Below are 54,519 nucleotides of genomic sequence, written 5' to 3' on the forward strand. Positions count from 1 at the left end.
GCATCGCCGTTCGCCGGTTCATCGACCCGTAGTTGGGACGAGGACCGGCGCGGTTTGACCGCGTTCTTCTGGTCGAACATCAACCCGTACGGCACCATCCGCCTCGACATGGACAAGCGGCTCGAACCTGCGCCGGCCGTCAGGGTGCCCGGTCCGCGCCATGTGGTCGGTGACGCTGCCAGAACAGGCGATTCCTCATCATGACGACATGCGGCGCCCTGCCCGGAAGAGGTATACCGATGCGGCCGCCGGGACCAGCACGCTGGGGGCGACGAGAGTGAGCAGCCCCGGGTCGAGCGGCCCCGTTGTCTCTGTAGTGAAGGCTATGCCGACAAGCGCTATAGGGACCGGGAGCGAGGCCGCAGTGCCGATGATCTTGTCGCGCCTGCTCCAGTGAGGTGCTGCCCACAGCAGCACGAAGCCCGCGATCATGGCAATGCCGCCCAGGGCGAGGTTGACGCCCCCGAGAAGTCCGGCCACCGGCAGCAAGATCAACGGGGCAAGGCTGCGCCACTTGCCGACCGGCAGCGCAACGGTCTCGCCTTCGCGGGCGGTGGCCACGATGGTGCGGGGGTCGCCGAGGCGGTCCAGGACGGCTTTCACCTCTGCCTCGTTGCAGGCCGGCTGCTCGGCGAATGCCACCGTAATGTGCTCCGTCAGATCGGCAAGAAGTTCGTTGCGGCGCTCCGGCGCCAGGGCTGCGGCCTCGCGTGCCACAGCCTCCAGGTAGGCCACCGCAAGCGGGTGCTCGACGGTCTTCATAGTGAATCTCCGGGTAAAGGCAGTGGGAGTTCGGTCGTTTCATCGGTGATGAAGCGGTCCACGGCGTCGCGGAAGTGCGGCCAGATCTCAGTGAACTCCGTCAGTGCCGCCTCTCCCTGAGGGGTCAGCATGTAGTAGCGGCGCGGCGGCCCACTTGGGGACTCCTGCCAGGTGGTGTCCACCAAGCCGTCACGGCGCAACCGGGCCAGCAAGGGATAGATCGTCCCCTGGCTGGTGGCCATCACGTTCACCGAGCCAAGCACCTCCAGCAGCTCTACGCCGTAGCGAGCACCACTGCGCAGAAGTCCCAGGACGCAGTACTCCAGCACTCCCTTGCGGAGCTGACTTTCCGCCTTCCCTGAGCCACCCTTACTTGCCACATCAGGTACCATGCAATACATGGTAACCGGGACGGCCATGTACGTCCAGTCCTGCCCGGGGCCGCCCCAGGCCGGGTATCGATACCCGTGCGGCCACCCCACCGGACAATTCCGTGGTGGATGGGGCCTCGCACGACGTCCTTCGCAATGCCGCGATCCGGACGCCTTACCGCCCCGGGGGGTGGACCAGGTTGCGGACTGTCGGTAAGCGACCGTCTATCGACACTCCGGCCCGTGATCGCGAACCCGCAGGTGAGCACTGTCGACAACTCGCGCACCACGCGAAGATCGACAGGCATTGAACTATGCAGGTCCTGTGAGCCCTTGGGGCTTGCTTGAGCCGGATGCCGGGACGACTGGCAAGTCCGGTTCTGAGGGGGCCGGGGCGCGGTAACGCGCTCCGGCTACCCGACAGTCCGGGGCCTGATCTGACTGACCACGACAATGTGCGGCTCGTGGGCTGAGCCCGGAAGAGGCAGTCACGTGGCCAATCATCGATCGACATGACCACCTATGGGTCGACGTCACACCGGCGACCTGGTGCTCGATCACCTACCCGAATGGGGAACATGAGGAAGCACTGCAGCCCAACGAGCCGATTCTGCCATCAAGTTCACCCTCAAGTGTCCTTCGGAAATGCTGAACTCGTGGCCCTCCAGTGGTGCATCTGGCGGATGAGGAGTCCGCCGCGTACGTCCAAGCTGATGCGCAGGGTCGAATCGAACGCCTGCGACATGCGGATACCTCGCATCGGCACATACCGCCCCTGGTACACCACCTCCCGCATCTCCCGCTGGAAGAAGAACGTCAGCCATACGCCCTTCACGACGAGCACGATCAAGCTGTAGAGGGCGAGCTCGCCGAGGAGGAACGACCAGTGTTCGGGAAAGGCCTTGCGCAGCAGTTGCCCGCCCCCGTCCCACACGGGCAGCCGCCCGTCCGCGGCGTCGACCAGCCGCTTTTTTGGACGGACCGCTTCCGAGGTCCGCGACGCCGGCAGCGGCCGACGCCCACCACTCACGGTGTTTCCCGCTCATCACACCGGTCCCGGTCCACGGGACCTCTCCTTCTGCCGCTTCTTGGCCGACCGTTCCACGCCATGCCTTGCCGCCCGGACGCGCGGCGAGTACCCCGTCGACGCGAAACACCACCCGCGCGCCCCGGGCGGTGCACCCGCTCGGATGTGGGCCGTCGATGGTCAGCCGTGATGACTCCTCAGGGTCTGCTTACCCGACTGTCCCGGCGCGAGTTCCCCCACCTGGCCCCGGGAACCGGGCCGCGTCGGCACCGCCATGCCCGCCGACCGCCTCCCGGTCGAGTGCTTCCTCCTGATGGATCGCGAGCTCAGTAGCCGCTCACCCCCCGCCCGGCAAGGCACGGCCGAGAAGACGGAGCGCAAGTCGGCGCTGAAGCTGGCCAAGACGATCAGCGAGCAGATGACGGCCGACGACAAGCAGCCGGCCCCGTACGTCCTCGACTCCACCCTGCGCCCGGACAAGCACATCAAGCCGGGCACCAAGGGGCCGTACTCCTACCGTCCCGGCACGCCACCCTCTCGGCCGCCGCGGTCACCTACCGCAGCGCCCTCTCCCCGCACCGCGCCGCGGACTACGAGTGGATGCGGGCCGAGGTTCTCTACTCCCGCCTCTCCATGGCCGGCCACGTCACGAGCGACCTCACCGCCGGAACCCTCCTCGGTCACCTGATCGGCGACTACGAACTCGCCGTCAACAGGCGCCGACACCCGCCGTCGTGCTCAGCGCCGCCTGCCGTGCGGGTTTCATCCTCCGACGGGACGGCGCCGTACGACAGCGAGGACCGTGCCGAGGGCGAGCAGGGCACCCAGGGCCGTGCAACCGTGGGTGAGGGTGGTGAGGGAGGCGACCGTAGCGACGAGCAACGGGCCGCCCGCGTCGCCGAGTTCGCGGCCGTGTTCGGCGGCACCTATGGCTTGGCCGGGGCGCTCCGTGGGGGTGCTCGCGGCCAGGGCGGCGAAGACCAGCGGGGTGATCAGACCGGTTCCGGCGCCGATCAGCGCGGCGCCCAGGAGCACCCCGGTGAGCCTCGAAAGCATGGCGCACCCCAGTCCGGCGGTGGCGAGCGGCAAGCCTGTCGCGATACCCGTGCGGGTCGTGAGCCGTCCGTGGTCCAGTGCCCGCCCGGCCCGCGGCTGGCCCGCGGCCGCGCAGACGGCCAGCACCGACACCGCGGCCCCGGTGGCCACCGTGCCCAGACCGGCCGCCCGGCCGGAGACCGGCAGGAAGCCCACCTCGACCGACAGGGCGGCGGTCGCCGCGGCCAGCGCCGAGGTCGGGGCGAGGAACGCCGGGTCGGCCAGCCGCCGGGCCAGATCCAGTACCGTCTGGCGGGCGTTGGGCAGCGGCGGTAGGACCGGGACGGCGAGCGCGGCCCACACGGCGACAGCCACGCCGAGCACCGCCAGCACGGCGAACAGCGGCCGCAGCCCCGTGGCCCGCACCAGCACCCCGCCCAACAGCGGACCGAGGGTGTAGCCGATCGACTTGTGGAAACCGTAACTGCCAAAGGTCCGACCGCGCGTGGAGGCCGGGTTGAGCCGGGCGACCAACGCGGAGGCGGACGGGGAGAACGCGGAGGCCGCGGCTCCCTGGCCGAGGCGGGCCGCCCACAGCCAGCCGGGGCTGTCCGCGACGACGTACAGCGCGGACGCGGCGGCGAAGGCTATGAGTCCGCCGAGCAACACCGGGCGCGCGCCGATCCGGTCGGCGAGCGTGCCGAACAGCGGCTTGAGGAGAACCTCGGCACCGTCGTACAGGGCCAGCAGGCCGCCGAGCACCAGCAGCGAGGTGACCGCGCCCGCGGCAGGACCGCCGAGGCTGACGGCGATCCCGTGCGCGCCGAAGGCAGTGGTGAACCCCGCGGCGTACAGCGGCCAGATCTGCCGGGCCGGAGCCGTCCGCGCCGCCGATGCCGTGCTCACTGCTCCGCCTCGGGCGCCTGGTGCAGCACGGCGAAGGCCCGCTCGGCGTAGTCCTCGCAGACAGCCACGCACTGCCTGAGCCGCTTGCCTGCGTCCGCCGCCTCAGGGGTCCCGAACACGTCGTGTGCCGTGAGGTCCCGATGCCAGCGCCGCAACCGCTCCAGCGACTGCTCCTCTTCCTGCGCAGCTCCCGCCAGACCCCGACCCGATGCCGCGACGGCTGGGCAGGCAGTTTGATCACAAGGACGAGCCAGCGGCTCACCGGTTCCATGTTCGACACATCATGGATGTAGCAGGCGTCACGTCCGACGGCGTACGAGTGAGTGGCGGCGCTGGTTGCGGCGAGCTACGCGGGGCGCAGAGGCCTGCGTAGGCCAAGGGAAGGTGAAGGTGCTCCCACCCGTCGCCCGTACGGCGGGGCGTGGGAGCATCCTGGTGGTCGTCCGAGTGCGCGGGAGGTGTCGGCATGCGCGGTTGGGGCGCGGGGTGGGCGGTCGCCGGGGTGGTCGTCCTGGCGGCCTGCAGTGCGTCTACCGGAGACGGATCGAGCGCAGGGACGTCAGCGGGCCACTCGGCACAGCCGTCGAGCGGCGCACCGACACACAGCTCTGCGACACCGGTCCCGGCTCCGTCCTCGACTGCGCCCGCGAGCGCCGGTACCCCGAGTGGGCCCACGTCGGCCCCTGCGCGCACGACACCGGCCGGGAGCTGTGTCGCCGGGCATGCGCAGGTCACCGTCGCCCCCGGTGACGCACCCGTGCGGCGGTTGTGCGTGCGCCCCGGGACGGTGGTGTCCCTCGTTCTGGAGCCTCGGGTCGACGACAGGCGGTGGACGGCCGTGCAGAGTGCCGCCCCGGTCTTCGTCGTGGCATCCGGCTGGCGGGTGGACGCCGACGGCACCGCCCGTGTCTCACTGCGGTGTGCGGGCACCCGGGGTGGTACGGCCAGGGTCACCGCGCCGGCGAAGGCGCCGGATGTGGCCGGGGCGGCGCGCGCCGCCTTCACGCTCGACGTGAGCGTGGTGCCGTATCCGACGGAGGGGTGACCCCGGAAGCCGGGACCACCCCCGTCCATCGGTGGTGCGTCAGTCGCAGTCGCGCACCCTGATCGTGTAGATGCCGCGGCCGTGCGTGGCCGCGTACAGGGTGCTGCCGTCAGGGCTCAGCTTCAGCTGGAGCACGGCGACGGCCGGGAGGGACCCGACGCGCTGCCACGTCGTGTGGCCCGGCGCCCGGTAGACGACGCCGAGGTCGGTGGCGACGGCGAGGCCGCCGTTCGGCGTGACGACGGCGGAGTCGGTCGGCACGTCGGGCAGGTTCGCCGAGATGTCCTTCCAGGTGGTGCCGCCGTCGGTGGACTCGAAGACGTGGCCGGCGCCCGCGCCGGGGCCCTCGGTCCAGTGCCGGGAGAAGCCGTTGACCGCGAGGAAGACGTGGTCGGCGTCCTTCGGGTCGACGGCGAAGCCGCTGAGGTACCGGTTGGGCACCGTGCCGTCCGCGCCGGTGGCCGGGAGGGTGATGTCGTGCCAGCCGGTGCCGTCCGCGTTGCCGACGGCGATGCCTCGAGCGAAGCCCTGCTCGTTGCAGGGGCCGCACCAGGCCGCGTAGACCTTGCCGCCGGAGGCCGCGACAGCGGTCGCAGTGCGGCCGGCGCCGAGGTCGTACACGCTCTTCCACTCCGAGCCGCTGCGAATGGCGTAGCCGTGGCTCTGCACCCAGATGTGACGGCCGCCCGCGACCCAGGTGGAGCTGTTTTTCGTGTCCGCCGCCAGCGGGGCGATGAAGCGGGCCTCGCTGGTGGCGTTGTCGGCCGGGGCGACGTTGTACGAGGTCGCCTTGCTGGAATCGGTGACCCAGGAACCGTCGTTCACGGCGCAGTTCTGGGTGACCTGGATCGCGAGGTATACGTACTCCTCGGCGAGGTTGCAGCCGTTGGCGGGGTCGGTGAGGGTGTCGCCGCCGTCACCGCCGAAGTTGGAACCCATGACCTTGTCGTTGCTGCGCAGGATGGACTGGCCGTTGTCCTGCAGGCCGCCCGTGACGGAGACCCCGCCGTGGGCCGGGTCCTTGCCGATGCCCACCGAGTAGTACTGGAGGGTGTCGATGGTGCCGTCGTTGAGCGAGGTCCAGTCCGTGGCATGGCCGGAAGCGTCCTGAGAGCCGTCGACCGGGCGCCTGTAGGCACCACCGTCGTTGCCCACGTACACATAGCTCTTGCCGTGGTAGCGGCCGATCGCCACGCCGTGCTGGTCGGAGTGCGTGGTCGGGCTGCAGTTCCCGGTCTGCTGGGCGGGGTCGATGCTCCAGCAGGGGAAGGTGAAGTTCCAGTACGGGCCGACGGTGGACCAGGTGGCGCCGCCGTCCTTGGTCTCGTAGACCTCCTCCAGACCCGCGTACACATGCCGGGGGTTGGCCGGGTCGACGGTCAGGAACTGGTTGTACCAAGCCTGCACCCCGGGCATGTAGCCGGCGGTGGTCAGCGCGGAGCCGTCGGTGGCCAGCTGCTTGTAGTCGGCGATCTTCGTCCAGGGCCCGAACGGCGAGGATGCGCTGTAGATGCCCTCCAGCCCGCTGTCCGGGTTGGTCGCCATCTGCTCGGGCGACTGGTCGATCGCGTAGTAGTGCGAGCCGTCGGCGGAGTGGGCGAAGGTGACCGTGCCGACGTTGTCCGCGTCGGTCGGCAGGTCACCGAAGCCGCTGGAGATCCGCTGCCAGGCGCCACCGGTCCTGGTGTAGAAGCCGTTGTAGTCGTCGCCGCTGCGCCAGCCGACCGCGAGGATCACCTTCGAGGAGTCCTTGGGGTCGAAGGCGATGTCGTTGGTGATGTTCTTGTACGCGGCGTCGTCCTCGGTCGCCTTCGAACCGCCGGGCAGGTAGTCGGGGTTGGGTGCGAACTCCAGCTTCCAGGGGCCGCGCAGGTTCTTTGTGGAGTGGCTCCACACGCCTTCGCTGGTCGCCGCCCACACCTTGCCCCCGCCGAACCGCAGTTGGCGGATGGTGGTGCTCTCCAGCTCGTCGCCGCCGACCCGGCTGCGCGTGGAGAAGCTGCCGTGATGGGGGTGGGAGAGGACGTAGACGCCGCTGCCGAGGTAGGCGTCCGCGTTGGTGTTCGCCTCGCCGGTACCCAGCCACAGCCGTCCGGCGCCGTCGACTGCCAGCGTGCCCGTCGACTGCGAGGGCAGCCGGTCGCTGATGGGCTGCCAGTGCCCACCGCCGGTCCGCGAGCGCCATACGCCGCCACCGGCGCTGCCCGCGTAGACGTAGCCGTCGTCGTCCGCGGCCATCGCGGCCATACGGCCGGTGACGTTGCCGGACCCGCCGCTGGAGTTGGAGTCGATGTCGCGGTAGCGCGGGTCGTCGGAGTTGTACGGCAGGTCGGTGATGTTGTGCCAACTGCCGTCGGTGCCAGGCAGGTTGCTCAGGCTCTGCCAGGCAGCGCCGTACGCGCCGGGTGCGACGATGCCTGGCGAGGTGCGGGCCTCGGCGTACTGGTCCGCGCCCTCGGCGATCTCGTCGGCCTCGTTGCCGTCATCGCCGTCGTCCGCCTTCGCTTTGGAGCTGATGGCGCCCACCGAGTGCGCGCGCTGAGCGGCGAGTTGAGCCAGAGTGCGAGCCCCGAAGGGGCTGCTGTGCCGACCGGACGTGGCACTCGCGGGTATCGCGACGAGTCCGGCGGTGGCGGTGATGGCACAGATCGTGAGCCATCGTCTTCTGCGGGTTTGCGCCGGCACCAGATCCTCCCGTACGGGTGTGGTTACAGCTGTCGCAGGAGACCCGATCACAAGCGACCGAAAGCATCAGACACTTGGCCAATCCTTTGTCCCGAACCTGCCACTTTTTCTGGAGCCGCGCGGTCGACCGGCAAGGCTGCCGTGTCCACCACGCCGTGTGCGTCGATACCGTCAGCCCAGGTCCGGCGGTGTCCAGCCAGCGTGCCGCAAGAGGGCGTGGACGGTCGCGAGGGAGGGTGCCAGCCCGGAGGGCCGTGTTGCGCAGGGCGACAGCCAATGGATGCGTCAGCGGTTGACCCATCCGGCCGGCCTGGCAAGCGGCGCGCGCGACGGACCGGCTGCGTGGGCGGCGCTCGGCGTCGTAACCGATCAGCGCCGACTCGACGGTGTTCTCGGCGGCGAGCGCGGCGGCCGGCACGACCGCGTCCTCCAGCGCCTGGCAAGGCACCCTGACCCCGAGGTTCGGGGTCAGGGCGTGGGCCGCATCACCGAGCAGGACGATCCGGCCTGCGGTGAACGCGGGCAAGGGGGTCGCCAGTTCGTGGATGTCGTGGTGCAGGACGGCGTCGGGCCGGGTCGCGTCCAGCAGGGCGGGGATCGGATCGTGCCACGTGCCGAAGCGGCGGCGCATCGCTGCGAGGGCGTCCGTATGCCGCTCGCCCGGGGGTGAGTTGCGCACCGCGTGCCGCTCGGCCCGTCCGTCGGCGAAGGCGATGTGACCGAACTCGGTGCCCCTCCCTCAGATCAACTCGAAGTCGGTGTCCAGCTCGACCGGGCTTTCGGTGAGGGCGCGCACCACGGTCGACCCGCTGTAGACCGGGCCGGGGTGCTCAGGGAACAACCGGGCGCGCAGACGGCTGCCCACCCCGTCGGCGGCCATGACGAGATCCGCCTCCAGTACGCCGTCCCCGAGAGCTGTCCGCAGCCGGCTGGGGTCGGAGTGGTCGACGGACGTCGCCGCGGCCCTGATCACGAGACACTCGGACGGCCGTGCCGCACGCAGCAGACGGTGCAGCACGGCCCGGGGGATACCGACGATCGAGCCGGAGATGCGCGTGCAGTGCTCGCATGAGCAGAGTTCCCTGTCAAGTCCTTGTGTTCAGGTTGGGGGCCTGGTTGCTGCTGTTCGCATGGCTGGCCCAGTCGATGCGGCAGCACCTACAAGAGGCGCTCGGCGTCACCCCGACCGCCTATTGCCGGACCTTCCGGGCCGGGGGCGACATAATTGGAAGCGGCGGAGCCGAGAGCTACGGCGGGCTCGGCTCCTGGCGCTGAACGGCCGGCCCGGCGTACCTCGCCCCACCAGCCGACCCCCGTCAGCACCAGGGTGAGGCCGACTCCGGCCAGGATGGCCGTGGACGGTGCCACCACCTTGAGGAGGGCACCGGCGAGCGACCCTGTCGCCGCGTAACCCGCACCCGCCGCCGCGTACATCACCGAGTAACCCGCGGCCAGAGCGCCCGGCGGAAGTGCCTCGCGCAGAGACAGATTGCGGGTGAGCATCGCACACGACTGGAGCGTGCCCCCCACGACCAGCGCGGCAGCGATTCCGGCCGGATGAGGCGTCAGCGCCGCGAGGGCCACGCACGCCGATGTCCCGGCCATCAACACCACGCTGCGGGTGCGCAGCCGCCCGGGCCAGGACCGAAGACCGTGGACGAAGGCGCCGAGCCCCCCGCCCACCGCCATCCCGGTCAGCAGCGGACCGGACCAGCCGACGCCGACGCCGCGCTGTTCGAGCAGGGCCGTCAGCACGAGTTCGGCCAGACCGAGCAGTGCCAGACTGGCCGCGCCCATGACGTACACCGGCCAGGCGCCGGTCAGGAGTCGCAGCAGCGACACGCTCGTCCGGTCCTCGCCGCCCGTGTCGTCCGTGCCCCAGTCGGCCGGAAGCAGCCACAGGCCCGCGACCGACGACGCCATCAGGGCGGCGCCGAGGAACAGCGGGACGGGCGATGCGACACCGAGTGCCAGACCGGCAACCGCGGCCGGGGAGACGGCCCAGATGCCGGCCGTCGGTATCGACTCGACGGACAGGGCCTGCGCTGTCGCACGCTCCGGGACGAGGACGGTGAGCAGCGTGCGCAGGCCACCGGTGGCGGCGGCGGGGGCGGCACCGGCGAGACATGCAAACCCGGCGAGGACCGCCGGATGCGCGTCGGGGAACACCCCGAGGCCCGTGAAGGCGGCGTCTCCGACCGCGAGCCCGACGGCCAGGTGAGCGCGGGCGCGGTCGGGGCGCAGGCGCATCCCGAGGACGGGGGCGCCGACGATCTCGCCGATGGCGTAGGCCGTCGCGAGGATCGCGCCCAGAGAGTAGCCGCCGGGCCGTTCGCGCACCAGGAAGACCAGGGCCAACGGGGCCATGGCCACCGGCATGCGGGCGCCGACGGTGGTGCAGGACCAGATCAGGACCTGCTTCGAGGCGACGTCGCGGTAGCTCATGGGACGACGCTAGAGGCCGGTACCGACAACGCCCCACGGGATTTCCGGCGCCTGTGGATATCTCGTGAGCACCCGACAACTCCCGAGCACCCCTTCAAAAAGTCAGGACCCCTGAGCCACCCGCCCCGCCTCCGCGTCCCCCGCCACATTGCGAAGTCCTCGACCAGGCACGTATCCGTCATCAACTCATCCAGCAGCAGCCGCCCTTCCCGGTACAGCTCGGCCTAGAGCGGGATGTCGCGCTGTGGGCGGGAGGAGCCGTGGCGGCAGCCGAGCCGCCTTGTCCAGGCACATCGACGACACGAGGAAGTACCGTCTTCGCCGGCACACTATTGGCACAATCGCTGTGGGGTGCAACGAAACGCGACGAGACGCGGTGGGGTGAGCCTCGGGCCACGACCTTGCTTCGTTCTCGGCAAGAACGTCGTAACGACTGGCCCGCGGAGCGTCGCACGAAGCGACGCGGGCCGGTCGACGATCGGTGAAACCGCAGGTCAGCCCAGCTTGCGGAACAGCCCCTCCTGCACCACGGACACGATCAGCTGCCCCTTCAGGTTGTAGATGCGGCCCCGGGCCAGGCCACGGCCACCCACCGCGATCGGGGACTCCTGGTCGTACAGGAACCACTCGTCCGCGCGGAACGGCCGATGGAACCACATGGCGTGGTCCAGCGACGCCATGTCGAAGCCGCGCGGGCCCCACAGGGGTTCGACGGGGATACGGACGGCGTCCAGGAGCGTCATGTCGCTCGCATAGGTGAGCGCGCAGGTGTGCACGAGCGGGTCGTCGCCCAGCGGACCCACGGCGCGCATCCAGACGGCGCTGCGCGGCTCGGCGTCCTTGACCTCCTCGGGGGTCCAGCGCAGCCGGTCCACATAGCGGATGTCGAAGGGCTGGCGCCGAGCCATCCGCTCCAGCGTCTCGGGCAGCCCGCCCAGATGCTCCTTCAGCTCCTCCGCCACCGTCGGCAGCGACTCCGGGTCCGGGACCTCGCGAGCCGGCGGCAACTGGTGCTCGAAGCTCCCCTCTTCAGGCTTGTGGAAGGAGGCGGTCAGATTGAAGATCGTGCGGCCCCGCTGCACGGCCGTGACGCGACGGGTCGTGAAGGACCTGCCGTCACGGATCCGTTCGACCTGGTACACGATGGGCATGCCCGGGATGCCAGGGCGCAGGAAGTACGCGTGCAGGGAGTGCACCGGCCATTCGCCGTCCGTGGTGCGGCCGGCCGCGACCAATGCCTGGCCGGCCACCTGCCCGCCGAAGACCCGTTGCAGGGACTCCTGCGGGCTGCGACCGCGGAAGATGTTGACCTCGATCTGCTCCAGGTCGAGCAGGTCGACGAGCCTCTCGGCTGGGTTCGTCATGAGTGGGCTTCTCCTGTGCTCACAGCTGGCCGACGTCGGTGACCCGGACGACGGCGCGGCCCTCGGCGTCGGAGGCCGCAAGGTCGATCTCGGCGCTGATGCCCCAGTCGTGATCGCTGTTGGGGTCGGCGAAGATCTGGCGGACCCGCCACAGTCCGTGGGCCGGCTCCTCCTCGATCATCAGCAGCTTCGGGCCGCGGGCGTCGGGGCCGGTGCCGAGTTCCTCGTACTCGTCCCAGTACTTGTCCATGGCCGCACCCCAAGCCTCGGCGTTCCAGCCGGACTCCGCGTCCATCTCCCCGAGTTCGTCGATCCGGTCGAGGGCGGCGAGCTCCACACGGCGGAACATGGCGTTGCGTACCAGGACGCGGAACGCGCGGGCGTTCGCGGTGACCGGCTTGACCTGGTCGGCCTTCTCCTGGGCCTCCTCGGCCGTCATTTCCTCCGGGTTGGCCAACTGCTCCCACTCGTCCAGCAGGCTGGAGTCGACCTGGCGCACCATCTCGCCCAGCCAAGCGATCAGGTCCTCCAAGTCCTCCGACTTCAGGTCGTCCGGGACGGTGTGATCGAGGGCCTTGTAGGCGCTGGCCAGATAGCGCAGCACGATGCCCTCGGTGCGGGCGAGCTCGTAGAAGGACACGAACTCCGTGAAGGACATCGCCCGCTCGTACATGTCGCGGATGACCGACTTCGGCGACAGCGGATGGTCACCGACCCACGGGTGGCTCTTGCGGTACGTGTTGTACGCGTGGAAGAGCAGCTCCTCCAGCGGCTTGGGGTAGGTCACGTCCTGGAGCCGCTCCATGCGCTCCTCGTACTCGACGCCGTCCGCCTTCATCGCGGCCACGGCCTCACCGCGCGCCTTGTTCTGCTGGGCGGCCAGGATCTGTCGCGGGTCGTCCAGGGTGGACTCGACCACGGAGACCATGTCGAGCGCGTAGGAGGGCGACTCCGGGTCGAGGAGCTCGAACGCGGCCAGGGCGAAGGTCGACAGCGGCTGGTTGAGCGCGAAGTCCTGCTGAAGATCGACGGTGAGGCGTACGATACGGCCGGTGGCGTCGGGCTCGTCGAGCTTCTCGACGATTCCGCCGTCCAGCAGCGAGCGGTAGATCGCGATCGCCCGCCGGATGTGCCGCAGCTGCTGCTTGCGCGGCTCGTGGTTGTCCTCCAGCAGATGACGCATCGCCTTGAAGGCGTTGCCCGGCCGGGCGATCACCGACAGCAGCATCGTGTGGGTGACCCGGAAGCGGGACGTGAGCGGCTCCGGCTCGGAGGCGATCAGCTTCTCGAAGGTGTTCTCCGTCCATCCGACGAAGCCCTCCGGCGCCTTCTTGCGCACCACCTTGCGGCGTTTCTTCGGGTCGTCGCCGGCCTTGGCGAGCGCCTTCTCGTTCTCGATGACGTGCTCCGGCGCCTGGGCGACGACGAGCCCGGCCGTGTCGAAGCCCGCCCGCCCGGCGCGGCCCGCGATCTGGTGGAACTCACGGGCGCGCAGGGTGCGCACACGGTTCCCGTCGTACTTGGTCAGCGCCGTGAACAGCACCGTCCTGATGGGGACGTTGACGCCGACCCCCAGGGTGTCCGTGCCGCAGATGACCTTCAGCAGACCGGCCTGGGCCAGCTTTTCCACCAGGCGGCGGTACTTGGGCAGCATGCCGGCGTGATGCACACCGATGCCGTGCCGCACATAACGGGAGAGGTTGCGGCCGAACTTGGTGGTGAAGCGGAAGTTGCCGATCAGCTCGGCGATCTCGTCCTTCTCCTCGCGCGAGCACATGTTGATGCTCATCAGCGCCTGGGCCCGCTCCACGGCCTGCGCCTGGGTGAAGTGGACGATGTAGACCGGCGCCTGCCGGGTCTGGAGGAGTTCGGTGAGCGTGTCGGTGAGCGGGGTGAGCCGGTACTCGTACGAAAGCGGCACCGGACGGGTCGCCGAGCGGACCACTGTCGTCGGCCGGCCTGTACGGCGGGTGAGGTCCTTCTCGAACATCGAGACGTCGCCGAGCGTCGCCGACATCAGGATGAACTGCGCCTGGGGCAGTTCGAGGATGGGGATCTGCCAGGCCCAGCCGCGGTCGCCCTCGGCGTAGAAGTGGAACTCGTCCATCACGACCTGGCCGACGTCGGCCTGCCTGCCGTCGCGGAGCGCGATGGAAGCCAGGACCTCGGCTGTGCAACAGATCACAGGGGCGTCGGCATTGACGGAGGCGTCGCCGGTGAGCATGCCGACGTTCTCGGTGCCGAAGATCTTGCACAGCTCGAAGAACTTCTCCGAGACGAGTGCCTTGATCGGCGCGGTGTAGAAGGTGACCTCGTCCCGGGCGAGCGCCGCGAAGTGAGCGCCCGCGGCGATCATGCTCTTGCCGGAGCCGGTGGGAGTCGACACGATCACGTTCGCCCCCGAGACCACCTCGATCAGCGCCTCCTCCTGGTGCGGATAGAGGGTGAGGCCGCGCTCCCCGGCCCACGACTCGAAGGCTTCGTAGAGGGCGTCGGGGTCTGCGGTCTGCGGGAGCTGATCGATGAGGGTCACGCCCCCATCTTGCCTGGACTCGTACCCGATGGGGGAATCGGATGTCCTCGCAAAGATCACGAACGCTACGCTGTGGCGCCGATGACAAGTCAGCGCACGGGGACAACCGGGAAGCGCTGCAAGAGAAATGGGGCGGGAAGCGGCCATGATGGGACCAGCACACTCACTGTCGGGGGCCGCGGCCTGGCTCGGGGTGGGAGCGGCCGCAGCCGCGGCGGGACACCCGATGCCCTGGCCGGTCCTTCTCGTCGGCGCGCTGATCTGCGCGGGTGCCGCGCTGGCTCCGGATCTGGACCACAAGGCGGCCACCATCTCGCGGTCCTTCGGTCCCGTCTCGCGCTGGCTGTGCGAGATCGTCGACAAACTGTCGTACGCCGCGTACAAGTCGACCAGGAAGCCGGGCGACCCACGCCGATCCGGCGGTCACCGCACACTGACCCACACCTGGCTGTGGGCGGTGCTCATCGGTGCCGGCAGCTCGGTCGCGGCGATCGTCGGTGGCCGGTGGGCGGTGCTTGCCATCCTCTTCGTGCACATGGTGCTGGCCATCGAGGGACTGCTGTGGCGGGCGGCGCGTGGTTCGAGCAGTGATGTGCTGGTGTGGCTGCTGGCCGCGACGAGTGCCTGGATTCTCGCGGACATACTCGACAAACCGGGCAACGGGGCGGACTGGCTCTTCACCGCACCGGGCCAGCAGTACCTGTGGCTGGGCCTGCCCATCGTCCTGGGTGCCCTGGTGCACGACATCGGGGACGCGCTGACGGTCTCCGGCTGCCCGATCCTCTGGCCGATACCCCTGGGCCGCAAGCGCTGGTACCCAGTGGGCCCGCCGAAGGCGATGCGGTTCCGGGCGGGCAGCTGGGTCGAGCTGAAGGTCCTGATGCCCGTGTTCATGGTGCTCGGCGGGGTGGGCTGCGCGGCCGCGCTCAACGTCATCTGAGACCGGTCTCGACACGGCGGGCGGCCTCCCCCGTAGGGGGCCTGCCGGGGGAGAAGCGACGGACCGGCATCCCCCGCCTGTCGGCTCAGCTCGCTGTGTCCCCGTCGGCCGTCCGTTCCGGAGTGCCGTACCGCCGCTCGAACCGCGCGACGCGCCCCTCGGAGTCCACCGTCCGTGCCTTGCCCGTGTAGAAGGGGTGGCTCTCGGAGGAGATCTCGACGTCCACGACCGGGTAGGTCTCGCCGTCGTCCCATTCGATGGTCCGGTCGCTGGTCGCGGTGGACCGGGTGAGGAAGGCGTATCCGGCGGAGCGGTCCCGGAAGACGACGGGGTGGTAGTCGGGCTGCTTGTCCTGCTGCATGGCTGCTCCTCGCGTGGGGGCGGGCACCGGCGGGATCAGCCGGACAGGGAGTCCTCGTCGACGATGTGCACGGCCGCCTCCTCCGCCGAGGCCGCGGCGCCGTCGATGCCGACATCGGTGGCGATCAGTCCGCTGTCCTCGTCCTCGTGCGCTCCTTCGTCGGGGGCGACGAGCCGGCCGGAGCGAGAGCCGCCGACCTCGTTGTCCAGGGGCTCGCCTTCGCCGTCGAGCCAGTCCCCGATGCCGTCGTCGTCCGGGACCGTGATGTCGGGGACTTCCTCGGCGAGGCGCTGGTCCAGCGTTTCGCCGGAGTGCCCCTCGGCCGCGGTCACGCCGACGTGGTCCACCGCCCACGGCCGCTCCGGCGGTGACCAGCCACGTTCGAGGGGGTTGTTCACCCCGTCGTTCTCCAAGGTGTCTTCGGCGTCGAGCAGCCCCGCGTCGTCCTGCACCTCGGATCCGTCGGGCTGGTAGACGTCGTCTCCCCAACCGTCGGTGCTGTCCACGGGGTACCTCCAGATGGTGGGACGGTCCGGGCGCCGTCGTATGACGGCGGCGGACACTGGGTACTGCCGGGCGCGGGTGGCGCTGTGCGGAACCGGACGGTTCGGCCGCGCTCCCTTGCCGCTTCCGAGATCCAGCCTTTCACCCCCCTTCGCCACCGCGCAACGGCAAGGGCGGCACGAAGGTGTGGGGCCTGGGAGCGGGCCGGGTTCCCGGTCAGCGCGCCGGGGACCCGGCCCGCTCCCACGGGCCGGTGGAGCGGCGTCAGCCGTGCCAGGACCGCCACAGGGCCGCGTACGCTCCGTCCGCGGCGACCAGGTCGTCGTGGCTGCCCAGTTCGCTGATCCGCCCGTCCTCGACGACGGCGATCACGTCCGCGTCATGGGCCGTGTGCAGTCGGTGAGCGATCGCGACGACCGTGCGGCCGTCCAGGACACGAGCCAGGGAGCGCTCCAGATGGCGGGCCGCACGGGGGTCCAGGAGAGACGTCGCCTCGTCCAGGACCAGGGTGTGCGGGTCGGCGAGCACCAGGCGGGCCAGTGCGATCTGCTGCGCCTGCGCGGGGGAGAGAGCCAGCCCCCCGGAGCCCACCTCGGTGTCCAGGCCCTGGTCCAGGGCGCGTGCCCAGCCGTCCGCGTCCACTGCGTCCAGCGCGGCCCACAGCTCGGCGTCGACGGCGTCGGCGCGAGCCAGCAGCAGGTTGTCTCGCAGGGAGCCCACGAAGACGTGGTGCTCCTGATTGACGAGGGCCACGTGCGAGCGCACCCGTTCCGCCGGCATCCGGGAGAGTTCGGCGCCGCCGAGGGTGATCCGTCCGTCCCGGGGCGCGTAGATCCCGGCGAGCAGCCGGCCGAGCGTGGACTTGCCCGCGCCGGAGGGTCCGACCAGGGCGAGCCGGGTGCCGGGCGCGACGTTCAGGGTGACGCGGTGCAGCACGTCGACTCCCGGGAGGTAGCCGAAGCGTACTTCGTCGGCCTCGACGTCGTGTCCGTCGGGGGCCACGGAAGCGTCGCCCGCCTGCGGCTCGATGTCGCGCACGCCGACCAGACGGGCCAGCGACACCTGGGCGACCTGCAGCTCGTCGTACCAGCGAAGGATCAGGCCGACCGGGTCGACGAGCATCTGCGCGAGGAGCGCACCCGTCGTCAGCTGGCCGATGCCGATCCAGCCCTGCAGAACGAACACCCCGCCGATCATCAGGACCGAGCACAGGACCGTGACATGCGTGATGTTGACGACCGGGAAGAGCACCGTCCGCAGCCACAGGGTGTACCGCTCCCAAGCGGTCCACTCCTTGATCCGCCGGTTCGAGAGTTCGATGCGCGCGGTGCCGAGCCGGTGGGCCTCCACGGTGCGCCCGGCGTCCACGGTCTCGGCGAGGACGGCGGCCACGGCGGCGTACCCGGCGGCCTCGGAGCGGTAGCCCGAGGGAGCCCGCCGGAAGTACCAGCGGCAGCCGATCACCAGCAGGGGCACGGCGATGAGCACGGCCGGGGCGAGTGGGGGAGCCGTGACGGTCAGACCGCCGAGCAGCAGCGCCGCCCAGACGACGCCGATGGCCAGTTGCGGCACGGCCTCGCGCATGGCGTTAGCCAGCCGGTCGATGTCGGTGGTGATGCGGGACAGCAGATCGCCGGTCCCGGCCCGTTCCAGGACCCCTGGAGGAAGCCCCACCGCCCGTACCAGGAAGTCCTCACGCAGATCCGCGAGCATCCGCTCGCCGAGGACAGCCCCGTGCAGCCGTACCAGCCGTACGAACACGGCCTGGACCACGAGGGCGACGACGAAGAGCGCGGCGATGCGCTGGAGGTGGAGTTCCCGCGCGCCGTCCGACAGCCTTTCCACGAGGCCGCCCAGCAGGTACGGGCCCGCCATCGACGCGATGACGGAGACCGTGTTGACGGCGATCAGGAGCAGGAAGGCCCGGCGATGTCGGCGGAACAGCTCGGACACATAGGCGCGCACGGTCGCGGGGGCGCCGACGGGCAGCGTGGTCGCCGTCGTCGGAGCCGCCGGGTCGTACGGCGGTGGCGCCACGCCGATCATGCGCTTTCCTCGATCCCTTCCAGCGTGTCCATTTCATCCATGTCGTTGAGTTCCTCCAGCTCGGCAAGTGCGGCGGTCTCGGCGTCGGTCTCCCGGGTCACGACCGCGCGGTACCGCGGCTCGCTGTGCACCAGGTCCCGGTGCAGACCGACCGCCGCGACCTCGCCCTCGTGCACCAGCACAACCCGGTCCGCGTGGTCCAGGAGCAGCGGTGAGGAGGTGAACACGACCGTCGTGCGGCCCGTCCGCAGCTCGCGGATCCCCTCGGCGATCCGCGCCTCCGTGTGGGAGTCGACGGCCGACGTCGGCTCGTCCAGGACGAGCACCGGCGGGTCGGTGATCAGTGACCGGGCCAGCGCGAGTCGCTGGCGCTGGCCACCGGACAGCGATCGGCCGCGCTCGGTGATGCGCGCGTCCATCGGGTCCTGGGTGCCCGATGACCCCTGGACGAGCGCGTCCAGGACATCACCGCACTGGGCGGCGGCGAGCGCCTCCCGGGTACCGACCGCGCCCGAGGCCGGTACGTCCAGCAGTTCGCGCAGCGAGCCCGAGAGCAGCACCGGGTCCTTGTCCTGGACGAGGACCGCGGTACGGGCCGAGTCCAGCGGCAGCTCGTCCAACGGCACACCGCCCAGCAGCGCCGAGACGTCCTGTCCCGTTTGTTCGGCGGGGTGTCCGCCCAGCCGTTCGGCCAGCACACCCGCCGCGTCCGGGTCGCCGCAGACCACGGCCGTCAGCCGCCCTGCGGGTGCGAGCAGCCCGGTCCGCGGGTCGTACAGATCCCCGTCCGGAACGCCGGCCTCACGCGAACCACCGGATTCCGTGGCCCGCTCCAGCGACAGCACCCGGGCCGCGCGCCGGGCGGACGGCCGGGAGAAGGAGTACGCCATGGCGATCTCCTCGAAATGCCGTAGCGGGTAGGTGAGCAGCATGACGGCGCTGTACACGGTGACCAGCTCACCCACGGCGATACGGCCCTCGCGTGCCAGGTGCACACCGCGCCAGACGATCGCGATCATCAGCAGCCCCGGCAGCAGCACCTGGATCGCCGAGATCAGTGACCACATCCTGGCGCTGCGCACGGCCGCGGTGCGGACCTCCTGGGAGGCCCTGCGGTAGCGATCCAGGAACAGTTCCTCGCCGCCGATGCCCCTGAGCACCCGGAGTCCCGCGACGGTGTCGGAGGCGAGTTCGGTGGCCCGGCCCGCCTTCTCCCGCTGGGTGTCGGCGCGCCGGGTGGCGCGAGGCAGCAGCGGCAGCACGGCGAGCGCCAGCACCGGGACGCCCACGGCTACGACGACACCGAGCGCGGGCTGGTAGACGAGGAGCCCGACGCAGACCGCAACGACGGTGAGCGCCGCCGCGCTGAAACGGGAGACGGCCTCCACGAACCAGCCGATCTTCTCTACGTCGCCGGTGGACACGGCGACCACCTCACCGGCCGCGACGCGTCGGGTCAGGGCGGAGCCCAGCTGGGCCGTCCGTCCGGCCAGGAGCTGCTGGACGCGTGCGGCCGCGGTGATCCAGTTGGTGACCGCGGCGCGGTGCAGCATGGTGTCGCCCAGTGCGACACCCGCGCCGCAGAGCAGGAGCAGGCCCCCGGTCAGAGCGAGCCGGGTGCCCGAGCGCTCGACGACCGCCTGGATCGCGAGGCCGACACAGAACGGCAGTCCGGAGACGGACAGGAAGTGCAGCAGTCCCCAGGCGAGGGCTTTGAGCTGCCCGCCCAGTTGGTTCCGGCCGAGCCACCACAGGAATCGAGGACCCGAGCGGGCGTCCGGCACACCCGGGTCGGGATACGGAAGGTCTTGAATCTGCATGGCGTCCCAGTGGCTTGTGTCAGTGGCTTGTGTCAGTGGATGGACGGGGCTGCGGTGCGGTGCACGGACCGGTGCGGGTCCCCGCACTCCGCGCGGGTCCGTGACAAGCCGTGAAAGGGTCGCGTCGGAGGGTGGGCGAAAGCAAACGGTTTTCCGGTCCGGAAGGCGAGTTCCGGCCCCTCCGGCAGGCGGGTGAAAAGCGGAGACAGGAAACCCATTCTTAAGAAGATAATGTGACGATATGTCGCATGAGTACGGGTGAGGTGTGCGGTGGGGCGCGTGCGCGAGCCGTTGCGGCGGCCTGCGGCGTGCTGGTGATGTCCCTGTCGGCATGCGGCGGTTGGGGAGAGAGCGGCCATGGCGTGAAGGGGGGTGGCCCGGGCTACGGCGCCAGGGGGACCTCCACGCTCACGGCGGATCCCCGGCGCACCGACCGAGGTGCGCCGTCCTCGGACCCGGGGCCCGGCGGGGGAGCCGTGCCGTCGAACGCGGGAATCCCCGGCGGGGCCGCGCCGTCGTCGGACGCGGAAACCCCCGACGGAGCCGTGCCGTCGTCGGACACAGGACCGGCTGGGGGCGGCGCGCCGTCGTCGGACACGGGATCCGCGGAGGGAGCCACGCCGTCGCCCGATAGGGAATCCCCTGAAGGAGCGTCACCGGACCCGGCGGATCCGAGTTCCTCGGCGACCTCCGCGCCCACCAATGACCCGGAGCGTGTCCCGGGCATCGGTGACCGGCTGCGTCGGCTCATCCCTGACGCATCGCGACAGGTCCTCGCGGTCTACGGGGACGGCGAGGACTCGCCGGACTGCACGATCGTGCTCTACGAGAAGGGCGATGACGACGCCTGGAACGAGATCGGACAATGGCGGGGACACAACGGCAGAAGGGGCTGGACGGTGGACCATCACGAGGACGATCTGCGTACGCCTGAGGGTGTGTTCACACTCAGCGACGCCGGTGGTGTCCTCGACGACCCGGACACCAGGCTCCCGTACGACCAGGGTGAGTCCTACCGGGTGCCGGAGGGCTGGGGCGAGGCCCACCGGCACGACTTCGACTACGTCATCGCCATCGACTACAACCGGCTCAGGGGCACTCCGCCCAACGACCCGACCCGGCCACAGGGTATGGAGAAGGGCGGCGGCATCTGGCTGCACGTGGATCACGGCGACGGCACATCGGCCTGCGTCAGCCTGCCCGAGTCCGGAATGGAGTACCTGCTGCGGACGCTCGACCCGGACTGGTATCCCGTGGTGGTGATGGGCGACAGGGAGGCCCTGAGGGCCTAGCCGTTCCACCGGAGGCCGGTGTACCGCGATCGAGTGCCCCGGAGTGCTCATTGCGGAACGGGCCGACTCCCCGTAGAAACACGGGACATGAGAAGCAGGATTATCATGTCCATGCTCACCGGAGGGATTCTGACGGTGAGTCTCCTCCTCGGCGCGGACCCCGCCTCGGCCGCTGCCTCCTCGCCCCGGCCTGCCTCCCAGGTCCCCTCCTCGGCCACCGTGGCCCCGCCCGACGAGTTCGGCACCGACTGGCACGACCCGCTGACGGCGGCGCCGTCGGTCGCACGGCCGAACTCCCGGTCCTGCGAGGTCACGCTCGCCGAGACACAGTTCCGGGACTTCACCCCCTACCGGGGCACCTACACTCCGCCGAGCGGCTGCGGCGACCGCTGGAGCAAGGTTGTGCTGCGTCTCGAAGGCAAGGTCAAGGGACGGCAGTTCGACCGCCTCGGCTATCTGCACGTCGGCGGGGTCGAGATCCTCCGCACGTCCACGCCGGAGCCGTCGCCGGACGGCATCGAGTGGTCCGTGGAGAAGGACGTCACCCGGTACAGCGAGACGTTCCGGCAGAGCCGTGACATCGAGATGCTCATCGGCAACGTCGTCGACGACACCTACACCGGGGTCATCGACGTCAAGGCCACGCTGACGTTCTACACGGGCAGGCCCGCGCACGCCCCCGACCGTGTCCTCACCCTCCAGAACGGCACGTTGACCACGCCCCGCAACAGCGAACGCGTCGTCGCCGAGGTCTACGCCACCGGCTCGGGCGGCGGCTGCGAGGAGTTCTGGTATCTCACCGTGCCCGACGCGGCGCCGTACTCCTGCAAAGCGGCGGGCGGCCCCTACCGCGAGGTGCAGATCACGGTCGACGGCCGGCTCGCCGGTATCGCGGCGCCGTTCCCGACCGTGTGGACCGGCGGCTGGTCCAACCCCTTCCTCTGGTACGTGATCCCCGGACCACGTGCCTTCGACGTCCAGCCGATCACCTATGACCTGACGCCGTTCGCCGGGCTCCTCGACGACGGCCGGCCGCACCGGGTCGAGGTCTCCGTCGTCGGTGTGCCCGCCGGGCAGACCGGCTGGAGCACCCCCGTCAACGTCCTGGTCTGGCAGGACGCGAAGAGCCGTCATGTCACCGGCGGGTTCACTGTCCATCGGGTGGGCGAACCCGTCGGCTCCTCGGTCTACACCCCCGGCCCGGAGAACCGGCTGGACACCCAGGGCGGGCACCGGTTGACGGTCGAGGGATACGTCGACACCTCGCACGGCCGGGTGACCACCACGGTCAGCCGGACGCTGGCGAACACCTCCGTGCACCGCTGGACGGAGGGCGAGGACCGGGACGGTCTCGACGCCACCTGGACGGACGACGAGACCGTCACGGTCCACGGACTCGGCCCGGCCCGCACGACGCGCACCCATCGCACGTACGCGATGGACGGCACCACGACCGTCGGCACGGACGGCCGGCTGCGTACCGTCCTGACGCTCGGGGACCGGGCCGCGGTCGTCGAGATCCGCGGCGGCCGTCGCGCTGCGTGGTTCCGGCTCGACGACACCTACACCGGCGATGCCGCCTACACGACCACCGTGCCGCGCGACCAGCGGCACGCGGTCGGCACGACGAGCGAGCGCTACCGGCTCCACGGCTCCAAGGGCTGCTACGACCGGCGACTGACGACCGTTCAGGGGGTGCTCGCCGAGAACCGCGACGGCTGCTGACGGCAACAACCACAGGAACCACGGGTCCCGCGGGAACCAGAGATCCCGCGGGAACCACAGATCCCACAGGAACGGCAGATCCCACAGGAACGGCGTGCGGCGGGTCGGGCGCGATGGCTCCCGAAGGTCGCGGCGCGGTCAGCAGCGATGCTTCGGTCCGGCGGCGAAGGGCGCGTCGCCGCCGTCGATCAGTGTGTTGAGCAGCCCGCCGAGCACCTTGCGCTGCTCGTCCGTCAGCGGGGCCAGGATCTCCTCCGCCGCGGTTCTGCGCGCGCTACGCAGAGCCCGCAGTGCCTCCCGGCCCTGCTCTGTGACCTCGATCCGGATCACCCGCCGATTGCTGGGATCAGGCACCCGGCGCACCCTGCCGCTCGCCTCCAGGCCGTCGACCAGCGTGGTCACCGCCCGCGGCACCACTTCGAGGCGTTCGGCAAGATCCGCCATCCGGGGCGGCGAGCCGAAGTGGGCGAGCGTGCGCAGCAGCCGGGACTGGGCCGGAGTGATGCCCAGGTCGGACCGCTCCAGATGCCGCTTCTGGATGCGGTGCACACGGCGGGTGAACCGCAGCAGTTGCTCGGCGAGCAGGCCGTCGGGGTCGGCGGTGGTCATGCGGGAACAATATCAGGGCCTCGTTCATTGTGAGTATAGGTAACAATGAGCTAAGATCCGTGATCGATCGTCCCGCATCACGTCCGATGCCCGCAGCGGCGCCGTATCCCGGCCGCTGCCCGACCTCCGTAGGAGCCCATGCATCCCGAGAACCCCGCCTTGGCGCCGTCCCTCGACGGCATGTCCGAACAGCCGCGGCAGGTGCGCCGCATCCTCCGCCTCTTCAAGCCGTACGGCGGCCGGCTCGCCGTCGTGGGCCTGCTCGTCGGCGCCGCGTCGTTGGTCTCCGTGGCCACACCGTTCCTGCTCAAGGAGACCCTGGACGTCGCCATTCCGCAGGGCCGGACCGGACTGCTGAGCCTGCTCGCCCTGGGCATGATCCTGAGCGCCGTCGTCACCAGCGTCTTCGGCGTGCTGCAGACCCTCATCTCCACGACGGTCGGCCAGCGCGTCATGCACGACCTGCGCACCGCCGTCTACGGCCGACTCCAGCGCATGTCGCTCGCCTTCTTCACCCGGACCCGCACCGGCGAGGTCCAGTCCCGTATCGCCAACGACATCGGCGGTATGCAGGCGACCGTCACCTCCACCGCCACCTCCCTGGTCTCCAACCTCACCAGCGTGATAGCGACCGTCGTCGCGATGGTCGCCCTCGAATGGCGGCTCACCGTCGTCTCGCTGCTCCTGCTGCCGCTGTTCGCCTGGATCAGCCGACGCGTCGGCAACGAACGCAAGAAGATCGCCACCCAGCGCCAGAAGCAGATGGCCGCGATGGCCGCGACCGTCACCGAGTCGCTCTCCGTCAGCGGCATCCTGCTCGGCCGCACCATGGGCCGTGCCGACTCCCTCACCCAGTCCTTCGCGAGTGAGTCCGAGAGTCTGGTCGACCTCGAGGTGAAGTCGAACATGGCGGGCCGCTGGCGCATGGCCGTGATCACCATCGTCATGGCCGCCATGCCGGCCGTCATCTACTGGACCGCGGGCATGGCGCTCCGGCTCGGCGGCCCCTCCATCTCGCTCGGCACGCTGGTTGCGTTCGTCTCGCTCCAGCAGGGCCTGTTCCGGCCGACCGTCAGTCTGCTGTCCACCGGTGTGCAGATCCAGACGTCGCTCGCGCTCTTCCAGCGCATCTTCGAGTATCTCGAGCTGCCCATCGACATCACCGAGCCCGAGCAGCCGGTCCGTCTCGACCAGGTCAAGGGCGAGGTCCGCTTCGAGGGCGTCGAGTTCCACTACGACGACAAGAGCGGTCCGATACTCGAGGACATCGACATCACCGTCCCGGCGGGCTCCAGCCTCGCCGTCGTCGGACCCACCGGCTCCGGGAAGTCCACGCTCAGCTATCTGGTGCCGAGGCTGTACGACGTGACGGGCGGGCGGGTCACGCTCGACGGTGTCGATGTCCGCGACCTGGACTTCGACAGCCTCGCCCGCGCGGTCGGCGTCGTCTCCCAGGAGACGTATCTCTTCCATGCCTCGGTCGCCGACAACCTGCGCTTCGCGAAGCCGGACGCGACCGACGAGGAGCTGTACGCGGCGGCGAAGGCCGCCCAGATCCACGACCACATCGCGGCCCTTCCCGATGGGTACGACACGGTCGTCGGTGAACGCGGACACCGCTTCTCGGGCGGCGAGAAGCAGCGGCTCGCGATCGCTCGCACCATCCTGCGCGATCCGCCCGTGCTGATTCTCGACGAGGCGACCAGCGCCCTCGACACGCGTACCGAGCATGCGGTCCAGGAGGCCATCGACGCTCTGTCGGCCAACCGGACGACCCTCACCATCGCCCATCGGCTGTCCACCATCCGGGGGGCCGACCAGATCGTGGTCCTCGACTCCGGGCGCACGGTCGAGCGGGGCACCCACGAGGAGCTGCTGGAGCTCGACGGCCGGTACGCGGGTCTTGTCCGGAGGGACGCCCGACTGGAGCCGACAAGCTGACGATATGCCAGGTTTTTCCGGTCTGGCGGGATACGGTGCGCCCATGCAGACGACCACGCCGCCCCGCAAGCAGACCGGACTGACGCGCCGGAGCCGGGTCGCCTTCGTCGGGGCGGGAATCGCCGTGGCGGCCGCCGTCATGACCGTGCCGCTGGCGACCACCCGGAGCGACGGGAAGGGTCCGCACGTCGGCCTGGTGATCCCGGAGGGCTGGCGCACCGGCCAGATCTACACGGCCGTCGACAGGGCTCTCGGACTGCCGCCCGGTTCCACGAGAAAGTCCCTGCCCAAGGCCCGCCTCAAGCTGCCACAGGACGCTCAGGGCAACCCCGAGGGCTATCTCTTCCCGGCCTCGTATCCCCTCCACAAGGGAGCGACCCCGGAGTCCGTGCTGCGGTTCATGGTCGACACCGCGAACGAGAGGTTCGGCGGCGGCACGATCACCGCCGGTGCCCAGCGGCACGCCCTGACCGGCTACCAGGCCGTCACCGTCGCCAGCATCGTGCAGGCCGAGGCGGCGACCAAGGCCGACATGGCCAAGGTGGCCCGGGTGGTCTTCAACCGCCTGGAGCGGGGCATGCCGCTGCAGATGGACTCCACCCTCAACTACGCGCTGAAGCGTTCCACCCTGCGCACCAGCGTCAAGGACACGAAGATCGACAACCCCTACAACTCGTACCGGAGCGTCGGCCTGCCGCCGACACCGATCTCCAATCCGGGCGAGGAGGCGATGCGCGCCACGCTCAACCCGGCATCGGGCAACTGGCTGTACTTCGTCACGGTCAAGCCGGGCGACACCCGGTTCACAGCGAGTTACGAGGAGCAGCAGCGGAACGTCGCCGAATTCAACCGGCTGCGCGCGGCGAAGTAGGAGCTGCGCGCTGCGAAGTAGGAAGGGAGCGTCACGTACGACGTCGGCGAGGGCGCCCGGAAGGGGCCCGTCCTGCCGTGCCGACCGTCGCCGCTCCTTCAGGCCACGGCGGCTGCTTCTCCCGCTTCGTTCGCCGGTTCCCCGGCCAGCAGTCGCCGAATGTCCCGCACGGCCGCGCGTCCCGCCCGGTTGGCGCCGATCGTGCTGGCCGACGGGCCGTATCCGACCAGGTGGATCCGTGGATCGGCGACTGCGCGCGTGCCCTCCACCCGGATGCCGCCGCCCGGCTCGCGCAACCGCAGCGGGGCGAGATGGTCGATCGCCGCCCGGAAGCCGGTCGCCCACAGGATCACATCGGCCTCCACATGCCGCCCGTCGGCCCACTCCACGCCGTCCGGCACGATCCGGTCGAACATCGGCTGCCGGTCCAGGACCCCGTCCGCGATCGCCTGCCGGATCGCGTCATTGAGCGGCAGCCCGGTCACCGACACCACACTGCGCGGCGGCAGCCCCTGGCGCACCCGCTCCTCCACGAGCGCGACGGCCGCCCGCCCCACCTCCTCGCTGAACGGACCCTCCCGGAACACCGGAGGACGCCGGGTCACCCAGGCGGTCGCGGCGGCATAGGGCGCGATCTCCATCAGATGCTGGGTACCGGACGCGCCGCCTCCGACGACGATCACCCGCCGCCCGGCGAACTCCTGCGGGCCGGGGTACTGGGCCGTGTGCAACTGCCGCCCCCGGAAGCTCTCCTGGCCGGGGTAGCGCGGCCAGAAGGGCCGGGCCCAGGTCCCCGTCGCGTTGATCAGCGCCCGTGACGCCCAGGTCCCGGCCGATGTCTCGACGAGCAGCCGCCCGTCCGTTCCCTCGCGCACGGCCCGGACGTCGACCGGCCGCCGTACCCGAAGGTCGAAGGCGCGTTCATAGCGGTCGAAGTACTCGGACACGACCTCGGACGACGGCCGCGCCGGATCCGCGCCCGTCAGTTCCATCCCGGGCAGAGCGTGCATCCCGTGGACCTTGCCGAAGGTCAGCGACGGCCAGCGGAACTGCCAGGCGCCGCCCGGATCCGGAGCGTGGTCGAGCACCACGAAGTCGCGATCCGCCTCGAATCCCGTGCGTCGCAGGTGATAGGCGCTGGACAGTCCGGCCTGACCAGCGCCTATGACGACCACGTCGACGTCGCGCACCCCGATGTTGTTCACGCTTCCACCAACCGCACCGGGGGCGAGGATCTTCCCGGCCGCTCAGGACCGGCCCGGCGACGGCGAGTGACATCGGCCCGGATGGGCCGCGCACGGTCGACGACGTCTCGCGGGCTGCACCTCATGTACCACCGGACGGAGGACCGGCCGGTGTGGACCCGCCGACATGGGCGAGGATGAAGACATGTCCGATGCCTTCAGCACCCGTGTCCTGAACGTGGCCTCCGGTTCCGGTGAGACGGTCGTCGATCTCACCCGGGAATGCGAGGACTTCCTGCGCGAGACGGCAGCGGGCCGGGACGGCCTCCTGAACGTCTTCGTACCGCACGCCACCGCCGGCGTGGCGATCATCGAGACCGGCTCCGGCAGCGACGACGACCTCCTCGCCGCGCTCCATACGCTGCTCCCGGCCGACGACCGCTGGCAGCACCGCCACGGCAGCCCCGGCCACGGCCGTGACCATGTCGTTCCGGCCTTCGTCCCACCCCACGCGACCCTGCCGGTGATCGCCGGCCGACTCGAACTGGGGACCTGGCAGTCGGTGTGCCTGGTGGACACAAATAGGGATAATCCCCACCGTCAGGTGCGGCTGAGCTTCCTGAGCTGACGCTCGTGAGGGGACTGTAGCGTCGAATTCCGGCCGCACCGAGTAGCGCTTGGCTCGTGCGATCCGCCCGTGAGCGCCAGTTCCGGGGCGCGCTCGCGCGGCGTCATTTGATCCCACGGCCTCTTCGTCCCGAATGAGGCCCTGGAAGATCGCCGACCTGCGGCTCGTACCAAAGGTGCTGATCAGGGCGCTGCTATGCGTTGGCCTGCATCGGTGCTTCGAGCCCTCCATGAGGAGATCATCTCCAGGATTTCTCCAGAGGTGGTGCCGCTGTAGCAGTCGGTCTGACGGTCAGACGATCGGGTCGTATGCGATGTGCGCCCATCCGCTTGTCGCGGCACTTCGGTTGCGGAGCGCTGCCCACCAGCCCGCAATCAGCTACATAAGGTGATGTGCAGTCACATGCCGTGCGTGGCTGCGGTGCGTTGTCGGCGCCCAGGGTATGGCCAGTCGCGGCCGCTCTTCCGGATGAAGCGAGGCGTTCGTGATCCCACATACGGGCAAGCAGCCCAGGCCGCAGGACGGCCGGGTACCGGACAGGAGCAGGCCCGAGCCCGGCTCGTGGATCTGGATGCGGTTGGGCATGGTGGTCCTGGCCATGCTGGCGGGGTTGTCCCTGCCGGTCCTGGCTGCGGCCCCTGGATGGGCGGCCGTCCCGCCGCCTAACGCCTACGTCACCAATCAGGGGTCGAACACCGTGTCGGTGATCGACACGGCCACGAATACGGTCACCGCCACCATCCCTGTCGGCAGCCAGCCGTTCGGTGTGGCCGTCACGCCCGACGGCGCCCACGCCTACGTCACCACTCAGTTGTCGAACTCGGTGTCGGTGATCGACACGGCCACGAACACGGTCACCGCCACCATTCCTGTCGGCTTCGACCCGTTCGGTGTGGCCATCACCCCTGACGGCGCCCACGCCTACGTCGCCAATCAGGGCACGATGTCGGTGATCGACACGGCCACCAACACAGTCACCACCACCATCCCGTTCGGCAGCCTCCTGTTGGGTGTGGCCATCACCCCTGACGGCGCCCACGCCTACGTCGCCAATTTCGGCTTTGGCACGGTGTCGGTGGTCGACACGGCCACGAACACGGTCACCGCCACCATCCCCGCCGGCGGCCCGACCGGTGTGGCCATCACCCCCGACGGCGCCCACGCCTACGTCACCAACGACGGATTCAACTCGGTGTTGGTGATCGACACGGCTACGAACACGGTCACCGCCACCATCACCGGCTTCGCCGCCCCGGACGGTGTGGCCATCAGCCCCGACGGCGCCCACGCCTACGTCACCAACCGCGTGACGAACAGGGTGTCGGTGATCGACACGGCCACGAACACCGTCACCGCCACCATTCCTGTCGGCAGCATCCCGAACGGTGTGGCCATCAGCCCCGACGGCGCTCACGCCTACGTCGCCAACAACGGCTCGGACTCGGTGTCGGTGATCGACACGGCCACGAACACCGTCACCGCCACCGTCCCGGTCGGCAGCTTGCCGGCCGGTGTGGCCATCGGCACGCCGCCCTTCCCCTCCCTGACCGTCACCAAGACCCACCACGGCGGGTTCGTTCAGGGCGAGAAGAACCCCTACAGGATCACGGTCACCAACCACGGCACCGCCCCGACCGACAGCACCACCGTCGCCGTGACCGACACCCTGCCCGCAGGGCTGACCGCCACCTCCCTCAGCGGCACCGGATGGGCCTGCACCCTAGCCACACTGACCTGCACCCGCAACGACACTCTCACCCCCGGCGGCAGCTACCCGACCATCACACTCACGGTCAAGACGTCCTGCAGGGCGCCGAAGCAGGTCACCAACACCGTCACGGTCACCGGAGGCGGCAGCACCCCCGACACCGCCACCGACCCCACCACCATCAAACGCGGCAGACACTGCGAAAAGCAGCACCACCACAACAGCGGACACCACAAGAAGCGCAAGCCCGGCAAGCGGGATGCCAGCCACGGCGCGGCTAGGAAACAGCAGCAACAGCACGACTGACGACCCGCCACGGACAGCAGCCCCCAGAAACGGGTCAGGCCCGGCGCTGATCTCTCAGCACCGGGCCTGACCTGGTGATTCACTGTCGAGATGGCGGGATCTGAACCCATGACACGACCTCTTCGTCCCGAATGAGGTTCGGCTACTGATCTCGCCAGCGCGGATGGCGTTTTCCCTCGTCAGGGCGTCGAGCTGTCGTGGTTTCAGGCGGTCTCCGTCGGCCTCCGGGAGCAAGTTGGCTCCCAGTTGGCTCCCAGAACCCTGGGCCCGCACCAAGAAGGCATGGCGTCGGTGGCCCTACGCCTGGTGTGACAGGTCGTCCACCAGAGGGTCGAGGGTCGCCTCCTCATGGAGCGCGACGCCGAGGACGGTCATGGCAGGGGCGAGATCCGGGTCCCAGTCCGCGCTGACCGGCTGGCCGTCGAGCGCCAACTGAGGGATGCCCTCAGCCTGACTGCGAGCAGCCAGGTGCTCGTAGTCCGCGGTGCCCATGCGCCACGGCAGGGCCGGCCTCGTAGTGACGGATGACCCGGTTGGCCAGAGCGATCCCCGGCCAGTCGAAGTCGCCGTGGTAGGCGAAACGGCAGCCCGTGGTGGCGAGGGCGTCTAGAAGTGTGAGGACCACCATGGCGGCGCTGCCGGACGTGCACACGAGGGGCCGGACGCAGGCCGCGTCCGCCGCGGCTTCCACCACGCGCGGATTCTCGCAGATGTGGATGAGTGTTCCGGCGGGCGGTCGTAGATCATGCAGGTCATGCAGATCGCGCCGTGTGAGGTGGGCTTCGGCGTGATGGTCGGCCCGCTCCCGCAGGGCACGCTCGCGCCAGCCCTCGCCGACGGGTCGCAGTCCGTAGGTCAGGGCCGTGCTGGAGGCCTCGTCCGGCGTGACGGACGCCAGCCGCCACAGAGCGCGCCGACCGGCCGCGTCGTCGGGGAACTCGGTGCCATGGGCCAGGGCGGCGAGTTCTCCTCGGCCGCGTGGGAAGTTGCGCTCGGGACCGAGGAGAACGGTGAGGACTTGGACCGCCTGCTGGAGTGTCCATATCGCCGCTTCGGACGTCACTTCTCTCGGCACGCCGGCCCGGCGCAACAGGTCGTACCACTGCCGGGGCCATTCCTGGCCGGCGAGCGGGGAGGCGTCCAGTGACCAAGACAGGGACGACCACACCTGCTCCCACCGTGCCGCCACGTCCGCGCGGGCGGCACGGCGGTCGGTGAGGGGCGGGCCGAGCTCCTCCAGGGTCTCCCTGAGCCCAAGTCCGGCGGCCGAGGCGCGCAGCCGCGCGTCGGGCACGTCGAGCCGTACGGTCACGGCGGAACGAGTGAGGGGTTCGCCCAGCAGGAGAGACAGGTCGTTGCGTTCCTGGGTGTTCAGCGCGGTCAGCCGGAGCGAACCCGTGGCCAGTACGCGGTTGCTCTCCAGGCGTTTGCGCACGCCCTCCCAGAGGCGGGTGAGCCCAGGTCCCGTCAGCCAGCCGCGCGTCGCGGAGGGCAGCCCGCTCACACCGTCGTCCAGGAGGATCAGGCGCGGCGCGTACGGCGCCGACTCGGCGAGGCTGGTGAAGTGGGCGGCAGCCGCGGCGAAGAGCACGAGGTAGGAGAGCACCCGCTGCTCGCCCTGGCTGAGCCCGGTCCGGCCGGTCAGTCTCCGGCGACGGCCCGGGGCCGCGTCCTCGACCACGAAGGTGTGGAAACGGAACCAATCGCGGTAGTCGAGCGCGGTCCGCAGATGCGCGGCGTGACCGGCTGACGGGTCGGCACGTCAGGCGTCCTCGATCCGGCGTTGCAGTACCTCGCGGAGCTGCTCGGTCTGCTCGCGCCTCCGGAGGCTCGACGGACTGCGCAGCAGCTCTACGGCTGCCCGCAGGTCCTCGTCCACGTCCTCGTCCAGCTTCCACAGCAGCTCGACACGGAGGCCAAGCACGACAGAGACGCCTTCAAGGAAGCCTGGCTGCTGTTCGACAGGGTCGGGCCCTTCCGGTGCCTGCGGCCCAGCCGGAGCCGAAGATCGAAGGCCAGGACACCGTAAGCCGGTACGGGCGGGCGGTGTCCGCCTGGCATACCGTTCCCTCATGAAGCATCGCTTCCTTGTCTCAGGCGCGATCGCCGCAGCCGCGCTGCTGACGACGGCCGCGTGCTCGTCCCCCTCCGGGCGCACCCAGTCGACGTCGGCCCCGTCCACCGCGTTCTCCAGGACGACGGCGGTGCCCACAGGTCTCTTCGCCCTCGGCCGAGGCCAGGGGTTCGACACGTCGGGCGCTTTCCTCCCCCTGATGACCTGTGACAGCCCCCACGACTACTCCCCGGGGCTCAGGTTCGAGAACGTCCCCGCGGGGACCGCCGAACTCGCCCTGTCCATGGTCGACGTGGAGAACCGGAAGATCCACTGGCTGCAGGTCGGCCTTCCCGTGACGGCGTCGGGAACGCGGGCGCACACCCTGACGCCCGGTGCCCGGGAACTCCTGAACGACTTCGGCGAGGCGACGTACGACGGCCCTTGCCCGCCCGCCGGTCACACGCACGAGTACCAGCTGACGCTGTACGCGCTCCGCAACCCCCTGCCGGCGTCCTTCGGCCGGAACACCTCGCCGAGCCAGACCCTCAAAGAGCTGCGGAGTCAGGCCGACGCCACCGCGGTGCTCGTCGCCCCCTACAAGCGGCACTGACCGCAGCGGAGAGTCGGCGGGCGGTCCGGGAGCGGCCCGGGCACGCTCGATCATCGTCGCCGCCCCGGCGCTGCTGCCGTGGCGACATAGATCCTGGTTCCGTGAAGCTCGCGACGTAGCGCCTCGTCGACGCGGGCCAGACCTGTCTTGACGCCCGCGCAGGCCGGCTCGTACGGCAGGCCGACCAGGGCGATATCCGATGAGATACCCATGACGGCTGCCGAACCGGGCGCTCCGCCTGCATCACCCGCGTTGTCGACCAGCAGGTCCAGTCCGCCGAGGACGGCCGCGGCCTGTTCGGCAAGCCGGGCCGGCATGGTGGACTCGGCCAGGTCAGCAGGGGTCACAAGGGAGTTCCGGCCGTTGTGCTGACCGACTTCGCCACGGGCGGCGACCGTTCCTGTGCGCCTGCGTGAGTGTGTGGATCGGTGGGGCAGTTGGCACACACACGGGTTGTTCGGCTACTGGGCATGCCTTGTTTGTCGCTCGGCGTCGCGGATGGCGCGAGCGGCGTTGATGAGCCCGATGTGGCTGAAGGCCTGGGGGAAGTTGCCGAGAGCCTCTGCTGTGATGGAGTCGGTCTCCTCCGACAGCAGGCCGACATCGTTGGCGTGGGCGAGGGCGGCTTGGAAGACGTGGCGTGCACGGGCGGTGTTACCGGTGAGGGCGAGGGCTTGGGCAAGCCAGAAGGTGCACAACAAGAAGGCGCCTTCTCCTTCGTGCAACTCGTCGGTGAGGTAGCGGCGGACCATGCCGGTGTGGTCGGTCAGTTGGGTGGCGATGGCCAGCACGGTGGACTGGATGCGGGGGTCGTGCGGCGGCAGGAAGCCGACGATGGGCAGCATCAGCGCGGAGGCGTCGAGGTCGTCACTGTCGAAGGTCTGGGTGAAGGCGCCCAGGCCGGGGTTCCAACCGCGCTGTTCAATGGCTCGGCGGATCTGGTCGCGCTCGTGGTACCAGTGGGGCAGGCGTTCGTCGGCCTGGAGGGCGGGGGCCATGGTGATGGCGCGGTCCAGGGCGACCCAGCACATCAGTTTCGAGTGGAGGAAGTGTCTGCTGGGTCCGCGTCTTTCCCAGATGCCCTGATCCGGTTGGGTCCACCGCTCGGCGGCTGTCTCGGCCGCCTGGAGCAGGAAGGTGCGGGTGGCCGGGTCGAGAGGCTCATCGGGCGGCAGGGTCTGGTGAGCGGCGTCGAGGAGTTCACCGTAGACGTCGAGTTGGCGTTGGCGCCAGGCGTCGTTGCCGATCCGCACGGGGCTGCTGTTGCGCCAGCCGGTCAGGTGAGGCAGGAGCCGCTCGCTCAGGTCGTGTTCCCCGCCGATGCCGTACATGATCTGCAGGTCGACGCCGCGGTCAAGTTGGGTTGCCCCGGCCCGGGCGAGGAAGCCGAAGAACCGGTTCTTCTCCTTCTCGCAGGCGGCTGTGGCAAGTGCCTGAAGGGTGAAGCTCGCGTCGCGGACCCAGGTGTAGCGGTAGTCCCAGTTGCGCATCCCGCCCGTTGTCTCGGGCAGGGAGGTGGTGGCCGCGGCGACGATGGCTCCGGTGGGAGCGAAGGTCAGGGCTCGCAGCACGCGTCCGCTGTGGCCCACCTCGTCCTGCCAGGGGCCGACATAGCCGCGGTGGAGCTTCGACCAGGAGCGCCAGCCTTCGATGGTGTCGGCCACGCGACGCCGGATCCGCCGCGCCCCCCAGCCCACCGACTCCCTTTCCCACGCCGGCCTGACGTGCAGGGCGAATCCGAGGCGTTGCCCCGCCGAGAGGTGGATTCGGCCGTGCGCTGTGGAGCCGCTCACCCGCAGGTCGACGGGGCTGGACAGCAGCAGAACATGGGCGCCCCCGTACGCCGCGAGCCCGCCTCGCACGGCTGACAGGAGTGGGTGGACGAGTCCGAACTCCGGACGCGGCGCGTAGGCGACCTCGATGTTCACCCGCCCTTCGGTGCAGGTGATCTGCCGCAGGAGCGTTCCTGGGGAAGCGGTGCCGAGCGCGTGCCCGCGTTCGTGCCGCCCCAGGGCAAGGGCATCGTGCAGGACCGCCGTACCCGCGGTCGTGCGGAAGGTCGTCTCCAGAACAAGGGTGTCCTCGACGTAGCGGCGGCTGATATCGCCCGGGCCGGTAGGGCGGATGGACCAGTGGCCGGCGTCTTCGTCGAGGAGTCGAGCGAAGATCGCCGGGCTGTCGAACCGGGGCAGGCACAGCCAGTCCACCGAGCCGTCGGAGGTTACCAGCGCGGCCGAGCGGCAGTCGGACAGCAGAGCGTGGTCACCGATCGGCCGCGTACTCATGTGTCGCAGCCCGTCCGCCTTGGGGTGAACGTGGCGCCGCTGGGACGACCTGAGCAGTCGCCTGCGCGGCAGGTCTCTCCAGGTGCCTGACGAGTGTCATCGATCCCAGCCTCCCTGCACAGCGGATTCACCCTTACCCAATCAGCACAGTCGGTGGACCGCACGTGCTGGCCGCCGGCGGTTGCCCCTACCGGGTGGCACGACCTGGTGCCGCGCCCCCGCTTGGCGCCTGGTCGGCGTACGTCGTGTCTCCTCGCCATCGCGTGATCAGACCCGCCCGAGCAGCGACGTCCCCGAAGTTGAGTCCTGGCGGCCGAGGGCGAGGAAGCATCGGTGGCCGCGTCTCCACTGGTCGGTGACGCTGAGGGCAAGGTCCCCGGCGATCCTGTGGAGCGCCGGTGCTCCCAGGCGTGCCCAGGGAAACGGTGGCCCCCCGTGGCCGTGGATGTCTTCGAACCGGGCGGTGCAGATCTCGTCGACATCGTCGGGGTCGACCTCGACGAGGAGAACACCCGTCGGGGCGGTGAGCTGGATGCAGCGGTACAGCAGGGCATGTGGGTCACCGTCGATACCGATGTTGGCGTCGATGAGCAGGGCGGTCTGCCAGCCTCCCTCGGCCGGCAGCCGGTCGAACACCGATCGGCACAGCGCGATTCCGCCGAGAGCGATGGTATGGGCCACCGCGCGGGGAGCCACATCGACGCCTACCGCGAAGACTCCGCGACTCAGGAGTGCTCTGCACAGCCGGCCCGGTCCGCAGCCGACGTCGAGAACGGGGCCGACGCAGCGATTGAGCACGGATTCGTCGGCCAGGGTGGGCTGCGCGTACCAGCGATGCACAGGCATCCGGATCCGGCGCCCGTCCCCCAAGCGGAGATACACCGGTCCGTGGCGGGTCCGCAGGGCGAGTGCAAAGGGGTCTCCACCTGTGCAGGACCACCCGTCCTCGTCGGTCGTCACGGCGCCGCGTCGCGTCCTGGTGCGGGGCGTTCCTCGTCGGCGCGGGCGGCCCGCCGGACGCGGCGGAGCTTGAGGGCGAAGGCCAGTGCGGAGGCGGCGAAGAGCACGGCGGTGATGGCCAGCCACCGGCCGAGGTAGACGTCCATGGACAACCGGGTAGCACCCGGGTAGGGGGTCGACATGGCGAAGATGAGGGGGAACCAGACGAGCAGGAGCACGCCGGAGAGGAAGACCGGCACGCGCAGGTAGTTGATCCACGGCGGTTGTGGCATGCGGGTGACGCGATGCCGCAGGACAGCGTGTGCCGACAGGTCGGCGAGTGAGTACAGGGGCAGCAGGATCAGGTCGTGGAGGATCGCCGCACCGACGAACCAGAGCGCGACGTCGAGGGGGCGGACGGCGAAGAGGCGTACCAGGGCGTAGCCGGTGATGGCGAACGAGGCGATCAGGACGAGAAGATGGAGGGGTCCGGAGCCGTACCAGCGGACGAAGCGCGCCATGGTCAGGTCCTGAAGGTGAGCCGGTGCACCCACTTGGTGTTGTTCACGCCGGGGTTGGCCGGGACGATGACACGGGCCGGGTAGCCGTGGTCGAGTGAGAGGTCCGCGCCGTTGACGCGCAGGGCTAGCAGCGATCGGAGGTCGTGGATCTGGTTGCCCCGCAGTACCACCGAGCTGTAGGGGCCGGGTGGTTGGACGGACTCCACCAGGACGCTTCCGGCGTCGGGGAGGCCTGCCTTGGCGGCGAGGTCGGCCAGCCGAAGGCCGCTCCATTGCTGATCGGGGGTGGACCATCCTTCCACGCAGGCGATCGGCAGCTCGGCGGCATGCTGGGGCATCGCGAGGAGTTGTGCGCGGGTGAAGACGAGCGCCGGACCGGGGCCATGGATCTCCAGCCGCCAGTCGGGTCCCACGTGCGCGGGAGTGACGCCGACGGAAGCCGCGGTCTTGTTGATCTGGAAGCCGTTCGGGCCGCTGCCCGGAGTACGGTTGTGGGGCGCGAGAAGGGCGGTGTTGCGCAGCCAGCCGCCGATGCTCTGTCCCGCGGTGACCACCAGGAGGAGTAGCGATCCGCCCCCCACCATGGCGAGCGCGCCGCGCCGGGTCATCGTCGGCGGCCCGGGAGCGATCGGAACCAGGCCGTCGGGGTCGGGGGGCTCGGGCCGTGTGTGGGCGAGGTCGGTGCGCAGTTCCGCGGCCAGGCTGCGGGAGCGCAGGGCGCGGGTCATACGGCCGAGTCTGAGGCACACGTGCACGACGAAGGCGGCGATGAACACCCAGGCGCCGTAGAAGTGCAGGGTGTAGAAGGAGCCGGGGAAGACGTAGAAGAGCTGGATGTTGATGATGCCGGTGACGAATTCGAAGATCACCCCGCCGACCAGCATGAGCAGGGACAACCGCTCCAGTCCGTGAGCGATGCTGCGGACCGGCAGCCACTCGAACAGCTTCGGGATCACTGACCACAACTTGGCCAGCAGCACGGGCACGAGGACTACGCCGAGCGTCACGTGCACGCCTTGGGTCAGCCGGTACAGCCAGTACGGATCTGTGGGCCAGTCAAAGAGGTAGAAGCCCAGCAGGCCCTTGTCAGGGGTCTGGTCGTTGATGCGGTCGAGTCCCGGGTTGTAGGAGGCGTAGGAGAGCATCCCGGTGACGAAGATCAGCGGGATGCCGATCAGTAGCACCAGGCCGAACACGGACGTCAGCCAGGGCCCGCGGATGGGACTGCGCCAGAAGCCGGGACGGAACGGCCCCGGGGGCGGGGGAGTCTGCTCGACCTGCCGCACGAGGGTCCGGGTACGAGCGGCCCCCTTGGTGGCCCGCGCCTCCGCGGCAGCGCGAATGCGCTCGAGGCGTCCCTGCGCCTTGCCCTCATCCGAGCTCGGGCGCTGCGGCCCTCCGGAGCCCGATTTCGGCGGCCGTCCGCCACCGTCCATCGGCTGCCTCCTCTGTCCCCGGGGCGACTCGCAAAGGGTGGTTCAAACCCCACCGCGCCGTCAGAACCAGTCATCGGTCATAAACTGACACAGATCGGGCGGCTTGTCCGTGTCTGGCGTGCATGCAGGTGTCCGTCGCCAGCCGAACGGCGGTCACAAACTGACACAGATCGGGCGGCTTGTCCGTGTCTGGCGTGCATGCAGGTGTCCGTCGCCAGCCGAACGGCCGAACCGGTGCTCCGCACGGCTCGACGGGTTGCGCGGTGGCCTCATGATGGTGGGGTGCGACGCCTCAGCGCACGGCGCAGCGCCTCCACCCGGCCCCGTTGTACGGCGCTGACCAGGGAAGTGTTCTGGTTCGTCGTGATCGGCGTCGCCTCCACAGTGGCCCAGGCCTTGCTGTATTGGGTTCTGCGTCACTGGTGGCCGCCCGTCCTGGCCAATTTCGCCTCCCTTCTTGTCGTCACCGTCCTCAACACGGAGGCCAATCGCCGGCTGACCTTTCGCGGGTCCGCGGTTCGGGTCCTGCCGGCGCACCTGGCCGCAGGCGGCCTGTTTGTCCTGGCGTACCTGGTCACCTCGGGCGCTGTCCTGCTCTTCCGCCACTACCGGCACACGGCCTCACCAGCGGCGGAGACCCTGGTACTCGCACCGAGCTTCGCCCTGGTCACCGTGGTGCGCTTCACCGTCCTGCGGATGGTCGTCTTCAGACGCCGCCACCGATGACCCTCTCGCGCCCGATGCGGCCGACAGGCCTGCCCTCACGCGCTGTTCCGTCGCCGGTCTCCGCCGCCATGCGCGCGCGCCCGGACGAGTGCACCAGCGAGCACCGTGACGGCGGCCAGCCCGTAGGCAGAGACCTGGACGCCATGCCACTGGAGTGCGTCCGCGACATAAAGCATGGTGCTTGCGGCGGCGACGGCGAGCCACTCCCAACGGCCACTCATTGCCGCGAGGGCCACGACGAGCAGCGCATACCAGTAATACGCGGGTGAGGTGACCAGCAGTGCAATGCCCGTGACCAGCAGCGATCCGTGCCACGGTCGCTCTGGATCGCTGCGCCGCAGGACGTACAGGGCGCTGAGTGCGACTACTGCGACAGCGGCCGGACCGGCCCACGGGTCCGGCAACACCAGGCGCAGCAGCGCGAACCGGCCAACGTCACGTGGCTCGTACCCCTCCTCCCGCAGATAGCCGGGAAGATAGCCCAGGACCGCGGAACCGGACGCCAGCAGGTATGGAAGATAGGTGAGCGTCACAACACCAACGGCGGCGAGCAGCACGCTCGCCGTTTCCCGTAGCCGGGCACGCGGGCCGCGCTCGGGGGCCAGCACCCCCGACAGTGCACCCGGAAGGGCGAGTACGGGCAGGAGTTTGACGGCGATCGCCGCCCCGAGCAGCGCTCCACGGAGTGCTCCCGCGGCCGTGCCGAGCGCGGCCACCGTGAGCAGTACTCCGAGAGTGTCCACATGGGCGTCGTTGACCGCGGCGAACGGCACCGCCGGGCACCATGCCCACAGCGCCACCCACCGCGTGTCACCACACGTACGCTGCTGCACCAGCAGCAGCGCCACCGTCGTGGCGACGGCGAGCACCGCACCGGCGAGTTGCAGTGGCTTGTGCCGCTCGCCTGCCGGGGATACGGCGTGCACCAGCAGGAACCACCCCTCGGCCACGGGCGGATAGATCGTGCGCTCGGACGGCCTGTTGACGTGGGTGCACACACCCGACACTGGGTGGAGGTCCCACCCACGGCACGCGGTCCCGTCGGGGAAGAGCCACGGATCGCGCAACCGGACAAGCTGCGGCGCGTCCGGCGGGTAGGCGTACGGGGAGACTCCCGCGGCGTGTACGCGGCCGTCCCACGCGTAGCGGTACATGTCGTCGCTGGTGCGTGGCGGAGCCGAGACCGCCGCCGCGCACAGGGCGATCCCGCCGGCAAGGATCAGCGCCACGGAGGTCCGCACCGGCACGCTCCGCACCACCCACGCCGCGCCGGCGAACAGCACCCATGCGGCGGCGTACCAATACAGCAGCGCAGCCGGATGGCCGAGATCACCGCCCATGCGGACGGTCGCCGCGACGACGGCAGTGAGGGTGACGAGGAGCGTGATAACGCAGAGCGTGCGTACTCCCACCCCGCCACAGTGGCAGCCGCGAACGCGCCGGACGGACTCGCCGCGCCGTGTGTCCGCATCCGGCCGCAGCCTTGATGGCGTGCTGATACTCGTCACGGGAGGGGCGCCCACCCCGGGACCGTCCGGCCCGGCCCGCGCACCCCGTACGCCGGGGTGGCCTCGCTCTTCCGCTCCGCGATCGCCCGTGGCGAGCCGCCCCGAGTCTTCGAGGACGGCGGTCAGCGCCGGGACTTCGTCCACGTCGGGGACGTGGCCGCCGCCAACCTGGCGGTGCTCGGCGCGGTCGGTGCCGCGACCCCGGGCGGCACGCCGCGCGCCTACTACGTCGGAAGTCGGAAGTGGGAGCCCGCGCACCGTGGGGGAGATGGCCACCGCTCTCTCCGCGGCCTTCGGCGGGCCCGAGCCGGTGGTGACCGGCGAGTACCGGCTGGGCGACGTACGCCACATCACCGCCTCCTCGTCACGGCTGCGCAAGGAGCTCGGCCGGCTGCGCCAGGTACCGTTCGCCGACGACATGCACGAGTTCGCGAATGCCCCCTGCGCGGCCGGGCCTCGGTGCCTCGGTGGGCGTGCGGCAGATGGCCTCGAATCCGCGGCCGCCGGGACCGTTGCGGCTGGCATCGGCCCCGGAGCGCCCGGTGCCTGAACCCGGCACCGCCATCGAAGACCGCGACGACACCTGCCCTCGCCGCACGGCAACGGCGCGTACCTGGTGCCCCGGACGTACCATCCCATTTCCCCTCATACGCTGAGATCCGTACGCTGAAAGACGTGACCGAGAGGCATCGGCCCCTGGTGGACGTAGTGCTGCCCTGCCTTGACGAAGCAGCCGCCCTTCCCTGGGTGCTGGAGCGGATACCGCCCGGCTGGCGTGCCGTGGTCGTCGACAACGGCTCGACCGACGGCTCCGCCGAGCTCGCCGCGTCGCTGGGCGCGCACGTCGTGGGCGAACCGGTGCGCGGCTTCGGCGCCGCCTGTGCGGCCGGGCTGCGCGCCGCCACCGCGCCCGTGGTCTGCTTCTGCGACTGTGACGCCTCCCTCGACCCAGGGCTGCTGCCGTCATTGGCCCATGCCGTCCTGGACGGCGAGGCGGACCTGGTCCTCGGGCGGCGCAGGCCTACGTCACGCGGCGCCTGGCCGGTGCACGCCCGGCTCGCCAACCGCGAGCTGGCGCGGCTGATCCGCCGCCGCACCGGTCTGCGCCTGCGCGACCTCGGCCCGATGCGGGTGGCCCGCCGGGAGGACCTGATCGAGCTGGGCCTCAATGACCGCAGGTCGGGCTACCCGTTGCAGATGGTCCTCCGCGCTGCCGACGCCGGATGGCGGGTGCGCGAAGTCGACGTGCCGTACTACCCGCGCGCGGGCCGTTCCAAGGTCACGGGCACCTGGCGTGGCACCTGGTGCGCGGTGCGTGACATGCGCGCCGTCCTCAGCGAGCCGCCCCGGTGTCCGGCGGAAGCTTCCCGGTGACCGGCCTGCTCGGGCTGACCGCGCTGTTGGTGATAGCCAAGGAGCCACGGCCTGGGCACGTCAAGACCCGGCTCACCCCGCCGTTCACCTCTGCCCAGGCCGCCGCCCTCGCGGAGGCTGCGCTCACCGACACCCTGGAGACCGTGCTGCGCTGTCCGGCCCGCCGCCGGGTGCTCTTCCTGGACGGCGTGCCGGGACGCTGGTTGCCCCCCGGCATCGAGGTGATCCCGCAGGCGTCCGGCGGCCTGGACGAGCGGCTGGCTGCGGCCTTCGCCGCCGTGGCGGACGGCCCCGCCCTACTGGTCGGCATGGACACCCCACAGCTCACCCCGGCGCTCCTCGCCCCCGTACTGGATCCCGGAGCGTGGCGGGAGTGCGACGCGTGGTTCGGCCCGGCGGAGGACGGCGGGTTCTGGGCGCTCGCTCTGGCCGCGCCCGACCCGGCGCTGCTGCGAGGCGTCCCGATGTCCACCGCGTACACCGGCGCCGCCCAGCGCGACCGCCTTACCGGGGCGGGCCTTCGGGTGTGCGACCTGCCGCTCCTGCGCGACGTGGACACAGCGCCGGACGCGGCCGAGGTGGCGGCCGCGGCGCCGGGATCGAGGTTCGCCGCCCGCTTGGAGTACTACTCTCGCGGCGGTTTGGTCTCCTGAGCCGTCGTCGGTCTTGCTGCCCTGCGGCGCCGGTGGCCTCGTCGTCTCGGCGGGTGGCCGAGTCCGCGAGAACCCGAGCGTCCTCGCTGCTGCGGCGGACGCCCTCGGGCCTGCCCGTCCCTGATCTGTCTCCAGGGCCAGCCGTCGGCCGCCGCGCTTGCCCCGCTGCGCCACCTGCATGGGAAAGGAGCGGTCCTGCGCTATCACGGCAACCTCGACGCAGCCGGTGGCCGTGTGGGTGGGCAGCAGCGCGGCCGGCCGACGCAGGGCGGTAGGCGTCCGGGAGGCCGAGGTCGGCCTCGGTGACGCACCGGGCCTATTCAGCCCAGGGTTCGAAGCCGGTCCGAAGGATGGCGTCGAGGGATACGCGCAGATCGGCTGCGTCACCGGTGCCGAAGCGCTCCTCGAACCGGTCTTGCACTGCTTGCCACAGGGGCAGTGCCGCCTTCAGTCGGGACATCCCGTCCGGCGTGATCGTGACGATCCGGGCACGACGGTCGGCTGCCGATGTCTCGACGGTCACCAGGCCCTCCCGCGCGAGCGGCTTCAGGTTGGAGGCCATCGTCGTACGGTCCATGGCGATCACGTCCGCGAGGCTGGTGATCTTCATTTCTCCTGCAGCGCCGAGCTTCTGCAGGATGCTGAACTGCGTTGCACGGAGACCGGCGGGCGCCAGAGCCTTGTCGTACGTCGCGCCGAGGTACCGGGCCGCCTTGCGTAGCGCCAGGTTGTTGCATAGGTCGTCGCGGTTCGTCGCCGTAGCGGTCATCGTCTCCTCCAGAGTTTTCCCGTCCAGGATACGAGCATGTACTCGCTTGCGTGAAGGGGTCCCGCGACCGGTTCCAGGATGCAGGTCCTGTCCGACGCGAACGGCTGTCCCTGCACGTCGGAGACTTTGCGGCCACCGCCCATGCAGCCTCGGGCCGGGGCGACGGCCGCCGGGAGTGTATGCGGCAGCGACGGCGGGTGCGGGCGCACCGCATCGGCTGCGGTGCGCCCACCGAAGGCGTGAGGACGGAACCTGGGTGCCGTGACGCCACGGGGTAGGGCCGTCGTGTATACGCAGTCTCAGGACTCGTCGGCGAGGAAGTGCTCGGCAAGGGGGCCGGTGACTTCTCGTGCATCTCGCGGGAGAAGAGCAGCATCGCGTTGCGTGGCTGGTGGTTCACCACGAGTTTCTGGCACTCGCCGACCTCGTTGCGGGCAACCGTGACGACAACGTGGAGGGCCTGGCCTTGGACCCGACTGGTGTACTTCTCGATGAAGCCGTTGTCGCCGTAGTCGCCGGTGAAGGTGAAGTCCTGGAACTCGCACAGTTCGCGGGCGGCTGATACAACCGCGTGGACGGCCTCCGGACCCTGAATGGGGTTACCGATGCAAGCAGTACCGCAGACCCACGACGGTGCCGAAACGACGCGCCGCGCCCGGGTCGGCAAGCTGCCGGAGCGAATCCGCCCAGAGGAGACGGTGGCGGAACGACCGGCCACGGTGCCGGACCCGGCGAAGAACACGTACAACGCCGTTGAGTGGCTCGTGCGTGATTGCCTGTGAGCCGTCGACCGAGCAAGGGAGAACCGCGATGAACATGCCCAAACCGCTCATGGCAGTGTCGCTGGCGGTGCTCTCGCCGGCCGTCGCTCTGGGCTGCTTCGCCCAGGTGTTCTGACCGCCCGGCCCACGGCGCAGGGTGCTGCTGGGCATGCCCGTGCGCCGGCCGCTCTGCGGGCCGGAGCCTTCGGGATCGCCGCCCGGGGAACCGCAGTCGAACGGCCCGTCTGCCTCGGTACGGTCCCCGCACCCAGCCAGGTCAAGCGTGACACGTTCCATGCCAGACGTCTTCGGCTCGGCCGCCACACCGTCCCGGACGTACTGGTCGTCAAGGAAACCGTGGACGAACACCACGGCGAGGCCGCCGTCGCCCCGCCGGCGGAACCGCACATCACTCCTCCCGGTCCGTTCGGTCTTCAGGTGCGTGCCCACCTGCAGGCGGTGGACGTGGCACCCGACGGGGACCAGTCCTTGGTGTCGATCGGGGACCAGCCGGCCGGGTGTGCGTCCAGGCGCTGCATCCGGCGGCCGTTCCGGGCCGCGAGCAACTCCTCGCCCAGGGGCGTGGTGAAGACGTTGTCGACCAGGGTGTATTCGGCGGCGAGGCGACCGACGGCGGGCAGTGCGGCGGTGTCGATTCGCCCGCGCTCCAGGTACAGATCGTCCCTGACGCGGAACCGCACCACCCTGCCCCACACCACGTGGTCGACGTTGTCGTCTCCGACCGGAATGATGCGGTCGACGACGCACTCGAACGAGATCGGCGCTTCCTGGTTGAAATGCGGCACGGGGACAGTGCGGCATCCCGTGCGTCCATAGCCGGAGGGCGAGTGGTGAGGCGGCGCCGGACCAGAATCCGAAGGTCGGTGTCGGCGCTTGGAAATGCGGGGGCTGCACACCACGGGCGCCCAGGGCGCCAGGGGGACAGCCCCCACGCCCCGCGAATGCGTGGGGGGACAGCCCTCACGTCTCCCGCATGCATGCATGGAACGCCGGGGCTCAGGCGCAGTACTCCGGTGAATGGCCCAAGTGTCGGTGTCTGCCCGGGCGAGGGGCGGCAGACACCCGGACCGGCTGCCTGCCGCCCGGAGGAGGTTCACCAGCGAGGGGCGCCTTCGGCGAGCTGGAGTTCGCCCCTGCCGAAGGAGAAGTTCTCGTTCGGGGCGGGAATCAGTGCGATGAAGATGTCGTCGGGTGAGACGCCGAGAGCCTCGACCACCAGCCTGTTGATGGCCGCGGCCACGGCCCGCTTGTCCTCCAGTGGACGGTGGGCCCCGAGGAGAACTGTGATGATCATGGCGTCGCTGCTGCGCTGCATCCCCATGAAGGTCGGGTCCAGGAACAGTTCATCCGTGCCGTGCTCGCTGATCATGATGAAGCGGTCCCCTTCGGGGATTCCGAGCCCCTGAACGAGGGACTGGTTGAGCGCATCGGCAAGGGCGCGCTTCTGGGCCGACGAGAATCGATTGGCAGGGATGTGGGCGTTGAAAACAGGCATGAGTTCTTCCTTCGGAGGTGAAATCAACGGCTCGTGCTGTTCAAGGGATCGGATCGGCGCAAGATGCACGCGCGTTGCGCGGGCGGCTGTTCGGGCTCCGTGCAGGGACGTACTCCGTGATCCGCGGTGCGGGACGGGCACCCGCGGCCGGGCCGCCTATCCCTTGGTGGAGCCGGAGGGGGACCAGCCGGCGCTGTCCACGGGGGACCATCCGTCCGGGTGTTCGTCGATGCGGTGCATGCGTCTGCCCGCGCGTGCCCCGAGCACCTCTTCCGTCAAGGGCGTGATGAACGCGTTGTCGGCCAGCGTGTACTCGGCGGCGAGACGGCCGACCGTCGGGATGGCTCCGGTGTCGATCCGTCCGGTTTCTGTGTACAGGTCGTCCCTGATGTGGAACCGAACGACCCTGCCCCAGACGACGTGGTCCTGCACCTCACCGACAGGAATGATCCGGTCGAGTGTGCATTCCAGAGCGATCGGAGCGTCCTTCACGCGCGGTGCCCGGACCGCTTCGCAGGTCTCCTTGGCCAGGCCCACCTCGTCGAACTCGTCCTGCTCGCTGCCGAATTCAACGGCGCTGCGATGCATGGGGTGGGCGTGGGGGAGGGTCACCAGGTTGGTGACGAACTCACCTGTGTCCCGGATGTTGACGAGGGTGTCCTTGAGCGTTTTCCCGTCGGACCGGGGCTGAATGGTCAGCGACACCATGGGGGGCATTCGGCTCACCACGGTGAAGAACGAGATCGGTGCCAGGTTGGCGATGCCGGACGGCGACAGAGTGCTCACCCAGCCGATCGCGCGCGGCGTGACCGACCCGATGAGGAGCTTGTACGCGGACCTCGCATCCAGATCGCCGGAATCGATGATCACGTTGTTGGCCTCTCGGATGTGGGGGGACGTGGAGTGAGGCGGAGGGGGCGCACGCCGACCAGTCCGGCGCTACGCGGACGGGAAACCGCTGGTCAGCCGCTCGCGGTCGCGGTCGCGGTCGCGCCCAGGATGTGCTCCGCGATCACCGTGACCGTGCGGGCAGGGATTTCCATGGGGGGCAGATGGGCCGAGCCGTCGAGGACGAGGCTGCGTACGTCGGTGTACTGGGGAATGATCTGTTCTTCGGCCACAGCGGCCGTCAGGACCGGGTCGTGCTGGCCGGTGAGTACGAGGACGGGCCGCTGATACGCCGTGACCTCGCCGGACACGTCGTCCTGGGTCCAGGTGCGGAGGTAGGCACGCATGGCCGCGGGATCCGCAGTCTTTCGGGACAGCTCGTTCACGTGGCGGACAAAACCGGCTCCCAGTCGGCCGCCGGTCACCGCGGTGATGACCGTGGCCCGTGCGTCAGGGTCGTCCGTGGCCGCTTCGAACAGCTTCGTGCCGTCTTCATCGAGCGGGAAGGCGCGGCTGGGAACCGCGCACAGCAGCGCCAGGCTGCTCAGGCGGTCCCGGAATTCCGGGTGGCCGGCCACCCACTGCGCGGCCTGGCCGCCCATGGAGTGCCCGACCAGATGGAACCCGCCCCATCCGAGGACGTCGGCGACCTCGATGAGATCGCGCCCCATCTCCGAGACGGAGAAATCGCCTGCCAGCCCCCTGGACCGCCCGTACCCGCGGAAGTCCGGAAACACCCACGTGAACTGCTCGGTATCGAGGAAGGGGATCAGGCCCTCATAGGCTTCCTGGCCGGCCAGCCAGGAATGCGCCCAGATGACCTTGGTCGGTCCACTGCCCACAGTGTTGTATCCCAGAGGCATTCGAATTTCTTTCCGGTGGTCGAGAGCAAAGGCTCTATGAATTCGGTTCGCAGATGTGCAGAAATTTTTCGGTAGTGCGGACGCAGTCTTCTCCGGTGCGTCCTTGTGTGAATCGAGGGCTCAGGAGGCCGCAGAGGGGAAAGCCGGGAGTCCGTCGATCACGTCACGTCCCTTGGCGGTGTCCGCGTACAGCCGCGCCTCGGTGATCAGCCCGTCGGTCACGGTGAAGAGCAGGCAGTGCTCGTTCTCCATGGTGCGGCCGTTCTTTGCCTTCGCTCGGGCCCTGACGGGGACCACCACGTGCGAGCCCGCATCGAGGACCGCGTGAGCGTCGTAGTCGAAGTACTCGTAGTAATGATCGAAGAGATCTTTATAGAACGCGAGAAATCCTTCCTGGCCGTGGAATGTTCCGCCATACGGCAGGGAAGTGGGGAAGTGGAAAACCACGTCAGGAGACATCAGGCCCACGAGGGCGGATGAATCGTTCTTCTCGAATCCGGAATAGGCTTGACGGCAAGCGTCCACGATCGCCTGGTTGCGGGACATGCTTCCTCCATGCTCAGGACTGAAGCGGGGTGAGATCGTTCCGGCGTTCACCGGCTACGGCAGGCCGCGGGCCGATCGACCCATTGGTCGCGGCCTGGGGGAGGTCCTCGGGGCAGGACCCGACGCCCTAAGTGTTGAACTGGAACTCAGGGGGTGTCAAGGCTGAGTTCCGGATGGCAACCCTGGGATATCCTGACGTCATGGAGTGGCGAGAACTTGATCTGGGCAACTGCAGCGTCGCCGCAACCCTGAGCCTGGTCGGCGAGCGATGGACTCTGCTCATCCTGCGTGAGGTGTTCGCAGGCCTTCACCGCTTCGACGAGATCGCCGACCACCTCGGGATCTCCCGTCGCGTCTTGACCGAACGCTTTCGGCAACTGGTCGACGCCGGCCTGCTGGAGCGCCGGAGCTACCAGGAGGCCGGGCAACGCTCCCGTCAGGAGTACCACCTGACGCCGCGCGCCCACGATCTGCAGTGGGTGCTGACCGCACTGCTCCAATACGGCGACACCCATCTGGGCGACACGGCGGGCGCGCCCGTGTTGCTGCAGCATTCCGGCTGCAGCGGCCATGTCCGTGTCGAACTCCGTTGTTCCTGCGGGCACGAGGTCGACAGCTCCGAGGTCGAGCCGACCTTGGGCCCCGGAGCCCTCCGGCTGTCTCCCTGACCCGGTGGATCCGGGGCCCGGTGCCGTCGGTCCTCGCCCCCTACTGCCAGGGGCTTCTGGTGCTCCACCTGTAGCTCGTGATCTTCATCGCGGTTGGGGGCCCCGTCGGCCCTTCTTGGGTTGGAAGGTCCCTTCCCACGCGCCACCTGGAGCCGGCGACCTGGACCAAGGCGGCCTGCGGCGTCGGCTCGGTGGAATGACGGCGGTAGCAGGTGGGTTCGTCGGCCGTGCAGTTTCGGCGGATCAGGGGCTGGCGCCTGTCCGGCACCGAAGTGCCGGGCGGTGGTGAGTGCCGGCCGGCGCCGTTCAGGTTCGGGGTCGTACGCGTCAGGGCGTGAACGTGGAGAGACCGGTGGGGGAGTCCACCAGGTAGTAGCAGCTGCCACCGACAGCTTGCCGGGCCGGCCGAGGTGACTGACTGCGGCCATCGTTGTTCACCGATTCCTCATGCGGTTTGTCAAGCCGCGAGAGCGAGGGACTGCCTGAAACTCAATCAGCCGATTCCCGGTGGTCGGAGTAGATCACCAGTGTTTGTCTCGCCGACGGTGACCAGCAGGACGGCGATAGCACCTCGGCTGTCGGGGCGAGTGCCGTAGCGCGGTGACTTCTTTCCGAGTCGCCACTCCATGACGGTCCGGTCGCCTTTCGCGAGGTTGCAGTCGGGGCAGGCCGGGACCAAGTTTCCGATGCCGTCGGCTCCACCCCGGGAGATCGGGATGACGTGCTCCTGATGCAGGGACGGGGATCTCTCGCCGCAGTAGGCGCAACCGTCCTCGTACCGGCCCCACAGCCGTGAGAGATCACGCGCGGTCACGCTGTACCGCTCGGTATGGGCGAGCATGGCACGGCGCTGGTGGTTTCCACGACGCTTCGCGGCCCGGACCTTTTCCGGGTTCGCCTCGAAGTAGGCACGGCGGGAGCACCGGCCCGAGCAGTAGACACGGTGCGCCGTGCTGAGTGGCATCCTCTCCCCGCAATGGCCGCACGGACGTGAACGAAGAGCGGTGCCGACCTTGCGTTTGTACTGGGCCTTCAAATAGCAGGACTGCCCGCAGAATTTGGCGTCGGCCCGGCGGCGGGACATCGTGCCACCGCACCACGCGCAGGCATCAGCTTTCGGTCTGGGAGTGTAATTGGCGCGATACCAGCAGCCATGACCGCAGTACTTGCGGAGACCGTGCTCCCGCATCTCGATCGGCCGGCCGCACACCGCGCACTGCCGGTCTCGCTTCGCTTGCGCGAGCTCGACCTTGCGCCGCTTCGCCTGTGCCAGGCTGTTCATGGCGACCTGGCAGTCGACGGAGCAGTAGAGAGCGAGGACGCCTCGCTCCACCGGAACCGTCAGACCGCAGCCCTTGCAGGCACTCGGGCCCGAGCGCACCTGCGGCCTGTCGAGATCCCGGCATGGCTGACAACGCTGCGGTTTGCGCCCCGGCTTGTCGCCGGGCACGTCGTAAGGGTTCCCACAACGCCTGCAGTAGAGAGTGATTGACATCGGTCGTGAGGCCGCCCGCCTCTCGCGTCGCCTGAGCAGTCGCTCCTCGCGCGACATGGCCGGCTGTTGCGGAACATGACCCTGCGCGTCATAGCGGCACTGCTGGCTGCAGTATCTGGCGCCGGCCTGGCGGCGATTGATGTCAGCCCCGCAGACCTCGCACCTTCTGTCGCCCCGCAGCAAGCGCAGATCTTCCATGCGGGCCGCGTGACAGTCCCTGGCCTTGCGGGCCGCCGCGGCGGCCCTGTGCTCCTCGGAGCAGTAGCGGGGAGGCGCACCAGGACGGTTCGGCCGAACGAACAGGATGGCGCATTCCTCGCAGATGAGCATGCTGGGACGGCGTGCTTCTTGAGCGCAGGGGGCGGAGCAGTACTTCGCAAGTCCGTGCCGGTGGCTGATGTCCGCTTTACATACAGCGCATCTCCTCACGGGGCGTACCTCGTTCTTCGTGCATGGCCTGTACGGCATCTGGTCCCGACTGGACCGCAAGGTAGACCACAGCACTGACAGCCGTTACTGGACAAGTGAATGCCCGGACGAGTCAGATCGTGTACTCGATTCTGGCCTGCGGGATCGAAGTCTCGCTCCTGCCCGTCTGTGGGCGACACGGCACGGGGGTACCGGCCGTGCCGCGCTCCGCCCGGCATTCTTCGATCCAGCGATCGCCGAAAACGCCGCCAAGCCCGACGCCGTCTGACAGCTCATGGAACTCGCGGCAAGCATCGGCTGCCCTCTCCGGCAGCTCGCCGTAGCCTTCGCCACGGCGGGAGCGATGTTGCCCGCGGGGTGGGTGGCGAAGGCGAGGACGGCAGTGGCGCTGAGGAGCGAGCAGCACCCTGTGCGTCATCCAGTGCGCGTTCTAGAGCCAGTCGGTATAGCGGGTGGGGGCGAGGTGGGCGTCCTTGTCGGTGAGGACGTCGCCCTTGACGACGGCGAACATGCCGGCAGTGGGGTCCGTGACGACGGTGCGGTTGTCGCCCTTGTGGGACAGAGTGATCAGCCCCAGCTCGTCCAGGGCGAAGATCTCGGGACCGGCGATGTTGCGGACGCCGTTCAGCGGGGCGCCCGCGGCGACTTCCGCCACCGCCGCGGCCACGTCCTTGGCGGCGATCGGCTGGATGGGCGTGGCGGGCAACCGGACGGTGTCGCCGTCAGCGGTCCAGGACAGTACGGCGTCCATGAACTCCATGAACTGCGTCGCCCGGACGATGGAGTAGGGGATCGGCCCGGCCGCGAGGAGCTTCTCTTGGAGCACCTTGGCCCGGTAGTAGTCCAGCTCCGGTACCTGGTCCGCGCCAACGATCGAGAGGATGACGAAGTGGCCGACGCCACCCTTCCGGGCCGCGGCCAGGAGGTTGTCCATCGAGGTCTGGAAGAACGCCGGGGAGGCTTCGTCGAAGGTCGGGGAGTTCGTCAGATTGACGACGACGTCGGCTCCCGCCACCGCCTCATCGAGTCCCTGGCCGCTGATGACGTCGACTCCGGTGGACTTCGAGTGCGGTACCGCCTCGTGCCCGGCGGCGGTCAGATTCTTGACGACCTGCGACCCGATCAGCCCGGTACCACCGATGACTGCGATCTTCATGACACACCTTTCGTTGGTTTTTTTGTGCGCAATATGGCATGTGAACTGCTATGTGGGAGCGACAAGAAACGACACCTTGATCGGCGGAGGCCGGGTGGTGTCAGTGGCCGTCGACGAACGTGACCGTCTCGTCGAGTGGAGCCCGGGCTACACGTGGGTCACTTGCCGTGACGTCTTCAAACCCGATCGACATGCCGCAGAAGAGGATGAGCTCGTCCGGGGGTGACAGGACCTCCGCGACGGTCTTGTGAAACTTCGCCCAGGCCATCTGTGGGCAACTGTGCAGCCCTTCGGCACGGAGCAGCAGCATGACGGTTTGCAGGTACATGCCGACGTCGGACCATTGAGGTCGGCCCATGTCGCGGTCGATGTAGCAGAACAGGGCGGCGGGCGCGCCGAAGCAGTTCCAGTTGGCAGCGGCGGCGCGCTGGCGTGCCTCCAGGTCTTCGCGCGGAATGCCGAGGGCGCCGTAGCGCTGCTCGCCGAAGGCGGATCGGCGCTCGCGGTACGGGGACTTCAGTGCGGGCGGGTACTGCTCGTACTCCGGCTCGTCCCAGGGATCGCCCGAGGCCAGGCGCTCGCCGGCGCGCTTCTTGAGTTCGGCCAGCGGTGCGCCGGTCAGCACGTACATGTGCCACGGCTGGATATTCGATCCGGACGGTGACCAGGTCGCGGCGGACAGTACCCGTTCCAGCGTCCGCCTCGGGACGGGCCGGTCGGTGAACGCGCGCACCGCCCGTCGGCTCTTGACGGCCTCGTAGACGCCCACGATCGCCCGCCTCCATCTGCTCAATGGGTCTATCTTCGTTACAGTCAAGATGGTATCACTCAATACCATATCGAGTGAAACTATCTTTGCGTGTGAATCCCCAGCCCTTGGTTTCCTGCCTCGGGCCCTGCATCTTGGAGAAGGTCCATGACCACGCTGCTACACATCGACTCGTCCGTGTTCCCCGGCGAGACGTCCTCGTCCCGTTCGGTCACGGCCGCCTTCCGTGAGGCCTGGGAGGAGCAGCACCCGGAGGGGGCGGTGATCTACCGCGACCTCGCCGCCGACCCCGTCCCGCACATCACCGCCGACGCCTGGTCCGCCGGATACGCCACCCCGTCCGAACGCACCCTGGAGCAGTCCGCGGCGTTCGCCGCGCGCGTGACGCTCATCGAGGAGTTGGAGCGGGCGGACGCCGTCCTGATCGGCGCCCCCATGTACAACTTCTCGATCCCCTCGACCCTCAAGGCGTGGCTGGACAGCGTGCTCCTGCTCGGCCGCACCGCGGGGGAGACCCCCTCCGCCCAGGGCACCCCGGTTGTCGTCGTCGCCAGCCGTGGCGGCTCCTACGCGCCGGGTACCCCGCGCGCGGGCTACGAGTTCGTACAGAACTACCTTGAGGCCGTCCTCAAGGGCACCCTCGGCCTGGATCTCGACTTCATCGTCCCGGAACTCACCATGGCTCCCCGCAATGCGGCCATGACGGAACTGGTCCCTCTCTACGAGGCTTCCCGCAGGCGCGCCTTCGAGGACGCGACCGCCAAGGCCAAGGAACTCGCGGAGCGCCTCGCCGCGTAACACCGGGCCGTGGACGCCGTGTGACGCCCCGCTCCAGGAGGTCGTCGCACGGCGTCCTCGGCGCTTGCGCCTCGCCGACGATGCCCGTGGCGTCCTGTACCCGGGGGCAGGTGGCCCGGGCCTTGAGGGCGGCCGGTGTTCGGCCTGTCGGCAGGGCGCCCATCGTGACGACGGCGATGATGACGCTCGGCGAGGGTGAAAAGAACACCGCCGGCCACGTATGCGGCGCGGCACCCGCGCGGACGACTCGGCCCCGTCCGCAACGAAGCCCTGACCAGCCGCCCGCCGTCAGGTCGGCGCGCAGTGACGATGGCCACAGCCCTCAAGGCCGGGTTCGCGGCGGAAATGGCAGGAGACCAAGCGCGCTGACGCGGCCGACAACCGGTGCGCCCGCGCGCTCACGCCTCGTCGTCTGCCGGATGGGCAAGCCGGGTCAGCAGATCCGTCAGCTTCTCGGTCTCGCCGGGCCCCAGTTCGGCAACCAGACGCTCAGCCAGCGGCTCCGCTGCCATATGGACTGCATCGAAGAGCTCCAGCCCCTCAGGGGTGATCTCCACTGCCCGCACCCGCCGGTCCCCCGGGACGGCCTTGCGTACGGCTAGACCCTTCCGCTCCAGGTCGTCCACGACCCGCATGATTCCCGCCTTGTCCGACCCCGTCGCCGCCGCCAAATCCCGCTGCACCGTGGGCCCGTGGTTGACCAGCTCGATCAGCACCGCGAAATGCCGCAACTCGATGCCGAGCGGCCGAAGCGCCTCTCCCATCACCGCGGCCGCTCGCCAGTGAGCCCGGCGCAGCAGCAGGCCGAGAGCGAAAGGCGACGTATCCCCGGGGCGGTCGGTTGCATGCGAGGCGGTGGTTCGGGGAGAAACGTCAGCGGCCATGAGGCCAGACTACTTCATTCGATACGGTATCGCTTGAAACCAAATGGCTGCGCCCGCTGCGGTTGACGAGCGGGATTCCCCATGCGTGCTCGTCTGTTGTCCACTCCCGCGGTCGCCGCCGCTTTCGACGCGGAGGAGGGCGCGTCCACGCCGGTGCTGATGAAGCCGTCCAGGCATACGTGGGTTCGCAGCCCCGCAAGTGACCTCGGCGGAACTGACCGACGAGGCGATCAACGCGATCTGTATGCCGGACTTCGACCGGGCCCGGGCCGCCGCGCGCGGTGCCGACCAGGCGCGCGCCCGCGGTGAGGACCGGCCGCTGCTCGGCATTCCGGTGACGGTCAAAGAGACCTACAACATCGCCGGGCTGCCCACGACCTGGGGCATGCCGCTGCACCGGAACTACATGCCGGCCGAGGACGCGGTGCAGGTGCCGCGGCTCAAGGCCGCAGGCGCGGTGGTACTCGGAAAGACCAATGTGCCCTTGGGACTGCAAGATGTGCAGAGCTTCAACGAGATCTACGGCACCACCAACAACCCGTGGGATCACGGTCGCACGCCGGGTGGATCCTCCGGCGGATCAGCGGCGGCCCTGGCATCCGGATTCGGCGCGCTGTCCCTCGGCTCCGACATCGCCGGTTCGTTGCGCACCCCCGCCCCATTTCTGGCTCTCCTGCCGTATGTGTGGGTCATGCTGGGGCGGGTTGGCGTCCGGGGAGTTGGGGGCGGGGGCCGGCGAGGGTGAGCATGACCAGGGCGAT

The 54,519-nt window shown here is 69.6% G+C and carries 52 protein-coding genes and 4 pseudogenes; 19 read left to right on the forward strand and 37 right to left on the reverse strand.

The genetic code is table 11. The annotated features are described in order from the left end of the window. Positions 1-54: 54 nt before the first annotated feature. The gene (locus tag AB0L95_RS16955; RefSeq protein ID WP_365162443.1) at positions 55-204 is read left to right on the forward strand and encodes a hypothetical protein; all 150 of its coding nucleotides are present in this window, start codon (positions 55-57) and stop codon (positions 202-204) included. On the opposite strand, the gene AB0L95_RS16960 is transcribed toward AB0L95_RS16955, so the two are convergent. The 5 genes from AB0L95_RS16960 to AB0L95_RS16980 all read right to left on the reverse strand — a co-directional run bounded on the left by AB0L95_RS16960 (position 199) and on the right by AB0L95_RS16980 (position 4,256). After that, the gene (locus AB0L95_RS16960; RefSeq protein WP_365162444.1) at positions 199-762 is read right to left on the reverse strand and encodes a hypothetical protein; all 564 of its coding nucleotides are present in this window, start codon (positions 760-762) and stop codon (positions 199-201) included. The two genes, AB0L95_RS16955 and AB0L95_RS16960, sit on opposite strands and share 6 nt — an antisense overlap. Then, entirely contained in the window at positions 759-1,154 is a 396-nt protein-coding gene (locus tag AB0L95_RS16965) for a PadR family transcriptional regulator (protein ID WP_365162445.1), read from the reverse strand. Before AB0L95_RS16965 ends, AB0L95_RS16960 begins: the two co-directional genes overlap by 4 nt. A gap of 607 nt (positions 1,155-1,761) precedes the next feature. Next, a complete protein-coding gene (locus AB0L95_RS16970) occupies positions 1,762-2,163 on the reverse strand; it encodes a hypothetical protein (protein WP_365162446.1) in 402 nt (133 codons plus the stop codon). 759 nt (positions 2,164-2,922) lie between these two features. Next, positions 2,923-4,101, reverse strand: coding sequence for an MFS transporter (locus AB0L95_RS16975; RefSeq protein ID WP_365162447.1), 1,179 nt, complete (start codon positions 4,099-4,101; stop codon positions 2,923-2,925). Beyond that, positions 4,098-4,256 (reverse strand): Chromate resistance protein ChrB, encoded by a 159-nt coding sequence (locus AB0L95_RS16980; RefSeq protein ID WP_365162448.1) that lies wholly within the window; start codon positions 4,254-4,256, stop codon positions 4,098-4,100. The genes AB0L95_RS16975 and AB0L95_RS16980 overlap by 4 nt, the downstream gene beginning before the upstream one ends. A 683-nt stretch (positions 4,257-4,939) precedes the next feature. On the opposite strand from AB0L95_RS16980, the gene AB0L95_RS16985 reads away from it, so the two are divergent. Then, a complete protein-coding gene (locus AB0L95_RS16985) occupies positions 4,940-5,146 on the forward strand; it encodes an acetyl-CoA synthetase (protein ID WP_365162449.1) in 207 nt (68 codons plus the stop codon). 39 nt (positions 5,147-5,185) lie between these two features. On the opposite strand, the gene AB0L95_RS16990 is transcribed toward AB0L95_RS16985, so the two are convergent. From AB0L95_RS16990 to AB0L95_RS17015, 6 genes and pseudogenes are all read right to left on the reverse strand, one after another. Next, entirely contained in the window at positions 5,186-7,831 is a 2,646-nt protein-coding gene (locus tag AB0L95_RS16990; RefSeq protein ID WP_365162450.1) for a glycosyl hydrolase, read from the reverse strand. A gap of 171 nt (positions 7,832-8,002) precedes the next feature. Then, a pseudogene (locus AB0L95_RS16995) lies at positions 8,003-8,870 on the reverse strand (FAD-dependent monooxygenase); the annotation flags it as partial. Positions 8,871-8,989: 119 nt separating this feature from the next. Further along, positions 8,990-10,276 (reverse strand): MFS transporter, encoded by a 1,287-nt coding sequence (locus AB0L95_RS17000; RefSeq protein ID WP_365162451.1) that lies wholly within the window; start codon positions 10,274-10,276, stop codon positions 8,990-8,992. A gap of 102 nt (positions 10,277-10,378) precedes the next feature. Next, positions 10,379-10,585: pseudogene (locus tag AB0L95_RS17005) on the reverse strand (Zn-dependent alcohol dehydrogenase); the annotation flags it as partial. A 185-nt stretch (positions 10,586-10,770) separates the two neighbouring features. Next, entirely contained in the window at positions 10,771-11,640 is an 870-nt protein-coding gene (locus AB0L95_RS17010) for an acyl-CoA thioesterase II (RefSeq protein WP_365162452.1), read from the reverse strand. Between the two features lie 19 nt (positions 11,641-11,659). Beyond that, positions 11,660-14,173 carry a DUF3516 domain-containing protein gene (locus tag AB0L95_RS17015; protein ID WP_365162453.1) on the reverse strand — a complete coding sequence of 838 codons (2,514 nt, stop codon included), beginning with the start codon at positions 14,171-14,173 and terminating at the stop codon, positions 11,660-11,662. 145 nt (positions 14,174-14,318) lie between these two features. On the opposite strand from AB0L95_RS17015, the gene AB0L95_RS17020 reads away from it, so the two are divergent. Then, positions 14,319-15,113: a metal-dependent hydrolase gene (locus tag AB0L95_RS17020; RefSeq protein WP_365162454.1), complete on the forward strand. Its 795-nt coding sequence runs from the start codon at positions 14,319-14,321 to the stop codon at positions 15,111-15,113. An 85-nt stretch (positions 15,114-15,198) separates the two neighbouring features. Here AB0L95_RS17020 and AB0L95_RS17025 read toward each other — a convergent pair whose 3' ends face one another. From AB0L95_RS17025 to AB0L95_RS17040, 4 genes are all read right to left on the reverse strand, one after another. Further along, entirely contained in the window at positions 15,199-15,474 is a 276-nt protein-coding gene (locus AB0L95_RS17025) for a type B 50S ribosomal protein L31 (protein WP_365162455.1), read from the reverse strand. Positions 15,475-15,509: 35 nt separating this feature from the next. Beyond that, on the reverse strand, positions 15,510-15,980 hold the full coding sequence (locus AB0L95_RS17030) for a DUF5709 domain-containing protein (RefSeq protein ID WP_365162456.1): 471 nt from the start codon (positions 15,978-15,980) through the stop codon (positions 15,510-15,512). A 262-nt stretch (positions 15,981-16,242) separates the two neighbouring features. Further along, on the reverse strand, positions 16,243-18,024 hold the full coding sequence (locus AB0L95_RS17035) for an ABC transporter ATP-binding protein (protein ID WP_365162457.1): 1,782 nt from the start codon (positions 18,022-18,024) through the stop codon (positions 16,243-16,245). Beyond that, positions 18,021-19,844 (reverse strand): ABC transporter ATP-binding protein, encoded by a 1,824-nt coding sequence (locus tag AB0L95_RS17040; protein ID WP_365162458.1) that lies wholly within the window; start codon positions 19,842-19,844, stop codon positions 18,021-18,023. Before AB0L95_RS17040 ends, AB0L95_RS17035 begins: the two co-directional genes overlap by 4 nt. A 476-nt stretch (positions 19,845-20,320) precedes the next feature. On the opposite strand from AB0L95_RS17040, the gene AB0L95_RS17045 reads away from it, so the two are divergent. Both AB0L95_RS17045 and AB0L95_RS17050 read left to right on the forward strand, forming a co-directional pair. Then, a complete protein-coding gene (locus AB0L95_RS17045; RefSeq protein ID WP_365162459.1) occupies positions 20,321-21,136 on the forward strand; it encodes a hypothetical protein in 816 nt (271 codons plus the stop codon). Between the two features lie 87 nt (positions 21,137-21,223). Continuing rightward, positions 21,224-22,861 (forward strand): peptide-N4-asparagine amidase, encoded by a 1,638-nt coding sequence (locus AB0L95_RS17050; RefSeq protein WP_365162460.1) that lies wholly within the window; start codon positions 21,224-21,226, stop codon positions 22,859-22,861. A gap of 138 nt (positions 22,862-22,999) precedes the next feature. Here AB0L95_RS17050 and AB0L95_RS17055 read toward each other — a convergent pair whose 3' ends face one another. Beyond that, complete coding sequence (locus tag AB0L95_RS17055) at positions 23,000-23,470, reverse strand: MarR family transcriptional regulator (RefSeq protein ID WP_365162461.1); 471 nt, start codon at positions 23,468-23,470, stop codon at positions 23,000-23,002. A 138-nt stretch (positions 23,471-23,608) separates the two neighbouring features. On the opposite strand from AB0L95_RS17055, the gene AB0L95_RS17060 reads away from it, so the two are divergent. Further along, a complete protein-coding gene (locus tag AB0L95_RS17060; RefSeq protein WP_365162462.1) occupies positions 23,609-25,411 on the forward strand; it encodes an ABC transporter ATP-binding protein in 1,803 nt (600 codons plus the stop codon). 43 nt (positions 25,412-25,454) lie between these two features. Then, positions 25,455-26,282: an endolytic transglycosylase MltG gene (gene mltG, locus AB0L95_RS17065; RefSeq protein WP_365162463.1), complete on the forward strand. Its 828-nt coding sequence runs from the start codon at positions 25,455-25,457 to the stop codon at positions 26,280-26,282. A 98-nt stretch (positions 26,283-26,380) separates the two neighbouring features. Here mltG and AB0L95_RS17070 read toward each other — a convergent pair whose 3' ends face one another. Then, complete coding sequence (locus AB0L95_RS17070) at positions 26,381-27,487, reverse strand: NAD(P)-binding domain-containing protein (protein ID WP_365162464.1); 1,107 nt, start codon at positions 27,485-27,487, stop codon at positions 26,381-26,383. A gap of 184 nt (positions 27,488-27,671) precedes the next feature. Here AB0L95_RS17070 and AB0L95_RS17075 point away from each other — a divergent pair, with 184 nt between their 5' ends. After that, on the forward strand, positions 27,672-28,094 hold the full coding sequence (locus AB0L95_RS17075; protein ID WP_365162465.1) for a secondary thiamine-phosphate synthase enzyme YjbQ: 423 nt from the start codon (positions 27,672-27,674) through the stop codon (positions 28,092-28,094). Between the two features lie 484 nt (positions 28,095-28,578). After that, positions 28,579-30,108: a cytochrome D1 domain-containing protein gene (locus tag AB0L95_RS17080; RefSeq protein WP_365162466.1), complete on the forward strand. Its 1,530-nt coding sequence runs from the start codon at positions 28,579-28,581 to the stop codon at positions 30,106-30,108. A gap of 297 nt (positions 30,109-30,405) precedes the next feature. On the opposite strand, the gene AB0L95_RS17085 is transcribed toward AB0L95_RS17080, so the two are convergent. The 3 genes from AB0L95_RS17085 to AB0L95_RS17095 all read right to left on the reverse strand — a co-directional run bounded on the left by AB0L95_RS17085 (position 30,406) and on the right by AB0L95_RS17095 (position 32,032). After that, entirely contained in the window at positions 30,406-30,600 is a 195-nt protein-coding gene (locus tag AB0L95_RS17085; protein ID WP_365162467.1) for a DUF2399 domain-containing protein, read from the reverse strand. Next, positions 30,554-31,789, reverse strand: a complete 1,236-nt coding sequence (locus AB0L95_RS17090; protein ID WP_365162468.1) for a DUF2399 domain-containing protein — start codon at positions 31,787-31,789, stop codon at positions 30,554-30,556. Before AB0L95_RS17090 ends, AB0L95_RS17085 begins: the two co-directional genes overlap by 47 nt. Before the next feature lie 81 nt (positions 31,790-31,870). Further along, positions 31,871-32,032 carry a hypothetical protein gene (locus tag AB0L95_RS17095; protein ID WP_365162469.1) on the reverse strand — a complete coding sequence of 54 codons (162 nt, stop codon included), beginning with the start codon at positions 32,030-32,032 and terminating at the stop codon, positions 31,871-31,873. Positions 32,033-32,180: 148 nt separating this feature from the next. Here AB0L95_RS17095 and AB0L95_RS17100 point away from each other — a divergent pair, with 148 nt between their 5' ends. Then, complete coding sequence (locus tag AB0L95_RS17100) at positions 32,181-32,774, forward strand: YbhB/YbcL family Raf kinase inhibitor-like protein (RefSeq protein ID WP_365162470.1); 594 nt, start codon at positions 32,181-32,183, stop codon at positions 32,772-32,774. Positions 32,775-32,824: 50 nt separating this feature from the next. On the opposite strand, the gene AB0L95_RS17105 is transcribed toward AB0L95_RS17100, so the two are convergent. The 5 genes from AB0L95_RS17105 to AB0L95_RS17125 form a co-directional block, all read right to left on the reverse strand. Continuing rightward, a complete protein-coding gene (locus tag AB0L95_RS17105) occupies positions 32,825-33,121 on the reverse strand; it encodes a hypothetical protein (RefSeq protein ID WP_365162471.1) in 297 nt (98 codons plus the stop codon). A 114-nt stretch (positions 33,122-33,235) separates the two neighbouring features. Next, positions 33,236-35,059, reverse strand: a complete 1,824-nt coding sequence (locus tag AB0L95_RS17110) for a glycoside hydrolase family 15 protein (protein ID WP_365162472.1) — start codon at positions 35,057-35,059, stop codon at positions 33,236-33,238. Positions 35,060-35,326: 267 nt separating this feature from the next. Next, on the reverse strand, positions 35,327-35,905 hold the full coding sequence (locus AB0L95_RS17115) for a class I SAM-dependent methyltransferase (RefSeq protein WP_365162473.1): 579 nt from the start codon (positions 35,903-35,905) through the stop codon (positions 35,327-35,329). Between the two features lie 110 nt (positions 35,906-36,015). Continuing rightward, a complete protein-coding gene (locus AB0L95_RS17120; protein WP_365162474.1) occupies positions 36,016-36,519 on the reverse strand; it encodes a hypothetical protein in 504 nt (167 codons plus the stop codon). A 2-nt stretch (positions 36,520-36,521) separates the two neighbouring features. Then, on the reverse strand, positions 36,522-37,955 hold the full coding sequence (locus tag AB0L95_RS17125; protein WP_365162475.1) for a molybdopterin-dependent oxidoreductase: 1,434 nt from the start codon (positions 37,953-37,955) through the stop codon (positions 36,522-36,524). A gap of 282 nt (positions 37,956-38,237) precedes the next feature. Between AB0L95_RS17125 and AB0L95_RS17130 the strand changes: the two genes are divergently transcribed. After that, positions 38,238-38,681: a GtrA family protein gene (locus AB0L95_RS17130; RefSeq protein WP_365162476.1), complete on the forward strand. Its 444-nt coding sequence runs from the start codon at positions 38,238-38,240 to the stop codon at positions 38,679-38,681. Positions 38,682-38,716: 35 nt separating this feature from the next. Here AB0L95_RS17130 and AB0L95_RS17135 read toward each other — a convergent pair whose 3' ends face one another. Beyond that, positions 38,717-40,093 carry a glycosyltransferase 87 family protein gene (locus AB0L95_RS17135; RefSeq protein ID WP_365162477.1) on the reverse strand — a complete coding sequence of 459 codons (1,377 nt, stop codon included), beginning with the start codon at positions 40,091-40,093 and terminating at the stop codon, positions 38,717-38,719. A 132-nt stretch (positions 40,094-40,225) separates the two neighbouring features. Between AB0L95_RS17135 and AB0L95_RS17140 the strand changes: the two are divergent. From AB0L95_RS17140 to AB0L95_RS17155, 4 genes and pseudogenes are all read left to right on the forward strand, one after another. Next, a pseudogene (locus tag AB0L95_RS17140) lies at positions 40,226-40,739 on the forward strand (NAD-dependent epimerase/dehydratase family protein); the annotation flags it as partial. A 149-nt stretch (positions 40,740-40,888) separates the two neighbouring features. Then, positions 40,889-41,563, forward strand: coding sequence for a glycosyltransferase family 2 protein (locus tag AB0L95_RS17145; protein ID WP_365162500.1), 675 nt, complete (start codon positions 40,889-40,891; stop codon positions 41,561-41,563). Next, positions 41,560-42,216 carry a DUF2064 domain-containing protein gene (locus AB0L95_RS17150; protein ID WP_365162478.1) on the forward strand — a complete coding sequence of 219 codons (657 nt, stop codon included), beginning with the start codon at positions 41,560-41,562 and terminating at the stop codon, positions 42,214-42,216. The genes AB0L95_RS17145 and AB0L95_RS17150 overlap by 4 nt, the downstream gene beginning before the upstream one ends. A gap of 165 nt (positions 42,217-42,381) precedes the next feature. Next, entirely contained in the window at positions 42,382-42,522 is a 141-nt protein-coding gene (locus AB0L95_RS17155; RefSeq protein WP_365162501.1) for a hypothetical protein, read from the forward strand. Positions 42,523-42,532: 10 nt separating this feature from the next. Here the strand turns inward: AB0L95_RS17155 and AB0L95_RS17160 are convergent, their stop codons facing one another. Beyond that, entirely contained in the window at positions 42,533-42,985 is a 453-nt protein-coding gene (locus AB0L95_RS17160; RefSeq protein WP_365162479.1) for a MarR family winged helix-turn-helix transcriptional regulator, read from the reverse strand. A 349-nt stretch (positions 42,986-43,334) separates the two neighbouring features. Here AB0L95_RS17160 and AB0L95_RS17165 point away from each other — a divergent pair, with 349 nt between their 5' ends. Continuing rightward, the gene (locus tag AB0L95_RS17165) at positions 43,335-43,547 is read left to right on the forward strand and encodes a hypothetical protein (protein ID WP_365162480.1); all 213 of its coding nucleotides are present in this window, start codon (positions 43,335-43,337) and stop codon (positions 43,545-43,547) included. 37 nt (positions 43,548-43,584) lie between these two features. Here the strand turns inward: AB0L95_RS17165 and AB0L95_RS17170 are convergent, their stop codons facing one another. The 6 genes from AB0L95_RS17170 to AB0L95_RS17195 form a co-directional block, all read right to left on the reverse strand. After that, positions 43,585-44,196, reverse strand: coding sequence for a hypothetical protein (locus AB0L95_RS17170; protein WP_365162504.1), 612 nt, complete (start codon positions 44,194-44,196; stop codon positions 43,585-43,587). After that, positions 44,181-44,552, reverse strand: a complete 372-nt coding sequence (locus AB0L95_RS17175; protein ID WP_365162481.1) for a hypothetical protein — start codon at positions 44,550-44,552, stop codon at positions 44,181-44,183. Before AB0L95_RS17175 ends, AB0L95_RS17170 begins: the two co-directional genes overlap by 16 nt. Before the next feature lie 308 nt (positions 44,553-44,860). Then, a complete protein-coding gene (locus AB0L95_RS17180) occupies positions 44,861-45,331 on the reverse strand; it encodes a tautomerase family protein (RefSeq protein WP_365162482.1) in 471 nt (156 codons plus the stop codon). An 87-nt stretch (positions 45,332-45,418) separates the two neighbouring features. Then, positions 45,419-46,132, reverse strand: a complete 714-nt coding sequence (locus tag AB0L95_RS17185) for a flavin reductase family protein (RefSeq protein WP_365162483.1) — start codon at positions 46,130-46,132, stop codon at positions 45,419-45,421. A gap of 92 nt (positions 46,133-46,224) precedes the next feature. After that, a complete protein-coding gene (locus tag AB0L95_RS17190; RefSeq protein ID WP_365162484.1) occupies positions 46,225-46,992 on the reverse strand; it encodes an alpha/beta hydrolase in 768 nt (255 codons plus the stop codon). 141 nt (positions 46,993-47,133) lie between these two features. After that, complete coding sequence (locus tag AB0L95_RS17195; RefSeq protein ID WP_365162485.1) at positions 47,134-47,559, reverse strand: nuclear transport factor 2 family protein; 426 nt, start codon at positions 47,557-47,559, stop codon at positions 47,134-47,136. Positions 47,560-47,759: 200 nt separating this feature from the next. On the opposite strand from AB0L95_RS17195, the gene AB0L95_RS17200 reads away from it, so the two are divergent. After that, a complete protein-coding gene (locus AB0L95_RS17200; protein WP_365162486.1) occupies positions 47,760-48,227 on the forward strand; it encodes a helix-turn-helix domain-containing protein in 468 nt (155 codons plus the stop codon). Positions 48,228-48,720: 493 nt separating this feature from the next. Here AB0L95_RS17200 and AB0L95_RS17205 read toward each other — a convergent pair whose 3' ends face one another. From AB0L95_RS17205 to AB0L95_RS17215, 3 genes are all read right to left on the reverse strand, one after another. After that, the gene (locus AB0L95_RS17205; protein ID WP_365162487.1) at positions 48,721-49,677 is read right to left on the reverse strand and encodes an HNH endonuclease; all 957 of its coding nucleotides are present in this window, start codon (positions 49,675-49,677) and stop codon (positions 48,721-48,723) included. A 904-nt stretch (positions 49,678-50,581) separates the two neighbouring features. Continuing rightward, positions 50,582-51,307, reverse strand: coding sequence for an NAD(P)H-binding protein (locus tag AB0L95_RS17210; RefSeq protein WP_365162488.1), 726 nt, complete (start codon positions 51,305-51,307; stop codon positions 50,582-50,584). A gap of 100 nt (positions 51,308-51,407) precedes the next feature. Beyond that, entirely contained in the window at positions 51,408-52,076 is a 669-nt protein-coding gene (locus AB0L95_RS17215; protein WP_365162489.1) for a nitroreductase, read from the reverse strand. Positions 52,077-52,223: 147 nt separating this feature from the next. On the opposite strand from AB0L95_RS17215, the gene AB0L95_RS17220 reads away from it, so the two are divergent. Continuing rightward, positions 52,224-52,874, forward strand: a complete 651-nt coding sequence (locus AB0L95_RS17220; protein WP_365162490.1) for an NAD(P)H-dependent oxidoreductase — start codon at positions 52,224-52,226, stop codon at positions 52,872-52,874. A 398-nt stretch (positions 52,875-53,272) separates the two neighbouring features. Here the strand turns inward: AB0L95_RS17220 and AB0L95_RS17225 are convergent, their stop codons facing one another. After that, on the reverse strand, positions 53,273-53,758 hold the full coding sequence (locus tag AB0L95_RS17225; protein ID WP_365162491.1) for a MarR family winged helix-turn-helix transcriptional regulator: 486 nt from the start codon (positions 53,756-53,758) through the stop codon (positions 53,273-53,275). A gap of 175 nt (positions 53,759-53,933) precedes the next feature. Between AB0L95_RS17225 and AB0L95_RS17230 the strand changes: the two are divergent. After that, positions 53,934-54,416 (forward strand): annotated as a pseudogene (locus AB0L95_RS17230) (amidase family protein); the annotation flags it as partial. Positions 54,417-54,519 lie beyond the last annotated feature (103 nt).

This window comes from Streptomyces sp. NPDC052036 (genome assembly GCF_040680495.1).
Classification (GTDB): Bacteria; Actinomycetota; Actinomycetes; order Streptomycetales; family Streptomycetaceae; genus Streptomyces.

Bases quoted from the DNA above. Each gene is read 5' to 3' on its own strand.
- AB0L95_RS17110 (WP_365162472.1), bottom strand. From the start codon at position 35,059: ATGAGTACGCGGCCGATCGGTGACCACGCTCTGCTGTCCGACTGCCGC.
- AB0L95_RS17160 (WP_365162479.1), bottom strand. From the start codon at position 42,985: ATGACCGCTACGGCGACGAACCGCGACGACCTATGCAACAACCTGGCG.
- AB0L95_RS17125 (WP_365162475.1), bottom strand. From the start codon at position 37,955: ATGGACGGTGGCGGACGGCCGCCGAAATCGGGCTCCGGAGGGCCGCAG.
- AB0L95_RS17075 (WP_365162465.1), top strand. From the start codon at position 27,672: ATGTCCGATGCCTTCAGCACCCGTGTCCTGAACGTGGCCTCCGGTTCC.
- AB0L95_RS17200 (WP_365162486.1), top strand. From the start codon at position 47,760: ATGGAGTGGCGAGAACTTGATCTGGGCAACTGCAGCGTCGCCGCAACC.
- AB0L95_RS17085 (WP_365162467.1), bottom strand. From the start codon at position 30,600: ATGGGCACCGCGGACTACGAGCACCTGGCTGCTCGCAGTCAGGCTGAG.
- AB0L95_RS17025 (WP_365162455.1), bottom strand. From the start codon at position 15,474: ATGCAGCAGGACAAGCAGCCCGACTACCACCCCGTCGTCTTCCGGGAC.
- AB0L95_RS17060 (WP_365162462.1), top strand. From the start codon at position 23,609: ATGCATCCCGAGAACCCCGCCTTGGCGCCGTCCCTCGACGGCATGTCC.
- AB0L95_RS17020 (WP_365162454.1), top strand. From the start codon at position 14,319: ATGATGGGACCAGCACACTCACTGTCGGGGGCCGCGGCCTGGCTCGGG.
- AB0L95_RS17010 (WP_365162452.1), bottom strand. From the start codon at position 11,640: ATGACGAACCCAGCCGAGAGGCTCGTCGACCTGCTCGACCTGGAGCAG.
- AB0L95_RS17225 (WP_365162491.1), bottom strand. From the start codon at position 53,758: ATGGCCGCTGACGTTTCTCCCCGAACCACCGCCTCGCATGCAACCGAC.
- AB0L95_RS17115 (WP_365162473.1), bottom strand. From the start codon at position 35,905: ATGCCTGTGCATCGCTGGTACGCGCAGCCCACCCTGGCCGACGAATCC.
- AB0L95_RS17220 (WP_365162490.1), top strand. From the start codon at position 52,224: ATGACCACGCTGCTACACATCGACTCGTCCGTGTTCCCCGGCGAGACG.
- AB0L95_RS16960 (WP_365162444.1), bottom strand. From the start codon at position 762: ATGAAGACCGTCGAGCACCCGCTTGCGGTGGCCTACCTGGAGGCTGTG.
- AB0L95_RS17035 (WP_365162457.1), bottom strand. From the start codon at position 18,024: ATGATCGGCGTGGCGCCACCGCCGTACGACCCGGCGGCTCCGACGACG.
- AB0L95_RS17210 (WP_365162488.1), bottom strand. From the start codon at position 51,307: ATGAAGATCGCAGTCATCGGTGGTACCGGGCTGATCGGGTCGCAGGTC.
- AB0L95_RS17195 (WP_365162485.1), bottom strand. From the start codon at position 47,559: ATGTCCCGCAACCAGGCGATCGTGGACGCTTGCCGTCAAGCCTATTCC.
- AB0L95_RS17120 (WP_365162474.1), bottom strand. From the start codon at position 36,519: ATGGCGCGCTTCGTCCGCTGGTACGGCTCCGGACCCCTCCATCTTCTC.
- AB0L95_RS17000 (WP_365162451.1), bottom strand. From the start codon at position 10,276: ATGAGCTACCGCGACGTCGCCTCGAAGCAGGTCCTGATCTGGTCCTGC.
- AB0L95_RS17040 (WP_365162458.1), bottom strand. From the start codon at position 19,844: ATGCAGATTCAAGACCTTCCGTATCCCGACCCGGGTGTGCCGGACGCC.
- AB0L95_RS16965 (WP_365162445.1), bottom strand. From the start codon at position 1,154: ATGGTACCTGATGTGGCAAGTAAGGGTGGCTCAGGGAAGGCGGAAAGT.
- AB0L95_RS17050 (WP_365162460.1), top strand. From the start codon at position 21,224: ATGAGAAGCAGGATTATCATGTCCATGCTCACCGGAGGGATTCTGACG.
- AB0L95_RS17100 (WP_365162470.1), top strand. From the start codon at position 32,181: ATGAAGCATCGCTTCCTTGTCTCAGGCGCGATCGCCGCAGCCGCGCTG.
- mltG (WP_365162463.1), top strand. From the start codon at position 25,455: ATGCAGACGACCACGCCGCCCCGCAAGCAGACCGGACTGACGCGCCGG.
- AB0L95_RS17055 (WP_365162461.1), bottom strand. From the start codon at position 23,470: ATGACCACCGCCGACCCCGACGGCCTGCTCGCCGAGCAACTGCTGCGG.